Origin of the sequence: Paracoccus sp. TOH, assembly GCF_030388245.1 — a bacterium.
Taxonomy (GTDB): Bacteria; Pseudomonadota; Alphaproteobacteria; order Rhodobacterales; family Rhodobacteraceae; genus Paracoccus; species Paracoccus simplex.
Genome location: NZ_CP098360.1, coordinates 733614 through 789594 on the forward strand (window position 1 = coordinate 733614; position 55981 = coordinate 789594).

Below are 55981 nucleotides of genomic sequence, written 5' to 3' on the forward strand. Positions count from 1 at the left end.
GCGGCGACGCGACCATGTATGTGCTGCTGGGCGCCCGGGTCGAGGCCGGCGAGACCGGGCTGATCGACGTGCCGACCAGCGAAGAGGAAGAGGCGCTGTTCGCCCAGATCCGCAAGCGGCTGGCGGCCTCGCCCGGCTGGTTCACCCGCCAGCGCGCGGCGCTGCGCGGCGTGTCCGAGGAAACCACGACCGGCGTGCATCGTCTCTATGACCTGCACAAGAAGGGGCTGCTGCCCTTCCCGGCGATCAACGTGAACGACTCGGTCACCAAGTCGAAATTCGACAACAAATACGGCTGCAAGGAATCGCTGGTCGACGGCATCCGCCGCGCCACCGACGTGATGATGGCCGGCAAGGTCGCCGTGGTCTGCGGCTATGGCGACGTCGGCAAGGGCTCGGCCGCCTCGCTGCGCGGCGCCGGCGCCCGGGTCAAGGTCACCGAGGTCGATCCGATCTGCGCCCTGCAGGCCGCCATGGACGGGTTCGAGGTCGTGGTGCTGGAGGATGTGGTCGCCAGCGCCGATATCTTCGTCACCACCACCGGCAACAAGGACGTGATCCGCATCGAGCACATGCGCGAGATGAAGGACATGGCCATCGTCGGCAACATCGGCCATTTCGACAACGAGATCCAGGTGGCGGCGCTGCGCAACCACAAATGGACCAACGTCAAGGACCAGGTGGACATGATCGAGATGCCCTCGGGCGCGCGGATCATCCTGCTGTCCGAGGGCCGGCTCTTGAACCTCGGCAATGCCACCGGCCACCCCAGCTTCGTGATGTCCGCCAGCTTCACCAACCAGGTGCTGGCGCAGATCGAGCTGTGGACCAAGGCCGATGAATACCGGCCCGGCGTCTATATCCTGCCCAAGGCGCTGGACGAAAAGGTCGCCCGGCTGCATCTGGACAAGATCGGCGTCAAGCTGACCAAACTGTCCCCCGAACAGGCCGACTATATCGGCGTGACCCCGGAGGGCCCGTTCAAGCCCGAGCATTACCGCTATTGACCGCCCGGCCGCAGTCCCCGCCGGGGCTGCGCGCCGCCATCGCCCCAGGGAGGCCAGCATGGACGACGATTGCCTGTTCTGCCGCATCGCGCGCGGGGCGCTGCCGGCGCATCGGGTGCACGAGGACGAGCATATCCTCGCCTTCCTGGACCTGCATCCCATCCGTCCCGGCCATTGTCTCATCATCCCGAAACAGCATCATCCCTGTTTCGACGACCTGCCCGAGGATCTGGCGACCCGCATCACCGGCTGCGCGCAGCGCCTCTCGCGGCATATGAAGGCGCTTTACGGCGTCGAGCGGGTGGCGCTGTTCTATACCGGCATCCATGTCGCCCATGCCCATGCCCATGTCGTGCCGATGCATCACGACCACGACGTCTCGTCCCAGGCCTATCTGAAGGACGGGGTGCTGGATTTCTCGGTGCCCGCGCCGTTGCCCGGCGACGAGGGCGCGCGGATCGCCCGCGCGCTGGCCCCGGCCTTTGCGACATAGGCCCGCAAGAGCGCGGTTTTGGTTGATATTTGACAGCCCGGCGCTAGGCTTCCCCTCGGATGGATCAATCCGAAAGGGGACAGAGCATGAGCAAGCGCGACGATCTGATCGCCAAATACGCCGCCGACATGAAGGACAAGCTGGGCGTCACGCCGGACATGGAGCTGCTGACCAAGGTGGTCATCGGCTGCGGGCCTTCGATCTATAACGCCGATGGCGAGACCGTGGCCGGGACGGACAAGACCGAGCTGGAGCGGATCAAGACCAACTACCTGATGAAGAGGCTGGGCCTGCCCGACGGCCCCGACCTGTCCGCCGCCATCAGCGAGGTGGTGGCAAAATACGGCAGCTCGAACCGCAACAAGTATCGTGCGGTGGTCTATTACATGCTCTGCACGCATTTCGGCAAACAGGCCGCCTATGGCTGAGCCGCGGGGCCCGGCCGTTCTGACGCAACGTCACGAACCGCCCGCGGCCTAGGGCCGACCGCCCGGCTGCGGCGCCCGCCGGACGGCCGGCATCGCGCCCGGTCGTCAGTCCAGCATCCGCTTGATCGCGGCCACCTGGCCGGCCTCGGCGGCGCGGACATCGGCGGCAAGGGCTTCCGCCTCGTCCAGCAGCGCGTCGGGCGCCACCAGCCGGTCCACCAGCCCCCAGGCCAGCGCCTCATCGGCGGGGATCTTCTGCCCGGCCATCAGGATCATCTTCGCCCGCGACGGGCCGATCAGGGCGCGCATGCGCGGCGGATCGCTGGGCTGGGGCAGAAAGCCCAGACGCATGACGGGATAGAAGAATTTCGCCCCGGGCACCGCCAGCCGCAGGTCGCAGGCCAGCACCATGCCCATCGCCCCGCCCGCCGCCGTGCCGTTCAACGCGGCGATGGTCAGGCAGGGCATGGCCGCGACGCGGGACGACAGCCGCTCCCATTCCGGGGACAGGGCCAGGCCGGCGCGGGCCTCGTCCAGATCGGCCCCGGCCGAGAAGACCGTGCCCTCGCCGGTCAGGATCACGGCGCGCAGACCCGGCTCGGCGGCAAGGGCCTCGAAGGCGGCCGTCAGCTCGGCCAGCATGGCGCCGGTCAGCGAATTGGCCTTGTCCGGGCGCGAGATGGTCACGCGGCCGATGCCCCCGGCGAAATCCCTTGCGATCATCATTCCCTCCTTGGACCCGGGCGCCGGTTGTGGCAAAAGCCGGCTGGCGTTTCAAAGCAATACTCGCCCGGAAAGGTGTTATGAAATGAACCTGCGACTGACAAGCTCTGCCCTGGCCCTCGCCGCCATGACCGCGCCGGCCCTGGCCGATGTGACCTCGGAACAGGTCTGGCAGTCCTGGGTCGATTACTACCAGTCGCTCGGTTATACCGTGACCGAAGGCAAGCGCGACAAGTCGGGCGACACGCTGACCCTGTCGGAGGTCGCGATCAAGGGCGGAACGCCGGACAGCCAGGTCAGCTTCGCCATTCCCCAGGTGGCGCTGAGCGAATCCGGCGACGGCAAGGTCAAGACCGTCTTCGCCGACACGCTGACCGGCGTGGCGAACGGCACCGACGTGGACGGCGAAAGCTACGAAGTTCCTTTTTCGGTCGCCATGCCCGGCAATGCCATCGTCACCTCGGGCGCGCCCGAGGACATGACGCATGAATTCGACTATCCGACCATCGACTTCACCCTGACGACGATGAAGTCCGGCGACAAGGAAACCCCGCTGCCGATCAAGGTGGGCGTGGCGGATTCCACCGGCACCTTCCACATCGTCGCCGGCGCGCCGGCGAAATACGATTATGCGATGAAGTCGGGCAAGATCACCTTCAGCGGCGACGTGACCGCCGAGGAAGCCGACAAGGTCAAGTTCGAAGGCAGCATCGACGGGGCCGAGACCTCGGGCGAGATGGCCGTGCCCGGCGGCGCGAAGATCGAAGAGGACATGAACGCGGCGCTGAAGGCCGGGCTGGCCATGAACGGCGTGTTCAAGGCCGGGGCGCTGGTCGCCAGCTTCGACTTCGCCGGCACGGACGAGGCCGACCAGCCGACCAGCGGCGCGGGCAAATACGACGGCAAAGGCTTCGAGCTGAGCTATGCGCTGTCGCAGGACGGCATGTCCTACCAGGCCGGCTCGGACGCCGGCAGCTTCGAGCTGACCAGCAGCGACCTGGCCTTCCCGATCAACTACGCCATCGAAAGCGGCAGCTTCGACATGCAGCTGCCGGTGATGCAGTCGGAGGAGGCGCAACCCTTCAAGTTCGCCTATTCGCTGACCGGGCTGACGCTGGGCGATGCGATCTGGAACCTGTTCGACGCCCAGGGCCAGCTGCCGCGCGACCCCGCCTCGCTGGACCTGGACGTGACCGGCACCATGAAGGTGGTCAAGGATCTGTTCGACCAGGCCCCCCCGGCCGAGGATGCCGCCGACACCGCCACCGACCAGCCCGCCGACGGGGCCGCCGATCAGGCCACCGAAGCGCCGGCCGAGGAAGGCGCGGACCCGACCGCCCCCGCCGGGGATGCCGAAGGCATGGCCGAATTCGAGGCCGAGCCCAGCCCGATGGAGCCGGTCGAGGTCAACATCAACCAGTTCGCGCTGAACGCGCTTGGCGCCAAGGTGAATGCCGAAGGCGCGCTCAAGGCCCCGGAAAGCGGCGACATGACCACTCCGGTCGGCGAGATCCACGCCACCTACGAGGGGGTGAACGCGCTGGTCGACAAGCTGGGCGCCATGGGCCTGATCCCCGAGGATCAGATCATGGGCGTGCGCATGATGATGGCCATGTTCGCCAAGCCGGTCGCCGAGGGCGAGGACAAGCTGGAAACCAAGCTCGAGTTCAAGGAAGACGGCTCAATCTTTGCCAACGGCCAGCAGATCAAGTAATCCCGTCCGGCGCGGCGTCCGCGCGCCCTGACGGATCGCATTGCGGGGGCCGGGCGTTGACGTCACGGCCCCCGTTCTTGTCCAAGGTGAACCGCATGTCCGAATTCCTTCGCCTCGAGTCCCTGACGCAGCAGCTTCTGGCGGCGGCGCGCCAGGCGGGCGCCGACCAGGCCGATGCCGTGGCACTGGAGGCCGCGGCCGTCTCGGTCGACGTGCGTGCCGGCCATCTGGAACATGCCGAGCGCGCCGAAGGGGTCGAGATCGGGCTGCGGGTGCTGATCGGCGGGCGGCAGGCCTGCGTCTCGGCCTCGGACCGCTCGGAACGCACCATCGTGGAAATGGCCGCCCGCGCCGTCGCCATGGCCCGCGAAGCGCCGGTGGACGACACGCTGGGCCTGGCCGAACCCGAGCAGCTGGCCCGCGACACCGACAGCGCCCGGTTGGATCTTTGCGACCACGGCGCCGAACCGACGCCCGAGGCGCTGCAGGAGCTGGCATTGCGCGCCGAGGCCGCGGCGCTGGCGGTCGAGGGCGTCTCGCAGATCGAAGCCGCCAGCGCCGGCCATTCGCAGCGCCGCATGTGGCTGGCGGCCAGCAACGGCTTTTCGGCCGGTTACGGGCGCAGCGGCCACAGCCTGTCCGCCGTCGCCATCACCGGCGCGGGGCTGGGGATGGAGCGCGACTGGGCCGGAGAGAGCCGCGTCCATGCCGCCGACATGCCCTCGCCCGAGGAGATCGGCCGGCTGGCGGCCGAGCGCACCGTCGCCCGGCGCGGCGCCCGGAAACCGCCCACCGGCGCCTTCCCGATCCTTTACGACGAGCGCGTCGCCGCGGGGCTGATCGGCCATCTGGTCGGGGCGGTGAACGGCGCCGCGGTGGCGCGCGGCGCCAGCTGGCTGCGCGACGCGCTGGAGGAACAGGTGCTGCCCAGGGGCTTCGACCTGCGCGAAGACCCGCATTGGCCGCGGCATGGTTCGTCGCGCCTGTTCGACGGCGAGGGGCTGGCGACGGCGCCGCGGTTGATCGTGGCGGACGGCGTCCTGCAGGGCTGGACGCTGGACCTGGCCACCGGACGCAAGCTCGGCATGGATTCGACCGCCAATGCCATGCGCGGCGCCGGCCAGCCGCCCTCGCCCGGCGTGACCAACCTGGAACTGACGCCGGGCGACCGCACGCGCGAGGAGCTGATCCGCGAGATGGGGCGCGGCCTGGTCGTGACCTCGATGCTGGGCGCCTCGATCAACGGCACCACCGGGGATTATTCGCGCGGCGCCGGCGGCTTCTGGGTCGAGAACGGCGAGATCGCCTATCCGGTCAACGAATGCACCATCGCCGGCAACCTGCGCGACATGCTGCTGCGGGTGACGGCGGCGAACGACCTGCCCGACTGGCGGGGAATGCGCGTGCCCAGCCTGCTGGTCGAGGGGATGACCGTTGCCGGCGAGTGACCTTGCGCTGCTGGAACAGGCCGCGCAGGAGGCCGGCGAGATCGCGCTGCGCTACTGGCGGCGCGACCCGCAGGCCTGGGACAAGGCCGACGGCGCCGGCCCGGTGACCGAGGCCGACCTGGCCGTCAACGCGCATCTGGAACGCCTGCTGCGCGCCGCCCGCCCCGATTACGGCTGGCTCAGCGAGGAAAGCGCCGACGATCCGGCGCGGCTTGAGGCCGAGCATTGCTTCATCATCGACCCGATCGACGGCACCCGTGCCTTCATCGACGGGCAGGTCGGCTTTTCCCATGCGCTGGCGATCACCCGCGGCGACCGGGTGGTGGCGGGGGTGGTGCATCTGCCGGCGCAGCGCACCACCTATGCCGCCTCGGCCGACGGGCCGGCGCTGCGCGACGGCAAGCCGATCGCGCCCGCGACGCATGGTCTCGACGGGGCGCGGGTGCTGACCAGCAAGGCCGGGCTCGACCCTGCGCATTGGCGGGGCGCGGCGCCGCCGGTCATGCGCAGCTTCCGCCCCTCGCTGGCCTGGCGGCTTTGCCTGGTGGCGGACGGGCAGTTCGACGCGACGCTGTCCGTCCGGCCAGCCTGGGAATGGGACGTGGCGGCGGGCAGCCTGATCGCCGCCCGCGCCGGTTGCCTGGCCAGCGACCTTGCCGGCGCCCCGATGCGCTTCAACGCCGCCCGGCCGCTGACCGACGGGCTGGTGGTGGCGGCGCCGGCCCTGCACGGCCAGCTGATTGCCGCCATGACCCCGCGGATGGCGATGCCCGGCGGTCGGGTTGATGCGCCGCCGCCCGCCGACTAAGAAGGGGCAAAGGCCGGAACCGCTCTGGCCATGTCCCGCAGATGACAGGGCCCGCGCATGAGCCGTCTTCCCCCCGCGACCCGCGACCGGCTGGCCGACGAGATCACCTTTCACCCCGCCAATGCCGAGGCCCGGCTGCTGCGCGAGGCGCTGGGGCGCTTCGCCACCGGCGTGACCGTGGTGACCACCGCCGGGCCGCTGGGTCCGCTGGGCATGACGGTGAACAGCTTCTCCAGCGTCTCGCTGGAGCCGCCTTTGGTGTTGTGGTGCCCGGCCCGCGCCTCGGCCCGGCACGCGGCCTTTGCCGGGGCGGCGGCCTGGTCGGTGCATGTGCTGGGCTCGGAGCAGCTCGAGACCTGCCTGCGCTTCACCCGGGGCGGCCGGCAGTTCGAGGGACTGGAAAGCGTGCTGACCCCCGAGGGCGTGCCGGTCATCCCCGGCGTCGCGGCGCGCTTCGACTGCATGGCCCATGCCGCGCATGAGGCCGGCGACCATTCAGTGCTGATCGGCCGGGTGCTGCGGGTGACCGTGGCGGGGCCGGGCGATCACCCGCTGGTCTTCGCCGCCGGCCGCTTCGGTCAGTTCGAACCCGAGGACGCGGCGGGTTAAGGGGGCGCTGCCCCCACGCCTTGCGCGCCCCTGAACGGGGCCCGCAAGGCGTTCCCCCGGGGTATTTGGAAAACGGAGAAAGCCGGGCTCAGCTGCCCTCCAGCGGCGGCAGCGGCTGCGAGAAGATGTCGTCGATCCTGGGTTGCGGCGCGGCGCTGGTGCGGACCGAGCGGCCGGGACCGGAAAGCGTGGCGATCTGGCCGGCCAGCCGGGCGATGGCCTGCGACTGTGCCCGGGCGATGGCGGCCGGGCCGGTATCGGCCAGCGGCACGGAAATGTCGAAGTTGCGCGCCTGGTTGATCCCGCCCGCGGCGGAATCGCCGACGAAATAGCGCCCGGTCAGCCGATACAGCCCGTCGGCCTGCGCCAGGGCCTTTTCCACCCGCACCTCGAGCGTGCGGCGCGGCGGCTCGGAAAGCGGCCAGGGCTCGGCGATCACCGTCGCGCCCGAGAGATCCGAGATGCTGCGCGCCAGCGCCAGCGTGAAGGCGCGCTGCGGATTGTCGGCCCAGAGTTGCTTGGTGTTCGAGCGCACCGCGCCGTCGGCGCTTTGCCAGCTCAGCTCGTCTCCCGAGGCATATTCCGGCAGCGAGACGTCCTTCAGCTCGGCCGTGCCCAGCCGGTCGGGGACGCGGGCGCCGCCGGCCGGCGGATCGATCAGGTAGCGGGCGGTCTTTTCACCGTTCGAGCAGGCGCCGAGCAGGGCGAGGCAGGCGACGGAGGCAAGGATCAGGCGCATCTTATCGTCCCAGGATGAAGGCTTGCGGATTGCGTTCGATGGTCCGCGCCAGGCTGCCGAAGGCATTGGCGGCGCGGCGCATCTCGCGCATCAGGTTGATGGTCTCGTTGTTGAAGCTGGAACGGTCGCCATAGGCGGCGATCACCGCATCGGCGCGGGCCGCCAGGCCTTCCAGCCGCGCCGAAAGCTGCGGCAGGCGTTTCGCCGCGTCCGAAACATCCTGCGCCGCGGTGCTGGCCGAGGCGAGCGCAGTGTTCAGGCTGCCCGCGGCATTGCCGTCGCGCAGGTCGTTGAGCAGGCCGGAGGCGGATTTCAGCGTCTCGGACAGGTTCCTCGGCAGCTGCTCGGCATCCTCGGTGCCCAGAAGCGCGCGCATATCCTTCAGGATGCCCTCGGCCTCGGTGCCGATCGCGGCATAATCCACCGCCTCGATCTTCGCGGCCGCCGCGTCGATCTGGTCCACCATCGCCGGCACGTCGGCAGCGGCGAGCTTCACCGCCTCGGCGGCGGCGGCGGCCTCGTCCACGATGCGGCGAAGCTCGCCCATGGCGCCGGATTCGCGCAGCTCGGTGGTAACCTGGCGGATCTCGCCGGCGGCGGCCTGCGCATCCTCGAGCGTGCCGCGCAGCGCGGCGGGGATGGCGCGGGTATCCTCGCTGCTGGCGATGGCGGTGACGCTGTTCATCATGTCGGTGACGGATTTCAGCGCCTCCTCGATCGGCAGGTTGCCGACCCGGGCCAGGAAGCCCTGCGCGGTCTCGCTGAAATCGGAGATGTCGCCGGGGACCGAGGGGATGATCGGATGCGGCTTGCCGTCGCGGTCCAGTGCCGCCGGCGCGGCATCGGGCAGCCTGACCAGCTCGACCTGCAGCGCGGTGCCGAAAAATCCGGCACTGGCGATGCGGGCGCGCAGCCCGGCCCGGACCTGGCCGGCGACGAAATCCAGCGCCTGCTCGGGCGTCGCCTCGCCGGACAGGCCCAGCCGTTCGGGGGTGACGGCCAGCGTCACCTCCTGCTCGACATGGTCCTGGCCATCCGCGCCGCCGACCACCCGCGCGGCCAGGCTGGTGACGCGCCCCACGGTCAGGCCCATGAATTGCACATTGGCCCCGGTTTCCAGCCCCTGCACCGACTGGTCGATCAGCATGGTCAGGCGCAGCGCCCTGCCTTCGTCGGCGAACAGGTTCGCCTCGGCCGAGGCCTGGTCGGGTTGCAGCGAGAAGACGTGCCCGTCCTCGACCGGCGCGCCGCCCGAGGTCAGCGTGGCGAATTCCGCGCCGCCCTGCAGCACCGAGGCCAGCGAGTTCACGTTCAGCGACAGCCCCTGCGCCCCCAGCGAGACCGAGAAGCCCGAGGTGTCCCAGAACAGCGTGTTCGTAGTCAGCAGCTGGTCATAGGGCGCGGCGATGAAGACATCGGTCAGCACGCCCTCGTCGTTTTCCGACAGGCGCAGGTTCTGCATCCGCCCGACCGGCAGGCCGCGGAACAGCACCGGCGCGCCCTCGGTCATGCCGCGCGAGCGTTCGGCCGCCAGCACGATCCAGGTGCCCTGTTCGCCGAAGCTGGTCAGCGGCGGTTTGTCGAGGCCCTGGAACTCGGTCTGCGGGCCGTCCACCTTGTCGTCCCAATAGCCCTCGACGAAAGAGCCGGTCAGCACCGTGTCGAGCCGCGAGATGCCCTGGGCCGAGACCTGCGGCCGCACGATCCAGAACTGCGCGTCCTTGTCGATATAGGGCGCCAGGTCCTTGTCTACCCGCATGTTCACCTCGACCCGCTGCAGATCCTCGGTGAAGCGGACGGATTCGACCTTGCCGACGGTGATCTCGCGGAATTTCAGCGCCGTTTCCCCGGGGGTGATGCCGGTCGCGTCCTTGAAGGCGACCGAGATCAGCGTGCCGCGGCTGGCGATCATGTTCCAGCCCACCCCCAGCGTCACCACCAGCGCCGCGATGGGCACCAGCCAGATCAGCGGCAGTCCGGCCCGCACCGCACGGGCGGCGGGCTTGCGGACGGGTTCGGCTGGCTTCAGAGGGGCGTCGCTGCGCTGGGGCGGAGGCGTATCCGTCATTCAGGGTCCTTGCGGCTGCGCAGCGGAAGGCCGCGCCAGATCAATCTCGGATCGAAACTCTGCGCGGAAAGCATGGTGAAGGCAACCGACAGCGCGAAGGACACCGCGGCAGGCCCGGGATGGATCGAGGCGACGAAGCCCAGCTGCACCAGCGCCGACAGGATCGCCACCACGAAGACGTCGATCATCGACCAGCGGCCGATGAACTCGACCACCTCGTAGAGATGCAGCCGCTTGTGCGCGGCCCTGACCGTCGCCGGCCGGCCCGCCACCAGCGCCAGCCAGGCGATGGCGACGAACTTGCCGACCGGCACCATGACCGAGGCCACGAAGATGATCGCCGCGATGCCGTAATTGCCGTAATGCATCAGCTCGACCACGCCGCCGAGGATGGTGGATTCGCTGTTGCCGCGCAGCCCGCCGAAGGTCGAGGTCTTCAGCATCGGGAACAGGTTCGCGGGAATGTAGAAGATGAGCCCCGCCGCCAGCCAGGCCCAGACCGCGTTCAGGCAACGCCGGTCGGGCGGCACCAGCGCGCTGCCGCAGCGGCTGCAATTCGTCTCGGCTTCCGGCCAGACCCGGCCGCAGCTGCGGCAGCCCACCAGCCCGGCGCGATGCGCGGTCATGACCGGGCCGGAATGCGGCGCCTGCTCGGCCGGGGTCATGCGCGGCTCTCCGGCAGGATCTCGCGCCCGTCGGTGGCGGCGCCGGCATCCTCGATGGCGTCCCAGATCGTGGTGGCGCTGGTAAAGGCATTGCTGGCCGCGTTCACCACGATCAGCCCGCAGAAGGCCCAGAAGGCCGGACCGAAGCTGATATTCGCCAGCCCGCCCACCTTGACCAGCGCGATGGCGGTGCCGATGACGAAGATCTCGGCCATGGACCAGGGCCGCAGCGCCTCGGACAGGCGAAAGACCGGCACGGCATGGGCATAGGGTGCCCGGTTCCGCGACAGCGGCAGCAGCGTATAGACCAGCAGCACCGCCCGCAGCACCGGCAGCCCGACGATCGAGCCCAGCAGTGCCACGGTCAGCGGCATCAGCGCGCCATGCGAAAACGCCAGCGCCACGCCGAAAAGCGAGGTCTCGTTGCCGAAACCCATGCGCGAAATTTCCAGAAAGGGAAAGAACACCGCCCCCACCATCAGCACCAGCGAGGCGAAGGACAGCGCGATGATCCGGGTGAAGGCGCCGGCGCGCGGGCTGGCCAGCACGGTGTTGCAGCGCACGCAGCGCGCGGTCTCGCCCGGCTCCAGCTCGCGCTCGACATGCAGCGCGTCGCAGCGCGGACAGGCGATGAGCCCCGCGCCGGTGGTCAGGTCATATGCGCCCTCGGTTTGCATCGGCCCAGAATATCCAAGCCGGAAGCCGGCGCAAGACGCCGTGCTCCAGGCCTCGATTCGCGATCGCGCCGCAAGGTTTTGCAGGCGGCGGCGGTCGGTCCGGCCGCGGGCCTTTCGGGTGAAACCAAACGATTTCAATGCGGAACCGGCCGGGGCGCGAAGGAAATATCCGGCATTTGAGCCGTTAACTGGAAATTAGCGCCGCCGCGCTAGACCTTTGCGGAAGGCAATGGAAAGGAACGGCACATGGCCGGGAACGGCGGCGGTCCTCCGATCATCATCAAGCGGATCCAGGGCGGCGGCGGCGGTCATCACGGCGGCGCCTGGAAGGTCGCCTATGCCGATTTCGTCACCGCGATGATGGCTTTCTTCCTGTTGATGTGGCTTCTGAACGCCACCACCGAAAAGCAGCGGCAGGGCCTGGCGGATTACTTCAACCCGACTATCGTGCAATCGCCGGCCAGCGGCAGCGACGGCCCCTTCGGCGGCGAGGTGCAGGATTCCACCACCAACAGCGGCCAGGGCGCCGGTGCCTCGCGCGACACGCTGATGGCCCAGGCGCGCGAAGGCCGGGAATCCGGCTTCGACGACATGGCCCGGCATATCCAGAACCAGCTGACCGGCAGCGGCGCCGAATCCATGCAGAAGGTGAATCTGCTGCGCCATGTCGTGACCCGCATGACCGACGAGGGTCTGGTGATCGAGTTGACCGACGTGACGGACGAGCCGCTGTTCATCGGCGACAGCGCCCAACCGACGCCGGCGATGAAGGAACTGGCCGCGATCCTTTCCGGCGTGCTCGGCCGGGTGAAGAACGAGATCGCGCTGACCGGCCATGTCCGCGCCTATCCCGAAATGCTGATCCAGTCCCCCGTCTGGGCGCTGTCGGATGCGCGCGCCCATGCGCTGCGCAACCTGCTGGAGGGGGCGGGATTCGCGCCCACGCGCATCCAGCGCGTCAGCGCCTTTGCCGACCGGCGCAATCGCTCGGTCAATCCGATGGATCCGAACAACAACCGGATCGAGGTGATTTTACTCAGATGACCGGCCCCGGCCGGGTGCCGTTAGGGGCATCTTAACCCCCGCCCGCCAGACTTCCCCAGGAACGACTCATACAGGGTGAAAACAGAATGTCGATCTCATCTGCCCTCAGCGCCGGGGTGTCCGGGCTGGCCGCCAACTCGACCCGGCTGGCCAATATCTCGGACAACATCGCCAATTCCAGCACCTACGGCTACAAGCGCGTGGACACCGATTTCGAAAGCATGGTGATCAACCAGGGGCGCGGCGGCGGCCTGTACACGGCGGGCGGCGTCCGCGCCACCACCTCGCGCAACGTGGACGAACGCGGCAACCTCGTCTCCACCTCGCAGCCGCTGGACATCGCCATTACCGGCCGGGGCATGCTGCCGGTGGTGAATTCCTCGACCCTGCTGTCCGGTTCGACGACGCCGCGCGACCTGGTCATGACCCGCACCGGCTCGTTCCGCCCCGATGATGAAGGCTATCTCCGCACCACCTCGGGTCTGGTGCTGATGGGCTGGCCTGCCAATGCGGATGGCACGATTCCCGCGCAGCCGCGCGATTCCGCCACCGGCCTGCAGCCGATCCGCATCAACCCCAGCCAGACCGCCGCAGACCCGACCACCCGCATCAACCTGGGCGTCAACCTGCCGGCCGCCGACGCCGTCGGCGGCGCCAGCGGCGATCCGCGCGAGATGGAAGTGGAGTATTTCAACAATCTCGGCGGGTCCGAGAAGATGACCATCACTTTCACGCCCGATGTCTCCGGCACCACCGGCACCCGGTCGAACAGCTGGACGATGGAGATCCGCGATTCCGCCATCATCGACGATCCCGGCACAGCGGCCGATGAGGCGCTGATCGGCACCTATACCCTGACCTTCGACGCAAGCCAGGCGGGCGGCGGCACCTTGGCCAGCGTGACCGCCGTCTCCGGCGGCGCCTATGACGCGACGACCGGCACCGTCACCGTATCCGGCGCCAACGGCCCGATGACGATCAACCTGGGACGCTACGGCGACCGCCAAGGTCTCACGCAGCTCAGCACCGATTTCTCGCCCGCCAATGTCACCAAGAACGGCTCGCCGGTCGGCAACCTGACCGGGCTGGAGATCGACGAGAACGGCTATCTGCAGGCCACCTATGACACCGGCTTCACCCGCACCCTTTATCAGGTTCCGGTGGTGGATGTCCCCAACCCGAACGGACTGATCGCCATGGACAACCAGACCTACAAGGTCTCACCTGATTCGGGGGCATTCTACCTGTGGAATTCGGGCGACGGCCCCACCGGCGCCATCGCCGGCTATGCCCGCGAAGCCTCCACCACCGATGTCGCGGCCGAGCTGACCGACCTGATCCAGACCCAGCGCGCCTACACCTCGAATGCCAAGGTCATCCAGACGGTGGACGAGATGCTGCAGGAAACCGCCAATCTGAAACGCTGACCGCGCGCGTCCCCCAGGAGCTTCCTCCCTCATGAGCATTTCCTCCGCCATTTCCAACGCCATTTCCGGGCTGACCGCGGTTTCGCGGGGGACCGAGGTCGTCTCCTCCAACATCGCGAACGCGTTGACCCCGGGCTACGCGCGACGAGAGCTCGATCTCTCGCCGCGCCTGGCCGAGCGCGGCGGCGGCGTCGGTCTCGATGGCGTCAGCCGGGCGATCAATGCCGGGCTGCTTGCCGACAACCGCCTGGCCGAGGCGGATGTCGGCGCCTCGACCACATTGTCGACCTTCCACGCGGCGATCGAAAGGATCTTCGGCACCGGAACCGAAGCCTCGTCGCTGGGCCAGGTCCTGACAGCCTTCGATTCTGCCCTGGTTTCGGCCGCCTCGCGCCCGGAAAACGAGGTCCGGCTGGGCAACGTGCTCGGCTCCGCGACGGATCTGGCTGACAAGCTCAACCAGATCTCGCGTGCCATCCAGACCGAGCGCTCCAGCGCCGAAGAGGCGATCCGGAAGGACGTGTCGCGCCTCGATGCCGCGCTTGGCCAAGTCGCGACGCTGAACAAGCAGATCGTCAGCCTTGCGGCGCAAGGCAAGGATGTCTCGGCGCTTGTCGACACCCGCCAGGCCGCCATCGACGGCATCGCGGAAATCGTGCCCGTCAAGGAGGTCCCACGCGAGAACGGCCGCATCGCACTGTTCACCTCGGGCGGCGCTATCCTCCTCGACGGCAGCGATCCGGCCCGGATCACCTTCGACAGCGTGCCCGGCCTCACGCCCGAGATGACCGTCGGCAATGGCGCGCTGACCCGGCTGTCCTTCAACGGCAAGCCGTTGACCGAGGGGCAGATGACCATGTTCGGGGGCGGCACGATCGGTGCAAACTTCGCCATCCGTGACGAACTGGCCCCCGCCTGTCAGCGGCAGATCGATGCCTTCGCACGCGATCTCTATGACCGCCTGTCTGCCACCAATGTCGATCCTTCGCTGAACGCCGGCGGGCCGGGCTTTTTTACCGATGCCCAGGCCGCCTTCGACGCGGCGCAGGAAACGGGCTTCGCCGGCCGGATTGCCGTCACGACCCGGGTGGATCCCGCAGCCGGCGGCGACTTGTGGCGGATCCGCGCCGGGATCAACGCGGCGGGTCCTGGTAATGCGGGGGACAGCGCAGTGCTTGGCAATCTCAGCGCGGCGTTGGCGGCTTCGCGGTCGCCAGCCTCCACTGCCCTGTCACAGACCCCACGCAGCCTGCAGACGCTCTCCGCGGAACTCTCGTCGAATGCCGCCACGAAACGCGTTCAGGCCGAGGCGACTGCCCTGCAGGACAGCACGCATCGCGTCAGCCTCCAGACCGCGCTGCTTGCGGACGGCGTGGATACTGACAAGGAAATGGAAGGCCTGCTTGCCCTGGAACGGGCCTATTCCGCCAATGCCAAGGTTTTCCAGACCGCCAACGACATGCTCGACGCCATCCTGAGGTTGACATGACTTCCTTCAATTCAATCGGCGACCTTTCCCGCACGTTCCAGCTCCGGTTGGGCCAAAGCACGCTTAAAAGCAAGCTGGACAGCCTGACCCAGGAAATGATGACCGGCGTCAAGTCGGACATCCCCGCGGCGTTGGGCGGGGACTTGTCCCGGATTTCGCATATCGAGACGCGCCTGAAGATGCTCGACAGCTATCAGTTGAACGTCTCCGAGGCCGGGATCCAGTTCAGCGGCATGCAGACGGTGCTGGAAGGCATCCAGACCACCGTCGACGATCTGGGCCCGCAGCTGCTGAGCGAGGTCAGCAGTTCGGGGGATAATGATCTCCGGGCGCGGCTGGGTGATATCGCGCTGAGCTTCCGCTCGATGGTCGACAGCTTGAACACGAGTATCGCCGGTCGCCATGCCTTTTCCGGCAGCCGGACACAAACCGCACCGCTGGGCGATTTCGACGCCATGATGGCAGAGCTTGGCACTGCCGTGGCCGGCGCCACCAGCGCCAGCGCCATCGCCGCGCGCATCGATTCCTGGTTCGATACCCCGGCAGGCGGCGGCGGTTTCGCGGATACGATCTATCAGGGCGACGATACGGGCACCACCGAACTTGCCGTATCGCCCGATCGACGTGTCAGCATGGGCTTTACCGCGAATTCGGCCGAGCTTCGCGACACGTTGAAAGGCATGGCGATTATGGCTTACGCCGCCGAGAACGACGCCACCATTGACGCGACCAGCTTGCGCGAGCTTTTCACCGAAGCGGGTTCGCGCCTGGTGAAAGGCAGCGTGGGGCTGATCCGGGCGCGGGCCGATCTGGGTCAGCGCCAGGCGGTCGTCGCACAGGCGCAGACCAGGAACTCGGCGGAGACGACCACTCTTTCGGTGGCTCGCACGAATTTGATCAATGCCGATCCCTACGAGACCGCAACCGCCCTGGAGGAGACCGAAGCCAGCATTCAAAGCCTCTATGCGCTGACCGCCCGACTTTCCCGGCTGAACCTGACGGATTACCTGTCATGAGGTTTCTGTGCTTTCTTCTGGCGCTGTTGAGCTTTGCGCAGATCAGCGCCGCGGCGCCGGTGCGCATCAAGGACCTGGCGAATATCGACGGGGTGCGCGGGAACGATCTTGTCGGTTACGGGCTTGTCGTCGGGCTCAGCGGCTCGGGTGACAGCCTGCGCAACTCGCCCTTCACCGAGGAGATCATGGCGGGCCTGCTGGAGCGGCTGGGCGTGAACGTGACGGAGGAAGCCTTCCGTCCGAAGAACGTTGCCGCCGTGATCGTTACCGCCACCCTGCCCCCTTTCGCCCGAGCCGGATCACAGATCGACGTCAATGTCGCCGCCATCGGCGATGCGAAAAGCCTGTTGGGCGGCACGCTGGTGATGACGCCGCTGAATGCCGCGGACGGAGAGATCTATGCCGTGGCCCAGGGCTCCGTCCTCGCAGGCGGTGCCGAAGCCTCGGGCGCCGCCGCTTCGGTGGTCCAGGGCGTTCCCACGACCGGAACCATACCTTCGGGCGCACGGGTGGAACGCGAGGTCGCCTTCGATTTCTCGCAGATGACCAATCTGCGGCTAGCCCTGAGGAATCCCGATTTCACCACCGCGGCCCGCATCGAGGCGGCGATCAATCGGCAACTGGGGCGCGATCTGGCCGAACTGGTCGATTCCGGCACGGTGGCCATCGATTCGACGGTTCTCGGCAAGGTCAATCCCGCGCGGCTGATGGGACAGATCGAGAATATCAGCGTCGAACCCGAGGCCGCGGCCAGGGTGGTGATCGACCACAAGTCCGGCACCATTGTCATGGGAGAGGATGTGCGCATCTCGCGGGTCGCCGTTTCGCAGGGCAACCTGACGCTTCGCGTCAGGGAAACGCCGGTGGTTTCTCAGCCGAATCCCTTCGCCCCGGGGGAAACGGTGGTTGTTCCCCGCACCCAGGCCGAGATCACCCAGGAACCAGGCATCGGCTTTGCGGAAGTATCGGGAGAATCTTCGTTGTCGGATGTGGTGGCCGGGTTGAACGCCTTGGGCATCCGGCCTCGGGACATGATCGACATCCTTAAGGCCGTCCATGCGGCAGGGGCGCTGCATGCCGAATTCATCGTGAATTGAAGGCCGCCGGCCCGCCGTCGGGCCGGCGCAACGTCGCGATCCTGCGAGCCAGCCTGCGGATCAGGATCGGCGCCCTTGGCAGTTCCGCAGGTCAGACGATGGGCTCGAAGCTGTCAAGCTGGTTGTCATATTGCTCGAGCGTGCCTTCAGCGATGTCGTGCAACACGCCGTGCAGGGAAAGATTGCCGGTCTCGACCGCCGCCTTCACGAAGGGGAAGGTCAGCAGGTTCTCCAGCGAGACCAACACTGCCTGGCGTTCCAGCGCCCGGATCTGCTGATCCTCGGGCAATGCGGCCACCCGTTCGTATCCCGGCCGCAGAATATCCATCCAGCGCCCGACAAAGCTGGATTTCTGCTCGAGCTCCGGTGCGTGACCCGAGCACATGGCATGACAACCCTGCACGCCACCGCAACTCGTGTGCCCCACCACGATCAGATGCGCGACCTTCAGCGTGTTGACCGCATATTCCACCGCGGCCGAGGTACCGTGCTGCTCGCCATCCGGCGCATAGGGCGGCACAAGGTTGGCGATGTTGCGGTGAATGAAAAACTCGCCGGTATCCGCTCCGAAGATCGAGGTCACGTGCACACGCGAATCGCAGCAGGCGATGACCATGGCGCGGGGATGCTGGCCGTCCTCGGCCAGGCGGCGATACCAGACACGATTCTCGACGAAAGCCGTCGCGCGCCAGCCGTGATAGCGCTGCACCAGGTATTGCGGCAATGGACGTGCTTGTTTCATTGCTTCCTCATCTACCGTTCGCGCGTTTGATAGCCGCAGATCCGATAAAGTTCGAGAGGTTTCACACGGCGCCCCTAACCTTTTCTTGATGGATTGATGCGAGCTTGCGCAACACGGCGCGATGGCCCGAACTGGGAGAGCACATGACCAAGATTGCGTTTCTGGCCGTGGACGAGACCGTCCGCATCGACGTGCAACGGCTGGAGCAGATCGTCCGCGAACTGGGCGAGGCGACGGCGGCGCAGGTCGTCGGCAGCGCGCTGGAACAGCTTGCCTTGGCGCTGCGCCGCACCATCGCGGCCGTCCAGCAAGACGATCCCGGCGCCGTGGCCGCCCGCGCCGACCAACTGTCGCGACTGGCCTGGCAGGTCGGGCTGGTCTCCCTGGCGGGGGTGGCGGTCGATGTCGGGGCCTGCGCCGAGCGGCGGGACCGGACCGCGCTCGGCTCGACCGCGGCAAGGCTCGAACGAATCGGCAATCGCTCGCTGACCGAGCTTTGGGACCCGATCGAGGGGGCGTGATGGCAGCGACCCTTGCGACAGACGGTCCGGACGCTAGGCTGCGGACAACAGAACCGAGCACGAGCAGAGAGATGATTCCCGAATTTGCCGATCCCGATGCGCCTTCGCTTCCCCTTTGGCTGGTCAGAAGCGGCGAGTCAGGCGCGGAATTCCCGGCCGGGATCGACAGCCGCTCCGCAAATTGGGCCAAGGCGCAGGGTTTTGCCGCAAAGCCCGGCCAGCTCTGCCTGCTGCCCGCCGGGGATGGCAGCCTGGCCGGGGCACTGTTCGGCCTTGGCCCGGCCCCGAAGCCCGCGGATCGGCCGATGCGCGAGCGTTTCCTGCTGGCCCGCGCGGCGGAAAACCTGCCCGAAGGCGCCTGGCGGCTGGCCAACGCGCCCGAAGGGTTCGACCCGGCGCTGGGTGCCCTGGGCTGGCTTTTCGCCCGCTATCGCTTCGACCGCTACAAGACGCTCGAGCCGCCGCGTGCCGGTTTGGTCTGCCCCGAGGGCGCGGACGGCGCACGGCTGATCGCCATGGCGGCCGGCGAATATCTGGCGCGCGACCTGATCAATACCCCGGCCGCGGACATGGGACCCGCGGAGCTGGAGCAGGCGGCGCGGGATCTGGCGCGGCGGCACGGCGCCGCGATCGAGGTCCACCGCGGCGAGGCGCTGCTGGCGCAGAACCTGCCGATGATCCATGCCGTCGGCCGGGCCGGCGCGCAGGAACCGCGGCTGATCGACATCCGCTTTCCCGGCACCGGGCCGCGCCTGACCCTGGTCGGCAAGGGTGTCTGCTTCGACACCGGCGGGCTCGACATCAAGCCGCCCGCCTCAATGGCGCTGATGAAGAAGGACATGGGGGGCGCAGCGAATATCCTGGGCCTGGCCGAGACCCTGGCGCAGCTGGGCCTGACCGGCGGCATCGCCCTGCGGCTGCTGATCCCGGCGGTTGAGAACGCCATCTCGGCCAATGCCTTCCGGCCGGGCGACATCCTGACCAGCCGCAAGGGCCTGACGGTCGAGGTCAACAACACCGATGCCGAGGGCCGGCTGGTCCTGGCCGATGCGCTGGCGCTGGCCGACGAGGAGGCGCCCGAGCTGCTGATCTCGATGGCGACGCTGACCGGGGCGGCCCGGGTGGCTTTGGGGCCGGACCTGCCGCCGTTCTTCTGCGACGACGACGCGGTCGCCGCCACCATCCAGGCCGCCGGGCACGCCCATGCCGATCCGGTCTGGCGGCTGCCCTTCTGGGAACCCTACGAGACGATGATCGAGCCCGCCATCGCAGACCTGGACAATGCCCCCTCGGGCGGCTTTGCCGGGGCGATCACCGCGGCGCTGTTCCTGCGCCGCTTCACCGGCCGGGCCCGCAGCTATGCGCATTTCGACATCTACGGCTGGCAACCCGGCGCCGCGCCGGGCCGGCCCAAAGGCGGCGCGGGCCAGGGCATGCGGGCGCTGCTGCACGCCCTGCCGGAGATTTTGACATGACCATCGCGCCGGATCGCCGCCTGACCCCGGCCACCGAACGGGTGGCGCTGGAATCGCTGCGCGGCGTGCTGCTGCGCCCGGCCTATACGCCGGGGCGGCCGACACGGCTGGCCGCCGCGCTGGCCGATCTTTGCCGCGCCCCGCAAGGGGCCCGCGACCGGCAATTGAATTTCGGCGCCGACCTGACGCTCATCGACCAGCAGGGCGATTGGGCCTTCGTGCAGGCGGCGGCGGATGGCTATTGCGGCTGGGTCCGGGCCGAGGCGCTGGACCACGACCTGCCGCCGATCACCCATCGCGTCGGCGCCCCGGCCACGCATGTCTATGCCGAACCCGACCTGAAGACGCCCGAGCGGATGCTGCTTTCGCTGGGCGCACGGCTGTCGGTCACTGCCACCCAGGGCGGCTTCGGCCGACTGGCCCAGGGCGGCTGGGTGCCGGTCCAGCACATCGCCGACCGGCCCGGACCGGACCCCGCCGCCGTGGCCGCCACGCTTCTGGGCACCCCCTATCTCTGGGGCGGCAACAGCCGCAGCGGCATCGACTGCTCGGGTCTGGCCCAGGCGGCGCTGGGCGCCTGCGCCGTGCCCTGTCCGGGCGACAGCGACATGCAGGAGGCGGCCTTCCCCGTGGCCGAAGCCGAGATCCGCCGCAACGATCTGCTGTTCTGGCCCGGCCATGTCGCCCTGGCCCTGGATGCCGAGCGGATGATCCATGCCACGGCCTATGCCATGGCCGTCATCATCGAGCCGATTGCCGAGGCGATGGCCCGCATCGACGCCGCCGGACAGGGCCCGTTTCGCGGCGTCCGGCGGCCGCCGCTTGTCCCGCCGGGGCGGTTTCCGTGATGCCGGCGGGATGAAAGGAGGGGCGAGCATGGTCCATCTCTGGGTGCGCAGCGAAAGCCGCGCCAACGAGCAGCGCGTCGGCATCACCCCCGAGGGGGTGCACCGGCTGATCGCCCGCGGCTTCCGCGTCACGGTCGAGGAAAGCCCGCATCGCATCCTGCCCATCGCCGGCTACGCCGAAGCCGGCGCCGAGATCGCGCCCGAGGGCGGCTGGCCGGCAGCCCCGCCCGAGGCCGTCGTCTTCGGCCTCAAGGAACTGCCGCAGGACGAAACGCCGCTGCGCCATCGCCACATCATGTTCGGCCATGCCTTCAAGGGCCAGCCGGCCGGGCAGGCGCTGCTCCGCCGCTTCCGCGCCGGCGGCGGCAGCCTCTACGACCTGGAATATCTGACCGACGACAGCGGTCGCCGGCTGGCGGCCTTCGGCTACTGGGCCGGCTATGCCGGGGCCGCGGTATCGCTGAAGGCCTGGGCGGCGCAGCGGCGCGGCGGCCTTTGCGGGCCGGTCCAGGCCTGGCACAACCGCGAGCTGCTGCTTGAAGAGTTGCGGGCCGAACTGGACGCCACCGGCGCCGCGCGGCCCCGCGCCATCGTCGTCGGCGCGCTCGGCCGGGTCGGCAGCGGCGCCTCGGATCTGCTCGCCGCCATGGGCGCGCCGGTCACCCGCTGGGACATGGCCGAGACCGCCGGCGGCGGCCCCTTCCCCGAGATCCTGGCGCATGAGCTGTTCGTCAACTGCATCCTTGCCGGCCCGGACAGCCCGGTGCTGGTCCCGCCGGACGCGGTCGATCCCGCCCGCCTGCTGACGGTGATCGGCGATGTCGCCTGCGATCCGACAAGCGCCTTCAACCCGGTCCGGGTCTATGAGCGGGTCACCGATTGGGCGCATCCCGCCATCCGCGTCGCCGGCCGGCCGCCGCTGGACGTGATGGCGATCGACAACCTGCCATCGCTGTTGCCGCGGGAAAGCACGCTGGATTATGCTGGGCAACTGCTGCCGGTGCTGGAAGCTCTCGATCGGATCGACGAAGGGCCTTGGGACCGGGCCCGGCAGCTTTTTGCCAGGCATCTCGCGGCGCTGGCCTGACGAACCCTGTCGCGGCGGAACAAGCCCGCCGCGCGCGTGTTGACCAGCGTCAACCCCATCGCGACGCCGCTGGCGACGCCCGAACGCGACGGAGAAGCCATGCCCCCCACCCGTGTCCCTGCTGCCCCGGTTCTGGCCGCCGCCCTGGCCCTGATCGGCGCCTTGACCGGCGTCCTGACCGCGGCCCCGGCGCTGGCCGATTTCAACGACTATCCGCCGAACGCCCCGGACCAGACGCCGGCCTTCCGGAACCAGACCCGCGCGCCGGTGATCCCACAGGCGTTGCGCCTGGCCCGCACGCCGCTGGTCGAGGGGCTGCGCGACCCCTGGGGCATGGCGCTGTTGCCCGATGGCAGCCTGTTGTTGACCGAAAAGCCGGGCGCCATGCGGATCTATCGCGACGGCAGGCTTTCCGCGCCGCTGAAAGGCCTGCCCAAGGTCGATGCCCGCGGCCAGGGCGGCCTGCTGGACGTGGCCGTCGCCCCGGATTTCGCCAGCACCCGGCAAGTCTGGTTCAGCTTCTCGGAGCCGCGCGGCAATGGCGAGAACGGAACGGCGGTCGGCACCGGACGGCTGTCGCCGGACGGCACCGCGCTTGAGGAGATGCGGGTGATCTTCCGCCAGCAGCCGGGCATCGGCTCGCAGCACCATTTCGGCTCGCGCCTGGTCTTTGGCGGCGACGGTTATCTTTATGTCACCACGGGCGAGCGCGGCATGCCGGCGGACATGCCGGTGGCGCAGGACCTGGGCAACCATCTGGGCAAGGTGCTGCGCATCGATCCCGCGACCGGCAAGGCGGCGCCCGGCAATCCCTTCACCGACGGGAAGGCGCAGCCCGAGATCTGGTCCTATGGGCATCGCAACATCCAGGCCGCGGCGCTGGACCCGCAAGGCCGGCTTTGGACGGTCGAGCATGGTCCGCGAGGCGGGGACGAACTGAACCGGCCGCAGGCCGGGCGCAATTACGGCTGGCCGATCATCAGCTATGGCGAGAATTACGACGGCAATCCCATCGACGGCGGCCTGACCGCGCGGCAGGGGATGGAGCAGCCGGTCTATTACTGGGACCCGGTGATCGCGCCCAGCGGCATGGTGTTCTATCGGGGCGACATGTTCCCGGAATGGCGCGGCGATGCGCTGATCGGCGGCTTGCGCGCGGAAGCCGTGGTGCGGCTGAAGATCGAGGGCGACCGCGTCACCGGAGAGCAGCGCCTGGCGCAGGGCATCGGCCGGGTGCGCGACATCGAGGTCGCCCCCGACGGCGCGCTGCTGGTGCTGATCGACGGCGATCCCGGCGCGCTGATCCGGCTGACCCGGCGCGGCGCGCAGCCCTAGGGGCGGGCTCAGACCGGGCGGTGCAGGTCGTCCTCGACCTCCTCGGGGGAAATGCCCAGGGCCTCCATCCCGGCTTCCAGGTAATCGGCAAGCTGCGGCTCGCCCATCAGATAGTCCTCGGTCGGCGAACTGCGCTCGGCCTTGGCGGTCTCGATCGCCTCGGCTAGGTCCTCGGGGCCGAAAGTGTCGCGGCCGATCCACATCACCGCGACCAGGCTGGCCTGCTCGTCCTCGTTCAGGCTGGCGATGAACTCGGCCAGTTCGGTCTGGGTGCCGCGGCCGGTGCGCTGGCCGCTATGCGCCCAGGCGTTCACGCCGCTGTCGTATTCGCGGGCGCGGATAACGACATGGGCGATCTTTTCGGGACTGATTTCCAGCATGGCGGCACCTCCGGCGTCATTGCCCATTTGTCGCCCCGACCGGCGCCGGGGTCAATCCGGATCGAAGCGATAGCCGAAGCGGGCGATGTCCTCGGCCGCCAGGCGCGCCACCAGCGCGGCGCTGTCGGCGTCATAAGAGGCGCGCCAGTCGCCGTTACCCGAGCGGTTCTCATGCGGCAGCGGGCGCAGGGAAAAGCCCAGATGCCGCTCCAGCGCCGGCAGGTCGTCGCCGAGACGTTCGAGCCGCAGGTAAAGCCCCGGCCGCTCGCCCGCCGAGCCGGTCAGGTAATGCCGCGCCGGCACCGAAAGCTGCCTTTGCGTCAGCGGCGCGCGCAGGAAATCGGCAAAGCCGAGGCTCTTGGCCAGCCGGACCGAGGCATGATCGAAGCTCTGCCCGCGCAGCCAGCGGTGATAGCTGGCCGCCCGCGCCCAGGGGTTGCGCACCAGCGTGAAGGGCAGGTAGCCCGCCAGCAGCTCGGGCGCCACCAGCCCCTCGATATCGGCCAGCGTCGAGTGTTTCCACAGCCGGCCGCGCGCCGCTGCGCCCTTGACCCGGCGCCGGCGGTTGCGGCCCTTGGGCGTGTCGGACAGGATGATATCGTCGCGGCCGACCCGCGATTCCAGCGCCAGCGTCAGCGAAGTGCCGCCGGTCTTGGGAATATGCACGAAGACATAGCGATGCCGGTGCGAGACGATCATCGTCCGAACAGCCGCTCGATATCCGCCAGCTTCAGTTCGATCCAGGTCGGGCGGCCGTGGTTGCACTGCCCGGATTTCGGCACCCGCTCCATCTCGCGCAGCAGCGCGTTCATCTCGTCCGCCGACATGCGCCGGCCCGAGCGCACCGAGCCGTGGCAGGCCATCGAAGACAGCACCGCATCGACCCGCGCCCGCAGCCGGTCCGATGCGCCCTGATCGGCCAGGTCGTCCAGGATGTCGCGGATCAGCGCCGGGGCGTCCAGGCGCTGGATCAGCGCCGGCACTTCGCGCACCGCCACGGCGCCGCCGCCGAAGGGTTCGATCACCAGCCCCAGCACCGCCAGTTCATCGGCGATGGCAAGGATGCGATGGGCGTCCGGTTCGGACAGCTCGACGATCTCGGGGATCAGCAGCGCCTGGCTGGCGATGCCGGTCGCCGCGGCCTGCGCCTTCAGCCGCTCATAGACCAGCCGCTCATGCGCGGCATGCTGATCGACGATGACGATGCCGTCGGCGGTCTGGGCGATGATCCAGTTCTCGTGCAGCTGCGCACGGGCGGCGCCCAGCGGCGCCGCGTCGGGCTCGGGCAGGGACAGGGGCGCGGGCTCGACCCGCGCGGTCGGCGCCTCGGCGAAGCCCGGCGCCTGAAAGGCCAGGCTGGCGGCGAGGGCCGGGGCCGAGGGCCGGGCGGGACCATAATGCGCCTGATAGGGGCGCGGCGGCGCCGGCTCGGGCCGCACCGCGCCCAGCGCCGCCGTCGCCACGGTCGAAGAGCTGCGATGTCCCGCCCCCGCCAGCGCATGGCGCAGGGCCGAGACCACCAGCCCGCGGGCGATGGCGGGTTCGCGGAACCGCACCTCGGCCTTGGCCGGATGCACGTTCACATCGACCTGATGCGGGTCGCAGGTCAGGAACAGCACCGCCGCCGGATGCCGGCCCGAGGCGAGCACATCCATATAGCCCGCCCGCAGCGCCCCGGTCAGCAGCTTGTCGCGCACCGGGCGGCCGTTGACGTAGAGATGCTGCGCCACCGCCGCGCCGCGCGAATAGGTCGGCAGCGCCGCAAAGCCGGTCAGGGTGATGCCGTCGCGGGTGGCGCCTATGGCCAAGGCGTTGTCGATGAACTCGCGGCCCATGACGCGCGACAGCCGGGTCTGCAGGGCGCCGAACAGCTCGCCCTGCTCGGCATCGGCGCGGAACAGCACCCGGCCTTCCTCCTCGTCGGAAAGCGTGAAGCCGACATAGGGCTCGGCCATGGCCAGACGGCGGATGGCCTCGGCCACGGCCTGGGTCTCGGCCCGGTCGCTGCGCAGGAATTTCAGCCGCGCCGGGGTGGCGAAGAACAGGTCGCGCAGTTCGACCACCGTGCCGCGATTGCCGGCGGCGGGCTTTACCGGGCCGATGCGCCCGCCCGCGACGGCGATCTGCGCCGCCTCGAAACCGGCGGCGCGGCTGGTGATCGACAGCCGGCCGACGGCGCCCAGGCTGGGCAGCGCCTCGCCGCGAAAGCCGAAGCTGCGGATGTCCAGAAGATCGCTGCCGTCGATCTTGCTGGTCGCATGCCGGGCCAGCGCCAGCGGCAGGTCGTCCGCGGCCATGCCGCAGCCGTCGTCGCTGACCCGGATCAGCGTCTTGCCGCCCTTGGCGATAGCCACGTCGATGCGGGTCGCGCCGGCGTCCAGCGCGTTCTCGACCAGTTCCTTGACCGCCGAGGCCGGGCGCTCGACCACCTCGCCGGCAGCGATGCGGTTCGCGGCCGCCTCGTCCAATTGCCGGATGATCTGGCGCATCTTGGGGGCATGGGTGTTCATGCCCCCAGATCTAGCATTTCCCGGCGCGGCGGGAAAGGATTCGTCAGTTGGTGGCGTCGATGCCCTCGGGCCGGCCGACCAGCACGAAGCGGATCTGGTCGGCATGCAGCAGGCGCTGCGCGACGCGCTGCACGTCCGCGGCGGTCACTGCCTCGATCTTGCCGTTGCGGGTATTCACGTAATCCGCCGGCAGGCCGATCAGCTGCATCCCGGCCAGGATGCCGGCAATCTTGCCGTTGCCGTCGAAGCGCAGCGGATATTCCCCGGTCAGGTAGGTCTTGGCATCGGCCAGTTCCTTTTCCGTCACCCCGCCCTGGGCGAAACGGTCCCATTCGCTGCGGATCAGACCCACGGCCTCGGCCACCTTGTCATTGGCGCTGGCCATGCCGCCCTGCCAGGTCTCGCCGTAAAGCCCGTTCGACAGGCCGGTGCCGACACCATAGGTCAGGCCGCGCTTTTCACGGATCTCGTCCATCAGCCGCGACGAGAAGCCGCCGCCGCCAAGGATATGGTCGGCGACGAAGGCGGCGAAATAATCCGGGTCGGACATCGGCAGGCCGGGCTGGGCGAAGCTGACCACGGTCTGCGGGCTGTCCCAGTCGATCACCGTCACCCCGCCGGTCAGCTGCAGCGCGGCCTTGTCCGGCAGCGGGGCCGAGCCTTCGGCCGGCAGCCCGCCCAGCACCCGGTCGATCAGCTTGCCCAGATCCTCGGCGGTGATGTCGCCGGCCGCCGCCACCACCACGCGGTCGCGGGCCAGCACCCGGTCCTTGGCCGCGGCCAGATCCTCGCGGGTCAGCGCCGCCACCGTTTCCAGCGTGCCGTTGATCGAGCTGGCATAGGGATGCGCGCCCCAGGCCTGCCGCGCCAGCTCCTTGCTGGCGATGGCGTTCGGATCGGTGGCCTCGGAGCGGATCACCGCCTGAAGCTGCGCCCGCACCCGCTCGACCGCGTCGGGGTCGAAGCGCGGCTCGGCCAGCGCCTGGCGCAGCAGCTCGGCCGCCTGGTCGCGATTCTCGGTCAGCATGCGGGCGTTCACGGTCAGCGCGTCGTCGCCGACATCGAAGCGGTTCTGCGCCCCCAGCCCCTCGACCGCCTCGGCATAGGCGACCGAGCCCATGTCGCCAGAACCTTCCTCCAGCAGCGCCGTCATCAGGCTCATCTGCCCGCGCTTGCCGGGCGCGTCGAGGCTGGCGCCGCCCTTGAACATCAGCGACAGCGCGGTGAAGGGGATCGAGTGATCCTCGACCAGCCAGGCCTTGATGCCGCCGGGCGAGGTGATCTGCTGGATCTCGATGGCGCGGGCCGGCTGAAGGGTGGCCGGCAGCGCGGCCAGCGCGATGAAGACAAGGGTGGCAAGGGCGCGGATCATTCGACTTCCCCCGGTTTGGCGGCTTCGGCAGGGACGGGTTGCGGGACGGCGGCGGCCGTGTCGGCCCCGGTTTCAGCCCCGGTTTCGGCCGGCGCATCCGGCGGCGGCAGCAGCCAGCCGGTGACCGGGGCCGGGTTTTCCAGCACCAGCCTGGCGGCGGCGCGGATGTCCTCGGGCGTGACGGCGGCCAGGATGTCGGGCCAGTCGTTCACGTCCTCGATGGTCAGGCCGGTGGCCAGGCCCTGGCCATAGTCATAGGCGCGGCCATGCGCCGAATCCTGGGCATAGACGCGGGCGGCGCGGATCCGGGTCTTGACCCGTTCCAACTGCGCCGGGTCGGGGCCGTCAACCAGGAATTGCGCCAGCGCCGCGTCCAGCGCCGCCTCGGCAGCCTCGTTGCTGGTGCCGGGCGCCGGCACCATCGAAAGGCCGAAGGTGGTCGGATCGACCGAGAACCCGTCATAGGAGGCGTTGACATAAAGCGCCTTGCCGGTCAGCACCAGATCGCGGGCCAGGACCGAGGTCTGGCTGGAACCCGCCAGCAGCTCCGCCAGCACGGTCAGCGCGGCGGCGGTCTGCTGCTCGCCGCGGTTGCGCTCGGGGGCGATCACGGTGCGGATCATCACCGGCTGGGCGACGCGCGGGTCCACCCGTTCCATCCGCCGGGGCGAGCGCTGGATCGGTTCCTGCGGGCGCGGCTTGCGGGTGGCGTCGTGCTTGGGCGGCACCGGGCCGTAATATGTCTCGGCCAGTTCCCGGACCTGCGCGGCCGTCACGTCGCCGGCGATGACCAGCACGGCGTCATTCGGGGCGTAATGCGCGTCATACCAGGCGATGGCGTCGTCGCGGGTCAGCCCTTCCATTTCCTGACGCCAGCCGATCACCGGGCGGCCGTAAGGGTGGTTGTAGAACTGCACCGCGCTGCGTTCTTCCGAGAATTGCGCGCCGGGATCGCTGTCGGTGCGCTGCGAGCGTTCCGCCAGCACCACCTGCCGCTCGGCCTGCCAATCATCCTCGCCGATCCGCAGATTGGCCATGCGGTCGGCTTCCATCTCCATGACCAGCGGCAGCCGGTCGGCGGCGATGCGCTGGAAATAGGTGGTGTAATCGTAGCTGGTAAAGGCGTTGTCCATGCCGCCATTGGCGGTCACTGTCTTGGACAGTTCCCCCGGGCCCAGCTTGTCGGTGCCCTTGAACATCAGGTGTTCCAGGTAATGCGCGATGCCGGACTTGCCGGGCTGCTCGTCGGCCGAGCCGATCCTGTACCACAGCATCTGCACGACCACCGGGGCGCGGTGATCCTCGATCACCACGGCCTCGAGGCCGTTTTCCAGGGTGAAATGGCTGATCCCCTTGGGCATTTCGGCCAGCGCGGGGGTCGCGGCCAGCGCCAGCGCAAGCGGCGTCAGACGAGAGAGGATGGTCATGGGCAGGCTCCGGTTCCGGGTCGCGCCAAGACCCTGCCTTGCGCCGCCCGGCCGCGCAAGACCGCCACCCGTCATCTAAGCGTGATCGGGATCGGCGCCTGCGCTCAGTCGCCCCGCATGATCGGCGCCTGATCGGCCGGCCGCACTGTCGCCGCCTCGCCCCGGTTGCGGGGCGGCGCGGCGGGCAGCCGCACGCCGGTGGGGCGCCAGCGCTCCAGCTCGGCCCAGCTGTCCAGCGTCATCGCGTCATAGGCGCGATAATAGACATTGGTGCGCGCCAGCACCTCGAGCAGGCGGCGCGAGTGGCGGCTGCGCCATTCGACATCCTCCTGCGCGGTGGTCTGGCGGATCGCCGCGTCGCGGCCCAGGCGCGAGGCATAGGCGATCAGCGCGCCATCCGCCGCGCCGACGCCCTGCGCGGAAAGCTGGCCGGGATTGCCGCCCAGCGCCGCCACGGCATCGGCCTGCGGCGTGGGATCGGTGATGTTGCTGCCGCCCGGCGTGGGCGCGGGCAGCGCATTCAGGTCCGCCGGCATCTGCAAGGGCTTGGTCGGCAGGATCGCGAATTCGTCGGGACTGGACCGGCCGGAATCGAGGTTCATCAGATGCGGATCGGTGCTGCAGGCGGCCAGGCCCAGCATGGTCATCATCAGCGCGATCGCCCGCATCTTCCGTCCCTCACGTTCTTCTGGCGCCGTTCTAGCGTGAATTCCCGGCGCCGTCACGGGTCTTGTCGTCCAAGGCCAGCTCTGCCTGCGTCTCGCCGCCGGCGGCGGCGGGCGGCTCGCCGGCCGCCGGGCCCGGCTTCGGCGTCCGCGGCTTCGCCGGGGCCCGGCGCTTCTTCGGCGCGGGCTTGCGTTCCGGCGGCAGCAGCACCAGCCCCAGCGCGCCCAGGAAAATGGCGATGTCGGCCACGTTGAAGCTGTAGGGGTTGCGCCAGCCGGGCAGCGACATGTTCAGGAAATCCGCCACCGCGCCATAGACCAGCCGGTCCACCACATTGCCCAGCGCGCCGCCGATCAGCAGCCCGGCCGAAACCTGCGCAAGGCGCGTAAGCTTCGCGCGGCCGATCCAGATCCCGACCCACAGGCAGACCGCCAGGGCGATGCCGATCAGCACCCAGCGCATCACGTCCACGTCGCTGGCGAACAGGCCGAAATTCATGCCCTGGTTCCAGGCCATGCGCAGGTTCAGCCAGGGATCGAGCAGGTCGATCTCGTGCACGCGGTCCAGTTGCATGACGTGCACGACCAGGTATTTCAGCGCCTGGTCCAGCAGGAAGACCAGCGCCGCGGTCAGCGCCACCTTGCGCCAGACGCGCGGCGGCGGCGGCTTCTTCGCGCGCCGCCGGGGGGTCGCCGGGCTTTTCCGCGGCTTGGGGGTCGCGGTCTCGGCCATCAGTGCCGGAAATGCCGTTGGCCGGTGAAGACCATGGCCAGGCCCAGACGGTCGGCGGCCGCGATCACCTCGTCGTCGCGCATCGAGCCGCCGGGCTGGATCACCGCCCGCGCGCCCGCCGCCGCCAGCGCCTCGACCCCGTCGGCGAAGGGGAAGAACGCATCCGAGGCCACCGAGGAGCCGATGGTCAGCGCCTGGGCCAGGCCCAGCGCCTCGGCCATGTCCTCGGACTTGCGCTTGCCGATGCGGGTCGAATCGATGCGGCTCATCTGGCCGGCGCCGATGCCGACGGTGGCCAGGTCGCGGGCATAGACGATGGCGTTCGACTTCACATGCTTGGCCACGGTCCAGGCGAACAGCAGATCGTCCAGTTCCTGATCGGTCGGCTGGCGCTTGGTCACCACCCTCAGGTCGGCGCGCAGCACCCGGCCGTTGTCGCGGCCCTGCACCAGGAAGCCGCCGGCGACCTGGCGGAAGGCCAGGCCCGCCGCCTGGGGATCGGGCAGCCCGCCGGTGGTCAGCAGCCGCAGGTTCTTCTTGGCGGCGAAAATCTGCTTCGCCTCGTCGGTGGCCTCGGGGGCGATGACCACCTCGGTAAAGATCTCGGTGATCGCCTGCGCGGTTTCGCCGTCAAGGGTGGTGTTCAGCGCGATGATGCCGCCGAAGGCCGAGGTGCGGTCGCAGTCGAAGGCGCGGCGATAGGCATCGACGGCGCTGTCGCCGCGGGCCACGCCGCAGGGATTGGCGTGCTTGATGATCGCCACCGCCGGGCCTTGAGCCGGGTCGAACTCGGCCACCAGCTCGAAGGCGGCGTCGGTGTCGTTGATGTTGTTGTAGCTAAGCTCCTTGCCCTGCCACTGCTGCGCCGTGGCGACGCCCGGCCGGTCCGAGCCGTCCTTGTAAAAGGCGGCGGACTGGTGCGGGTTCTCGCCATAGCGCAGGCTCTGCGCCAGCTGGCCCGAGAAGCTGCGGCGGCGCGGGGTTTCCGCGCCGATGGCCTGCGCCATCCAGGTCGAGACCGCGGCGTCATAGGCCGCCGTCCGGGCATAGGCGATCTGCGCCTGGCGCTGGCGGAAGGCATAGGTCGTGGTGTCGTCATTGGCGTCGAGCTCCGCCAGCACGGCGGCATAATCCTGAACGTCCACCACCACCGTCACGAAGGCGTGGTTCTTGGAGGCGGCGCGGATCATCGCCGGGCCGCCGATGTCGATGTTCTCGATGCAATCGTCATAGGCGGCGCCCTTGGCCACCGTCGCCTCGAACGGGTAGAGGTTCACCACCAGCAGGTCGATCATGCCGATCTTGTGCGATTTCGCGGCCGCCATGTGCTCCTCGTTGCCGCGCAGCGCCAGCAGGCCGCCATGCACCACCGGATGCAGCGTCTTGACCCGGCCGTCCATCATCTCGGGAAAGCCGGTCACATCGGCCACGTCCACCACCGTCAGCCCGGCCTCGCGCAGCGCCTTGGCGGTGCCGCCGGTGGACAGGATCTCGACGCCCCGCGCCGCCAGCGCCCGCGCGAAGTCCAGCAGGCCGGTCTTGTCGGAAACGGAAATCAGCGCGCGCTTCAGCGGAATGCGGTCGGTCATCGGTCGGTGGCCCCGTGCTGTGGATGGCGGATTTGGCCCGTCACCTACCCCCGGAACGCGCCAAGGTCCAGCCGATCTGGATGGCCCGGCCCTGCAGATGGGCGGAAATCACCATCTGGCGCGACGGGCGCGGCTCGGCCAGCGCCCGGTCGAGCAGGCAGGACGCCTCGAGCCGCAGCTGGCCCACACCGTCATGGGCAAAGAGCCATTCATCGCCGGTGGGCAGGGTCAGCCGGATCTCCTGCCCCTGCTGGCGGGCCTGGACCTCGGGATGCAGGTGGAAGCGGATGTCGAAGGCCAGCCCCTCAGCCGGGCGGACCTGATCCAGCCGCGCCTGGGCGCTGGCATCCAGCGCCGCCAGCGAATCCTCGCCGCGCAGACCCATGCCGTCGGGGTCGAGCCACAATTCGCGCAGGTGGGTCAGCCCGTGGCTGGCCAGCCAGCCGTCATGGCCGGCCAGCAGATGCGCCGGTTGCGGGGAATGCATCGGGCCGCAATCCGGGGCGGTCAGGTTGCCCAAGGCATCGCAATCGCCGGCCCAGACCAGATCCGGCCGCTCGGTCAGGATGTCGGGCTCGCCCTCCTGCCGGTTCGGGTTCAGCCGCGAGGACGAGAGGCCCGCCAGGCACAGCGCCGAATGGCAGGGCGTGGCGCGGCTGGCCTTGGCCCAGAGCGGGCCGAAACCGTCGCCGGGGCCGCAATTCACGATCAGCGGCTGGCGCGCCACCGTCAGCTCGAAGGCCAGGGTCGAGGCATGGGCGCGCCCCGCCGCCGGGCCGCCGGGCGGCGGGGCGGCATCGAGGATCAGCGTGGTACGGGCCCGGGCCATGCGGGCGAAACCCATGGCGAGGCCATGCGCCGGCAGCGCCGCGCCCTCGGCGGCGCGCAGGCAGCGGTCGAGCCGCCCCGCCGCGCCGCGCCCGCCGCCGTGAAAGCAGGGCAGCGCCCCGTCGGCATGGCGCAGGGCGCGCAGGATCGGCGCGATGCCGGCGATCATGGCGGGCAGTTCGGGCGGCGAATCCTGACCGGCCTCCTGCGCGACCTCCTGCGCCCAGACCAGCAGCGCCATCGCCTCCAGCAGCGCCTCGGGCGAGCGGGCCTCGGACAGGGTGTCGAGGCCCATGGCGTCGGCTTCTTCGGCCAGCGCGATCAGCGCCGGGGCGGCCACGGCCTGGCGGTCGCGCAGCGACATGGCGCCGATGGCCAGCCCGGCCAGCGCCTCGAGCCGGCACAGCCCGTCCTCGCTGTCATACCAGCTGTCGCGCAGGTGGTTCAGGTGCTGGTCGAGGGCGTGGAAATACGGCCCGGCCCCGTCGCGGTCGAGGCCGGGCAGGATCATCCCGGCATGGAAGATCCAGCGCAGCACCCGCCGCCCGGTGACCTCGGGCGCCCATTCCAGCGCCCCGGCGACTGGCTGGCGGTGGCGGCGCAGCCAGCGCAGGACGTGGTCCTGGGCGATGGCGCGGGCCCGTGGCGTGCCGACGGCGGCCAGGTCGTCGAGCCAGCCGAAGCCGTGCAGCTCGGCCGCCACCGTGGGCGGCAGGTCGGCGGCGAAGAAATCGCCCGACAGCGCGATGCCGCCCAGATGCAGCGCGCCGTCGACGATCTGCTCGCCGCGACCGGGATGGCCGATGGCCTTGGGTTCGGGGCGGCGCAGGAATCCCCGGGGGGCGACGGTGCTATCGGTCATGGACAACGCATTGACTTAGGACGCGCAACCTTAGGTCCGCCCGGCGGTTTTCCGCAAGCGCGCGATGAAGAACCCGTCCATACCGCCGCGTTCGGGCCACAGGTCCGGGCGCAGCCGCAGCCCGCCCTGCGCGGTGATCCAGCCGGGCTCGATGCCCGGGGCCTGCGGCGGCTCGACGGTCAGGTCGGGATGGCGGGCCAGCGCCGCGGCCAGCTGCTCCTCGCCCTCGGCCGGCAGCAGCGAGCAGGTGGCATAGACCAGCCGGCCGCCGGGCTTCAGCAGCGTAAGCGCATGGTCGAGCAGCCGCGCCTGCAATCCGGTCAGCTCGGCCAGCCCGGCGCCGTCGCGGATGCGCGGCAGTTCCGGATGGCGGCGGATGGTGCCGGTGGCCGAGCAGGGCGCATCCAGCAGCACCGCGTCCAGCGGCTGCTCGGGCCGCCAGTCCAGCGCATCCGCGGCGACCAGCCGGGCCGAAAGCCGGCAGCGGGAAAGGTTCTCGGCCACCCGGGCCAGGCGCGGCTGGGAAATGTCCAGCGCCGTGACCTCGGCCCCGGCGGCGGCGAGCTGCAGCGTCTTGCCGCCCGGCGCCGCGCAAAGATCGGCGATGCGTTCGCCCGGACGCGGGTCGAGCAGCCGCGCCGCCAGCGCCGCGGCGGCGTCCTGCACCCACCAGTCGCCCGCCTCATAGCCCGGCAGGGCCGAGACCTGGGTGCCGGCCGGCAGCCGGTACGAGCCGGTGGGCAGCGCCTCGCCGGGGCAATCCGCACCCTTCGGCGTCAGATCGAGCGGCGCGCCGGCCTCGTGCGCGGCCTCGATAGCGCGGGCGACCGCCTCGCCCCAGGCGGCGACCACGGGGCCGCGCAGCCAGGCCGGCAGCTTCTGCGGCGAAAGCCGCGCCCAGGGCTCGGCCGCGCCGGCCACCTTGCGCAGCACCGCGTTCACCATGCCGGCAGCGGCCTGGCCCTTTTGCCCCGAGGCCCGGGCCAGCGCCACGGCGGCATTGACCGCGCCATGCGGCGCCTCGGCCAAAGCCAGCATCTCGACGGTGGCGAGGCGCAGGATGCGCATGATCTCGGGGGGCGGCCGGCGGGCCAGCATCGGCGCCAGCAGCAGGTCGCAGCGGTCCTCGCGCCGCAGCACCTCGAGCGCCAGGCGCCGGGCGCGGGCGCGGTCGGGCGGCGGCAGCCGCTCGGTCAGTGCGGCGGCCTCGTCCAGGGTCGCGCCCTCGTCCACCGCGCCCAGCAGGCGCAGGGCGCCCATGCGTGCGCCGTGCTTGACCGTTTTGCCGCGTGCCTTGTCCAAAGCCTGCCCCTTGCCTAGATTGGTCCGGTCTAGCGCGAAGCAGGGGAAACCGCCATGACCGACCGCAAGGATCTGCCGCCCGCCGATCTGCCGCCCGCCGCGCAGCGCGCGCTGGCCGAGGCCGAGGAGCGCCGCCGCAAGGCGCAGCCGCTGGACCTGCCGGTCGAGCTGGGCGGCCGCGACGGGCCCGAGCCGGTGCGTTACGGCGATTACGAGAAGAAGGGCATCTGCGTCGATTTCTGAGCCGCCGCGCCCGGGCGCGCGGTCGTGCGGGTATTTGGAAAACGGTGAAGACCGGGCCTGCTGGCGAATCCGTGATCGCCAGAGCCGGCCTCGTTTACTTGCCATTGGGGTTTGGCGCCTAAACAATGCGGGCAACCACCAAACCGCAAGGGACGGCAGATGACCTCCGGGCAGGGGATTTTGAGATGCGCGGCGCTGGCGCTGCTTCTGGCGGCGCAGCCCTGGGGGCAGGCCGCGGCGCAGGGCCGGCCCGGGGGCCGCGGCGCCCCGGGCCCGACCGAGGTCGGGGTGATGACCGCCGCCGAGGAGGACGTGCCCTATGCCGTCACCCTGCCCGGCCGCGCCATCGCCTATCAGCAGACCGGCATCCGGCCGCAGGTCGGCGGCGAGGTGCTGGAGATCCCCTATGATCCCGGCCGGCCGGTCAAGGCCGGCGATGTGCTGTTCCGGCTGGACCCCGAGACGCTGGCCGCGGCGCTAGCCGCCGCCGAGGCCGCCGTGGCCGGGGCCGAGGCCAGCCTGACCCAGGCGCAGAACACCGTCACCCGCTACCGGCGGCTGGAGGGCTCGGGCGTCTCGGCCGTGGACCGCGCCAATGCCGAGGTGGCCTTGAAACAGGCCGAGGCCGACCTGAAATCCGCGGAGGCCGCGCGGGATGCGGCGCGGCTGTCGCTGCAGCGCACCGAGATCACCAGCCCCATCGACGGGGTGCCGGACGTGGCCGCGATCTCGGTCGGCGATCTGGTCACCGCCAGCCAGTCCGAGGTGCTGACCACCATCACCCAGCTGGACCCGATCTATGTCGACGTGTCCGAATCCAGCGCCCGGATGCTGCGCAACCGCGAACGCGTCAATGCCGGGATGCTGGTCACCAATGGCGAGATGCAGGCCCGGCTGATCCTGGAAACCGGCGAGGAATATCGCGGCAGCGGCCGCATCGTCAGCCCCGGCATCTTCGTGTCGCCGACCACCGGCACGGTGCCGATCCGGCTGCAATTCGACAATCCCGACCGGATGATCCTGCCCGGCCAGTTCCTGCGCGTCGAGCTGACCATGGGCACCACCCGGGCGGTGCTGGTGCCGCAGCGCGCCACCCGGCGGGCCTCGGACGGCACGCTGACCGCCTTCGTGGCCCGCGAGGGCAAGGCCCAGCAGGTCACGCTGAGCGAACAGGGCAGCTATCGCAACAGCTGGATCGTCACCCAGGGCATCAGCCCGGGCGAGCAGCTGATCCTGGACGGGCTGCAGGACCTGCGCGCCGGCGCCGAGGTCACCGCCGTTCCCGTCGCCATCGACGCCGAGGGCGTGGTGCGCGAGATCCCGGCCGGCGGACAGGGCTGATCCATGGCGCAATTCTTCATTCACCGCCCGGTCTTCGCCTGGGTGCTGGCCATCGTGACCATGCTGATCGGCGGCTGGTCGCTGATCGGGTTGCCGGTGTCGCAATATCCCGACATCGCCCCCACCACGATCCGCATCACCGCCAGCTATTCCGGGGCGACGGCGCGGGCGGTGCAGAACTCGGTCACCACACCGATCGAGGATGCGCTGACCGGGCTCGACGGGCTGCTCTACACCGTCTCCTTTTCTGCGACCGGGCGCAGTTCGATCGAGCTGACCTTCGACGACAGCGCCGATCCGGTCGATGCGCTGAACGAGGTGCAGTCCAAGGTCCGCTCGGTCGAGAGCCGGCTGCCGAGCCCGGTGCAGAACGACGGGGTTTCGGTCACGCGCACCTCGTCCTCGATCCTGATGGTGGGCTCGCTGGTCTCGACCACCGGGCAGCATTCCACCATCGAGCTGGGCAACCTGCTGGAACAGGTGGTGGAAGGCCCGGTCAAGCGCACCGAGGGCGTCGGCGGGGTCAATGTCTTCGGCTCGGGCTATGCGATGCGGGTCTGGATGGACCCGCTGCGGCTGGCGCAGTTTCAGCTGACCCCCACCGACATCACCACCGCCGTGGCGCAGCAGAACAGCACCGTTTCGGTCGGCAGCCTGGGCGAGCAGCCGGTGGTGCAGGGCCAGCAGTTCACCGCCACCATCACCGCGCAGAGCCAGCTGACCTCGGTGGACGACTTCCGCAACATCCTGCTGAAGACCGGCGAGGACGGGGCCGCGGTGCGGCTGGGCGACGTGGCCGAGGTCGAGATCGGCCAGACCCGCTATGGCCGCGATTCGCGCTTCAACGGCATGAACGCCTCGGGCTTCGCGGTGAACCTGGCCACCGGCGCCAATGCGGTCGAGACCGCGAATGCCGTGCGCGAGACCCTGGACGGGCTGAAGAACGCCCTGCCCGAGGGCGTCGAGGTGCATATCGCCTATGACACCGCGCCCTTCGTCGAGCTGTCGATCGAGAAGGTCTATCACACGCTGATCGAGGCCATCGCCCTGGTCTTCCTGGTGATCCTGCTGTTCCTGCAGAACTGGCGCGCGACGCTGATCCCGATCATCGCCATTCCCGTGGTGCTGCTGGGCACCTTCGCCATGCTGGCGGCGCTGGGATATTCGGTGAACACCCTGACCATGTTCGCCATGGTGCTGGCCATCGGCCTGCTGGTCGACGACGCCATCGTCGTGGTCGAGAACGTCGAGCGCATCATGGCAGAGGAAGGGCTCGACCCGGTCGGGGCGACGGAAAAGAGCATGGGCCAGATCAGCGGCGCGCTGATCGGCATCGCGCTGGTGCTGTCGGCGGTCTTCGTGCCGATGGGCTTCATGCCCGGTTCGACCGGGGTGATCTACCGGCAGTTCTCGGTCACCATCATCACCGCCATGGTGCTGTCGCTGCTGGTGGCGCTGATCCTGACCCCGGCGATGTGCGCCAGCCTGCTGCGCCAAAGCCACGGCCCGGTGCGCTTTGCCCCCGCCCGCTGGTTCAATGCCGGGTTCGAGCGCCTGACCGCGGGCTATTCCGCCAGCGTGCGGCGGACCCTGCGCCGGCCGCTGCTGGTCATGCTGCTGCTGGCGGCGATCGGCTTCGGCGCCACCGAACTGTTCGGGCGCATGCACACCACCTTCATCCCCAGCGAGGACCAGGGCGTGCTGCAATCGCGCATCTCGCTGACCGAGGGCTCGACCGCGCAGCAGACCGCCGCCGTGGTGCAGGAGATCGAGGACTACATGCTGACCGAGGAAAAGGACGCGGTCGAATCGGTCTTCGTCGCCATGGGCTTCGGCTTTTCGGGCAATTCGCAAAGCCGGGCCATGGTCTTCGTGAAACTGCGCGATTTCGACCAGCGCCAGGACCCGCGGCTTTCGGCCAGTGCCGTCGCCTCGCGCGCCAATGCGCGTTTCCAGGGCCACCGGGCGGGGCGGATCACCTTCATGCAGCCGCCCGCCATCCCGCGGCTGGGCAATTCGGCAGGCTTCAGCATGTATCTGCTCGACCAGACCGGCGGCGGGGTCGAGGCGCTGACCGAGGCCGCCGATGCGCTGGAACGCGCCGCCCCGCAGGACGCCCGGCTGCAAAACGTGGAAAGCGGCGGATCCGAGGACGAGGCGGCGCTGAAGATCGACATCGACCAGCAGAAGGCGGAAAGCCTGGGCGTCAGCCTGTCCGGCGTGAACGCCATGCTGTCGACGATCTTCGCCGGGACCGAGGTGAACGACTTCGCCCTGGGCGCGCAGCTGCGCCCGGTGGTCGTGCAGGCCGCCGCCGCCAATCGCATGCAGCCCGAGGATGTCGACAGCTGGTATGCGCGCAATTCCGATGGCGAAATGGTGCCGTTCAACGCCTTCATGACCACCCGCTGGGAGCCGGTGGAGCCCAGCCTGTCGCGCATGGACGGCATCGACGCCATCCAGATCGAGGGCCAGCCCGGCGAGAATGCCAGCTCGGGCGAGGCGATGACGGCGATGGAGGAGCTGGTGGCGCAGCTGCCGGGCGGCTACGGCACCGCCTGGACCGGGCTGTCCTATCAGGAGCGGCAGTCGGGCAACCAGGCGCCCTGGCTTTTCGCGCTGTCGGCGCTGGTGGTGTTCCTGTCGCTGGCCGCGCTTTACGAAAGCTGGTCGATCCCTTTCTCGGTCATGCTGGCGGTGCCGGTGGGGGTGCTGGGCGCGGTGGCGGCGGCGCTGACCTTCGGCCAGGCCAATGACGTCTATTTCAAGGTCGGCATCCTGACCACCATCGGCCTGGCCGCCAAGAACGCTATCCTGATCGTGGAATTCGCCCGCGACCTGGAACAGTCCGGACGGTCGACGGTCGAGGCCGCGACCCTTGCCGCCCGGCTGCGGCTGCGGCCGATCCTGATGACCTCGCTGGCCTTCATCCTGGGCGTGCTGCCCCTGGCCATCGCCACCGGGGCCGGGGCCGGGGCGCAGAATTCCATCGGCATCGGGGTGATGGGCGGCATGATCGCCGCGACCTTCCTTGGCATCTTCATGGTGCCGGCCTTCTACGTTACCGTGCGCCGACTGACCGATGGAAGGGCCCGAAGATGAATGACCACCCCAGACTGACCTCGCTGGCGCATGGCGGCGGCTGCGGCTGCAAGCTGGCGCCCTCGGTGCTGCGCGAATTGCTGGCGGGCGAGCCGCTGGCGGCGGCGTTCCCGCAGCTTCTGGTCGGGACCGAGACCTCGGACGACGCCGCCGTCTACCAGGTGGACGCGAACACCTGCGTCATCGCCACCACCGATTTCTTCATGCCGATGGTGGACGATCCGCGCGCCTTCGGCCGCATCGCCGCGACCAATGCGATTTCCGACATCTACGCCATGGGCGGCCGGCCGATCATGGCGCTGGCGATCCTGGGCATGCCCATCGACAAGCTCGCCCCGGCGCAGATCCGCGAGATCCTCGAGGGCGGGCGCGAGATCTGCCATCAGGCCGGCATTCCCGTCGCCGGCGGCCATTCCATCGACGCGCCCGAGCCGATCTACGGCCTGGCGGTGATCGGCCTTTGCCACCCGTCCGAACTGCGCCGCAACGCCGATGCGCGGCCGGGCGACGCGCTGATCCTGACCAAGGGTCTGGGCGTCGGCATCTATTCCGCCGCCATCAAGAAGGGCGCGCTGGACCGGGCCGGCATCGACGAGATGGTCGCCTCGGCCACCACGCTGAACAAGGTCGGCATCGATCTGGCCAAGCGGGCCGATGTTCATGCCCTGACCGACGTCACCGGCTTCGGCATCCTGGGCCACGGCCTGGAGATCGCCCGGGGCGCCGGGCTGCGGCTGCGGCTGCGGCTGGCGGACCTGCCGCTCTTGTCGCGCGCGGCCGAGCTGGCCGAGGCCGGCTTTGCCACCGGCGCCTCGACCCGCAACTGGGCCGCCTACGGTGCCGAGGTGGCGCTGCCCGTCGGCCTGCCCGACTGGCGGCGGGCGCTGCTGACCGACCCGCAGACCTCGGGCGGGCTTCTGGTCGCCTGCGCGCCCGAGGCGGCGGCCGAGGTGCTGGACCTGATCCGCGCCGCCGGCTTCCCCCTGGCCGCCGTCATCGGCCGGGCGGAAGCCGGAGCAGCGGGGATCTCGGTCGAATGACCGCCCGGCCGGGTTCCGGCGCTTGGCCGCCCGGCCCGGCGCGGCCCGTCCCCTTCTGCGGCCTGCGGCCACATCCTCGCGTCCATGGCGTCGGGCGCCGTTGCTCACTCCGGATTTTCATGGCAAGAGGTTCCCGTAGCCAACCGAGAGCAGGGTTCGCAGAATGACCGATTTCGCGCAGCGACGCACCATGATGGTCGACACTCAGGTCCGTCCGAACGAAGTGACCAGCTATCCCGTGATCGAGGCGATGCTGTCCGTCCCGCGCGAGCAGTTCGTCCCCGATGCCCGCCGCGACGTCGCTTATGTGGGCAACAACGTCGCCATCGCGCCCGGCCGCGTGCTGCTTGAGCCGCGGACGCTGGGCAAGATGCTGGACGTGCTGAACCTGCAGGGCGGCGACCTGGTGCTGGATGTGGGCTGCGGCTACGGCTACACGGCCGCCGTCATCGCCCGCATCGCCGAAGCGGTGGTCGCGGTCGAGGAGGATGCCGGCATGGCCGCCGAGGCCGAGAGCCGGCTGGCGGCGCAGGACGTCTTCAGCGTCGCCGTGGTCAAGGCCGCGCTGGCCGAGGGCTGCCCCGGCCAGGCCCCCTATGACGCCATCCTGATCGAGGGCGCCGTCGAGGAGGTGCCGCAGGCCCTGATCGACCAGCTGCGCGAGGGCGGCCGCATCGTCGCCCTGTTCCGCGAGGACAATCTCGGCACCGTGCGTCTGGGCCACAAGCTGGACGGGCGGGTCAACTGGCGCTTCGCCTTCAATGCCGCTGCCCCGGTGCTGCCGGGATTCGCGCGGCAAAGGGGCTTCGTCTTGTGAATTCCGACAGGAAAGGCCAAGGGATGTTTCGCAATACGCTGAGAACACTGCGGCGACCGCTGATCGCGGCGCTGCTCGCGGGTGCGACGGCCCTTCCGGCCGGGGCCGAGACGCTGGCCGATGCCATGGTGGCCGCCTATCGCCATTCGGCGCTGCTCGACCAGAACCGCGCCGTGCTGCGCGCCGCGGACGAGGATGCGGCGACGGCGCTGGCCCAGCTGCGCCCGGTGATCCAATGGGTGGCCGAACACAGTTTCCAGAAGATCGAAGACCGCATCGGCCGCTCGACCAGCATCGGGCTGCAGGCGCAGATCACGCTTTACGACTGGGGCCGCAACGCCATCGCCATCGACGCCGCCAAGGAAACCGTGCTGGCCACCCGCGCCGCCCTGGTCGGGGTCGAACAGGACGTGCTGCTGACCGCGGTCCAGGCCTATCTGGAAGTGCGCAGCGCCACCGAACAGGTCGATCTGCAGGCCAATTCCGTGCGGGTGATCGGGCAGGAGCAGCAGGCCGCCTCGGATCGTTTCGAGGTCGGCGAGATCACCCAGACCGACGTGTCGCAGGCCGATGCCGCCCTGGCGGCCGCCCGCGCCAGCCTGGCCGCCGCGCAGGGCAATCTGGAAGTGGCGCGCGAGACCTATCGCGCCGCCACCGGCCAGGCGCCCGGCACGCTGTCGCCGCCGCCGGCGACGCCCAAGCTGCCCGCCTCGCTCGAGGCCGCGCGGCAGATCGGCCAGCGCAGCCATCCGGCCATCCACAGGGCGCAACGCCTGGCCGCCGCGGCCGAACTGGGCGTCGCCGCCGCCGCGGCCGAGCGCAATCCGACCCTGACCGGCCAGGCCAGCATCGGCCGTTCGCGCGAGCTTTCGGTCAATTCGCTTTCCGGCGACGCGCAAACGGTGGACAGCAGCGGCCTGTCGCTGAGCCTGTCGCAGACGATCTATTCCGGCGGCCGGCTGCCCGCCGCGCATCGCAAGGCCATGGCGCAGCGCGATCAGGCCCGCGCCGGGCTTCTGGACGTGTCGCGCCAGGTCGACGAGGCGGTCGGCAAGGCCTGGGCGGGAATCGACGTGGCCCGGGCCCAGATCCGCGCCATCGACGAGCAGATCGTCGCCGCGCAGCAGGCCTATGAAGGCGTGCGCGAGGAAGCGACGCTGGGCGCGCGCACCACGCTGGACGTGCTTGATGCCGAACAATCGCTGCTGGAGGCGCGGGCCGACAAAATCTCTGCAGAGGCCAATCTGCAGTTAGCACATTATCAACTTCTGGCTGCTATGGGTTTGTTGACGGTGGAAAACCTGAAACTGGGGATACCGACCTATGACCCATCGGCCTATTACAATGCGGTGCAGGACGCACCCTATACCAGCAGGCAGGGCGAAAGCCTCGACCGCGTGTTGCGCGCGATCGGCAGGGACTGACCCCGCCCCGAACCCGGGGGCGCGTCATGCAGCATGACATGATGCGCCATCCGCCCCCTCCGCCCACGGAGAATGTCGGCGATGTTCTGGCCTCGATCCGCCGGCTGATCGCGCAGGATGACGGCGGCTGCCGCATCCCCGACCAGACGCTGAACGCGCTGCCGGTGCGGGAATCGCCGCGGATCGAACCGGTGCTGACGGCACGCCGGGCGCCGCCGCAGAACACCCCCCTGATCCTTGACAGCAGCGATCTCGTCGATGCGCCGGTGCAAGCCGGCCCGCATCCCGAGGCACTTGCGCCGCCCGCGCCCGCGGTCCCGGCAGAGCCGGCGCCGCACCCGTTCGGCGACTGGCTGATCATGCCGCTGGACGGCCAGGCCGATTCGGCCCCGGCCCAACCTGGCGGCACCACTCCCGACCCCGACCCCGGCGCCGATCTTGCGCCGATCCAGATCCAGCCCTTCGGGCCCTTCCTGCAAGAGCCCGCCCCCACGAACGCGCAAATGGAGGAAACCATGCTGCATGCGAATGCTTCCGTGACCCCGATCAATCCCCTGGCCGAGGCTCATGCCGCCGCCGAGGCCCTCAGCCGCGAGACCGAGCCGCATCTGTTCGCCCCGCAGGAAAAGGGTGCCCAGAAGGGCACGCATCTGCGCGGCATGATCCGCGAAGCCATCCGCCAGGAACTTCAGGGCGAGATCGGCACCCGCCTGAGCCGCAACCTGCAGCAGATGATCCGCCACGAGATCGAGCTGGCGCTGCGGCAGATGTGCGAACAGGACTGACGGCGGCCGCCTCCACACCCTCCGACGGCAAGGATTGCGGCCCCTGCGGCCTGCCGGCCTGCGGCGGAACGGCCCGCGCAAGGCCGCCACCGGCCGGGCCGGGCGTCAGTTCAGGTATTTCTCGGGATCGACGCTGTCGAAACCGTTGCGGACCTCGAAATGCACCACGCCCTGGCTGCGCACCTTGCCCAGGGCCGTGCCGGCGCTGACCGACTGGCCCTTGCTGACCGCCACATTCTCAAGGCCGGCATAGACCGTCATCAGGTTGCCGTCGTGCCGCACGACGATGATCGGCACCCCGTCCGTGTCGCGGGTGATCGCGGCAACGGTGCCCGAGCCGGCCGCGGCGACCGGGCTGCCGGCGGCGGCCGAGATGTCGATGCCGTCGTTCTTGCCCTTCTGATAGGTGCGGATGATGGCGCCGCTGGCCGGCATCCGGAACCGGCCGTTGCCCGAGGCGGCGGTGCGGGTCTTGCCCAGGTCCGGGCTGGCGGGCTTGTCCACCGGGCTGCTGGCCGGCTTCGTCTGCTCCTTCGGCAGCGGCTCGGCCGAGGAGGGCGGGCGTGGCGTCGGGCTGCCGGCGCCGGGCGCGGTAACGACGGCGGTTGCCGAGCGTGTCTGGCCGGCGACGGGGATCAGCAGCCTCTGGCCGGTGCGCAGGGTCATGCCGGAAGACAGCCCGTTCCACTGCGCCAGGTCGTTGACCGAGACATTGTACTTGCGGGCGATGGACCAGGCGGTCTCGCCGGCGGCGACGACATGCTGCCGGGGCTGGCTCGAGGCCGGCAGGGTCTTGGCCGTCACCGCACCGGCAGCGCCAGCGGCCGGCGGCAGGTTCGGCTGCTTGATGCCCTGGCCGGCGAAGGGATCGCTGACCTGTCCGGTCGAGGAGGTGATGGGCGCCGTCCCGGCCGGGGCACCGGCCGCCACCCGGCGCGGCAGGGCGACGACCGCGCCGGGATTCAGCACGGTGTTGGCGTTGATGGCGTTGTAGCTTGCCAGCTCGCCGGCATTCAGGCCCAGCCGGGCGGCGATGGTGGCGACCGTATCGCCCTGCCGGGCGATGGCGACCTGGTAGCCGGGATAGGAGATGACGCCGCGCTGGTCCGGCACCGGGCGCGGTGCGGCGCGCGCCGCCGCCCCGGCCGTGTCCAGCCCGCCGCCGCCCCAGCCGCGCAGGTCGGGGTCGAAATTGCTGAAATCGAGGCCGCCCTGCGGTCCGCAGGACGCCAGAATCGCCGCAGCGCCGGCGGTCAAGGCCAACTGCCTGATCTTGATCATCTGCCCGTTCCTCACTCTGGACGGCCGGGGGTCATGTCTGTCCCAACCCCTCGACCAGCGGCACGAAGCGCACCTGCCGCAATTCGTCGTAATCATAGCCGTTTTCGCCGCGCCGCACGCGGATCAGCGTCTGCACTGCGTCCGACTGCCCGACCGGCACCACCATGATACCGCCGATCTTCAGCTGCGCCAAGAGCGGGCCCGGCGGATCCTCGGCCGCCGCCGTCACCATGATGCGATCGAAGGGCGCCTGTTCGGGCAGCCCGCGCGAGCCGTCGGCGACCAGGGCGGTGATGTTGGTCAGGCCCAGGTCGCGAAACAGCGCCTCGGCCTCGGCCACCAGCCGGCGGTGGCGGTCGATGGTATAGACCCGCCGGCAGAGCAGCGACAGGATCGCCGCCTGGTAGCCCGAGCCGGTGCCGATCTCCAGCACCTTGTCGCGCGGCCCGACCTCCAGCGCCTGGGTCATCAGCCCCACGACCGAGGGCTGGCTGATGGTCTGGCCGCAGGGAATGGGCAGCGGCGTGTCGTCATAGGCGCGGTCCTCGAAATGGCCGCGGACGAATTCGCCGCGGTCGATGCGCTCCATCGCCTCGAGCACGCGCGGATCGGTGACCCCGCGCTGCCGCAGCGCGAACAGGAAGCGCATCTTGCGTTCGGCAGTCTCGGGATCGTCGCTCATGCCCAGGTTCAGCCCTCCTCCAGCACGCCGCGCAGTTCGGCCAGGGTCTTGTGACAGGTCAGGTCCGGCCGCATCGGCGTCAGCGAGATATAGTCGCGCATATTCGCGTCCACGTCACTCTCTGGCGTGGCCTGCGCCGTCTGCGAGCCGCCCAGCACCCACAGGAACCGCCGGCCGTTCGGCGCGTGATAGGGCTCGACCTCGAAGCGCACGCCCTGGCGGCGGCCCTGGGGGGCGACGCGCGTGCCCTTGACCGAACCGGCGTCGCAGGGCGGGAAGTTCAGGTTGTAGAACAGCCGGAAATCCTCGTCCGAGGTCCAGTCGCCATATTCCAGCAACTGCCGGATTAGCCGCGGTCCATGCGCGCGCGCCGCCTGGAACGGATCGTCCAGCACGGCGGTGCGGCTGCCCATGTATTGCGACAGGGCGATGGCCGGCAGGCCCTGCAGCGCCGCCTCCATGGCGCCGCCGACGGTGCCGGAATACATCACGTTCTCGCCCGAATTGTTGCCGCGGTTCACGCCCGACAGCACCAGGTCGGGCGGATTGTCCCGCATCACGTCGGCGATGGCGGCCAGCACGCAATCGGCCGGCGTGCCCTCGGCGGCGAAGCGGCGCGGCCCCAGCTCGGCGATCAGCGTCGGGTGGACGTAGCTGATGCAATGCGCGACGCCCGATTGCTCGAAGGCCGGGGCGACGGTCCAGACCTCGCCCTCCGGGCCCGCGACCTCGGCCGCGATCGCCTCGAGCGTTTCGAGGCCCGGCGCGTTGATGCCGTCGTCATTGGTGATCAGAATGCGCATGTTCGTCCCTGTGCGGCCCGAGGCCGGCGGCCCCATGCCGCCCGCATCATCGCCGGTTATCCGCCCGTGACACAATGCTTATCCGCGCCACGGCCCTGCGACAACCCGCTGGAGGCGGCATCGCAGCGTTTGACGCGCGGCGCCGGCCGGGGCAGGATCGGATCAGGCAGAAGGCCGGGCAGGACATGCAGATCTATCTTCCGATCGCCGAGGTGGTGGTCAATGGTTTCACCCTGGTCGGGCTCGGCGGCATCGTCGGCCTGATGTCGGGCCTGTTCGGCGTCGGCGGCGGCTTCCTGATCACGCCGCTGCTGTTCTTCATCGGCATTCCGCCCGCCATCGCCGTGGCCACCGGCGCGAACCAGGTCGTGGCCTCGTCGGTGTCGGGCGTGCTGGCGCATGTCAAGCGCAAGACCGTCGACTTCCGCATGGGCTGGGTGCTGCTGGCCGGCGGCCTCGTCGGCTCGTCGGCGGGGGTGCTGCTGTTCAACCTGCTGTCGCGGCTGGGCCAGGTCGATCTGGTGGTGCAGCTTTGCTATGTCGTCTTCCTGGGCCTGATCGGCGCGATGATGCTGCAGGAGAGCCTGCGGGCGCTGCGCCGCCATCACCGCAGCGGCCCAATCAAGCCGATGCGCCGCCACCAGCACGGCTGGGTGCACAAATGGCCGATGAAGATGAAGTTCCGCGCCTCGGGGCTTTACATCAGCGCCATCCCGGTGCTGCTGGTCGGGGCGGCGGTGGGGGTGCTGGGCGCGATCATGGGCGTCGGCGGCGGCTTCATCATGGTGCCGGCGATGATCTACCTGCTCGGCATGCCGACCAAGGTGGTCATCGGCACCTCGCTGTTCCAGATCACCTTCCTGTCGGCCTATACCACGCTGATGCATGCCGTCTCGTCGAACACGGTGGACGTGATGCTGGCGGTGCTGCTGATCGTCGGCGGCGTCACCGGGGCGCAGATCGGCACGCATCTGGGCGCACGGCTGCGGGCCGAGCAGCTGCGCATCCTGCTGGCGCTTCTGGTGCTGGCGGTCTGCGGCAAGCTGGCGCTGGACCTGTTCCTGCGGCCCGACGACCTTTATTCGATCACGCCGGGGGTGCTGAAATGACCCGGCGCCGGTGGATGTTGCTGCCCATCCTGCTGCTTCCGATCCTGCTGATGCCGGGCCTGCCGGCAGAGGCCCAAACCCGCCCGCCGCCGCCGCACACGCCGACCCCGCCGCCGGCCGAGCAGATCGTCGCCGGCCTGTCGCGCGACGACGTGGACATCACCACCAGCTTCGACGGTTCCGAGATCATCATCTACGGCGCCATCAAGCGCGAGAAGCCGATCCCACCCGGCGAGCCGCTGGACGTGATCGTCGCGGTCGAAGGCCCGGCCCGCGCCGTCACCGTGCGTCACAAGGAACGCCGGCTGGGCATCTGGGTGAATACCGGCCGGGTCAGCATCGGCTCGGCCCCGACTTTCTATGTCGTCGCCACCACCCGGCCGCTGGACAAGATCCTGAAGCCCGAGCTGGACCAGCGCTTCCGCATCTCGATCCCGCTGGCCATGCGCGCCTTTGCCGGCAAGAGCGAGGTGGCCGACGTGGTGCCCTATACCGAGGCCTTCGTGCGCCTGCGCCAGGAATCCGAGCTTTACCGCCAGGATGACGGCGCGGTGCTGCTGGCCGAGCAGACGCTGTTCCGCGCCGATGTGCGCCTGCCCGCCAACCTGATCGAGGGCTTCTACAGCACCCGCATCTTCCTGATGCGGAACGGCGAGATCATCGACAGCTTCCGCGCCCCCATCGAGGTGCGCAAGGTCGGGCTGGAGCGCTGGCTCTATCGCCTGGCGCTGGACCAGCCCTTTCTTTACGGCATCATGTCGCTGGCCATCGCCGTGGCCGCCGGCTGGGGCTCCTCGGCCGCCTTCCGGCTGATCAAGCGGCCCTGAGACCGGGCGCGGGCCCTGACCGGGCCGCTTCAGGGCGAGAGCGCGCCGCGGCGGAACGGCCCCATCTCGGCCAGCAGCGCCAGTTCCTCGCCCACCGCGGCGCGCTCGCGCTCCAGGTAATCGGCGATCGCCCGGTGGAAGCCCTCGTCGCGCACCCAATGCAGCGAATGGGTCTGGGTGGGCAGGTAGCCGCGGGCCAGCTTGTGTTCGCCCTGCGCGCCGGCCTCGACGCGCGGGATGCCTTGGGCGATGGCCCAGTCGATGGCGCGGTGATAGCACAGCTCGAAATGCAGGAAGGGGTGGTCTTCGGTGCAGCCCCAATAGCGGCCGTAAAGCGCCTCGCGGCCGATCAGGTTCAGCGCCCCGGCGACGGGGCGGCCGTCGCGCTCGGCCAGGACCAGCAGGCAATCGTCGCGCATGGTCTGGTGCAGGATGTCGAAGAAGGCGCGGGTCAGGTAGGGCCGGCCCCATTTGCGCCCGCCGGTGTCCTGGTAGAAGGTCCAGAAGGCGTCCCAATGCGCGGGCCGGATCTGGTCGCCGGTCAGGCTGCGGATGGAACCGCCAAAGGCCTGGGCGCGCTCGCGCTCCTTGCGGATCGCCTTGCGTTTGCGCGCGGACAACTGGGCCAGGAAATCCTCGAAACTGCCATAGCCGCGGTTCAGCCAGTGGAACTGCTCGCTGGCGCGGGGCAGGAAGCCCGCCGCCTCGCCCAGCCGCGCCTCGGCCTCGGTGCAGAAGGTGACATGGGCGCCCGACAGGCCCGATTGCCGCGCCACCTGCGCCATGGCCTGCAACAGCGCCGCCTGCACCTGCGGCTCGGCGGCGATCAGCCGCGGCCCGCTGGCCGGGGTAAAGGGCACCGCGCATTGCAGCTTGGGGTAATAGCGCCCGCCCGCCCGCTCATAGGCCTGCGCCCAGGCATGGTCGAAGATGTATTCGCCCTGGCTGTGGGTCTTGAGATAGCAGGGCGCGACCCCCGCCACCTGCCCGTCCAGCCGCGCCACCAGATGGCTGGGATGCCAGCCCGTGCCCTCGCCGACCGAGCCGGAGGCCTCCAGCGCCGACAGGAAGCGATGCGTGGTGAAGGGATTGTCCCCGGCCCCGCAGCCGTCCCAAAGGGCGGCGTCGATGCCGGAAATCGCGGGCAGGACGGAAACGGTCAGTTCGCTCATGCAGCGAAACATAGGCACGCCGCCCGGCTTTGTCAGCGGGCGGCGGCAAGCGGGGCGTCAGGGCGTTGCGGGCAGGTAATGCTCGAAGGTGATATTGTCGGCCACGCGCCGGGCCTCGGCCTCCTCGGCGGGCGAGCGCACCGTCCAGCACAGCACCGGCACGCCGCGCGCCTTCAGCGCCGCCACCGCCGGGTTCCGCAGATCCTTGCGGTCATGCGAGACGAAGGCGGCGCCGACGCGGTCGAAATCCGCGATCGCCGCCAGATGCGCGCGGGCGGGTTCGTCCAGCATCGGCCAATCCCCGGCCTGATAGCCGCAGGTGGTCAGCCCCACCGTCACCCCCGGCGCCGCAGCATGGAAGGCCGCGACGCTGTGCGGGTTGAAGGACATCACCGCCACCGGACCGTCATAGCCGGAAAGCAGCCGCGCCACGCCGTCCTGCAGGTCGCCCACCTCGGCCGAGGAACGCAGGCTCTGGTCCTTGATCTCGATCAGCAGCGGCACCCGGCCCGCGACCTCGTCCAAGAGTTCGCCGAGCGTCGGGATCTGCTCCTCCGTGCCCATGATGCGCAGCATCGAGAGCGCGTCGATGCCCAGCGCGCTGACCAGCCCCTCGGCCCCGGTCAGGCGCGGCAGGTCGTCGTCGTGAAACACCAGCGCCGTGCCGTCCGCGGCGCGCTGGATGTCGCATTCGATGCCGTAGCCGGCGGCGATGGCGGCGCGGAATGCCGCCATGCTGTTTTCCGGCACGCCCGGCCCGTGCAGCCCGCGATGGGCGATGGGCAGGCGCAGGAAATCCGGATGCAGCGCCATCATTCGATCTCGAACACCGCCTCGATCTCGACCGCGACGCCGCGCGGCAGGGCCGGGGCCGAGACGGCGGCGCGGGCATGGCGACCCTTGTCGCCGAACACCTCGACCATCAGGTTCGAACAGCCGTTGACCACCTCGGGCTGGTCGGTGAATTCGGCGGTCGAATTGACGAAACCGCCCAGCTTCACCACCCGCTTCACCCGGTCAAGCGATCCCAGCGCCGCCCGCGCCTGCGCCAGCAGCGCCAGGCCGCAGCCGCGCGCCGCCTCGGCGCCGTCCTCGACGGCAAGATCGGCACCCAGCTTGCCCTTCAGCGCGCTGATCTGGCCGGAAACGAACAGCAGGTTGCCCGAGATCACATAGGGCACGTAATTCGCCGCCGGCGCCGGCGCGTCGGGCAGCGTGATCTCCAGCTCTGCCAGTTTCGTCTCGATGGTCATCGCATCCTCCTACCAGTCGATGAATTCGCGGAAATCGCTCAGCACGATGCGCCAGGTGTCCAGCGCATCCTCGAAATTCTTGCGTCCGATGCCCTCGCCGGCAAGCCCGATATCCATCTCGACGAAGGGGTCGCCGGTCTCGTCCAGATAGACCTTGCCGAAGCGCTTGTCGCGGTTCCACTGGTTGACCTGCTCGGTGGTCATCGGCGCGTCCAGGTCGAAGCCGGCCGAGAACTGGATCGAGGCGCAGGTCTTCTCGCATTGGTAGAAATAGACCGAGAAATGCGTGCCGTCGATGCGGCTGTCGATCAGCGGATCGCCCGCGGCATCGGTGCTGGGCTCGGCCGGCAAACCGAAATCCATCATCATCAGGCGGATCACCTCGGGGTCGCCGACGACCTGCGCCTGCGCGGCGGGCGCCTGGATCAGCGCCGCCAATACCAGGGGAACCAGGGTTCGCATCATCTTCTCCGTCACGGAATCGCGCGCTGATTACCGCTTTGCGCGTCAGGCCACCAGAGCCTCCGCGCGTTTCAGGTCGACGCTGACCAATTGGCTCACGCCCTGCTCGACCATGGTGACGCCGAACAGCCGGTCCATGCGCGCCATGGTGACGGCATGGTGGGTGATCACAAGAAAGCGGGTGTCGGTGCGCCGCGTCATCTCGTCCAGCAGGTCGCAGAAACGGGTGACATTGGCGTCGTCCAGGGGCGCGTCCACCTCGTCCAGCACGCAGATCGGCGCCGGGTTGGCCAGGAAGACCGCGAAGATCAGCGCCAGCGCCGTCAGCGTCTGCTCGCCCCCCGACAACAGGCTGAGCGTCGAGAGCTTTTTCCCCGGCGGCTGGCACATGATCTCCAGCCCGGCCTCAAGCGGATCGTCGGATTCGACCAGCACCAGCCGCGCCTCGCCGCCGCCGAACAGATGCGTGAACAGCGTGGTGAAATTGGCGTTCACCGTGTCGAAGGCGGCCAGCAGCCGCTCGCGGCCCTCGCGGTTCAGGCTGCCGATGCCCTGGCGCAGCTTGCGGATCGCCTCGGTCAGGTCTTCTTTTTCGCTGGCCAGCCGGTCGCGCTCGGTCTCCAGCTCGCGCTTGTCCTCGTCGGCGCGCAGGTTGACCGCCCCCAGCGCGTCGCGGCCGTGGCGCAGCCGGGCGATCTGCTCCTCCAGCGCCTCGGCGGCGATCTCCTCGACCTCGCCCAGCGCCTCCAGCAGCGCCTCGGGCGTGGCCTCAAGCTCCTCGTGGATGCGCAGGCGGGCCGCGGATTCGGCCTCGGTGGAGGCTTCGCCGCGGGCCTCGCGGGCGGCGCGGGTCTCGCGCGCGTCAGAGGCGGCGCGCTCGGCCTCGCGCTCGGCCGCGGCGGTCTGGCGCAGCGCCTGATCGGCGGCGGACAGCGCCTCGCGGGCGCGGGCCAGCCGGGCGGCCGCCTGGGCCTCGGCCTCGGTCAGCACCTCGCGGCGCTCGGCCAGGATCTCGGGCTGGGCCTCGGCCTGCTCCAGATCGGCGGCGGATCCGTCGCGGCGGGCGGCCAGTTCGGCAGCACGAGTGCCGGCCTGATCCAGCCGCAGCCGCCAGCCGGATTCCTCCTTGGCGATCTCCTGCAGGCGCTTCAGCCGCGCATTCGCCTCGCGCCGCAGTTCGTCCAGCGCGCCGCGCCGGGTCAGGGTGGCGATGCGCGCCGCCTCGACGCCCATGCGGGCATGGTCCAGTGCCGTTGCCGCGGCGCCGCGGTCGGGCAGCCCGGCCAGTGCCCGCTCGGCCTCGGCCAGTCGGGTACGGGCGTCCAGCGCATCCTCGCGATGCCGGGCCAGCTCGGCGCGGGCCGATTCGGCGCGGCTCTGCGCCATGGACAGCTCGGATTCGGCGCGGGTCACGGCGCGCACGGCATCCGACAGCCCGCGCTCGGCCTCGCGCCTGGCATCGCGGGCGCGCTTCTCGGCTTCGGTGGCGGCCAGGTGGCGGTCGCGCAGCGCCTGATGCGCGGCCTGCGCATCCTCGGCGCGGGCCTGCGCCATCTCGGCCTGCTCGGTCAGCTCGGCCAGCTGATTGACCTTTTGCAGATGCAGCGCGGCCGAGGACGCCGCCTCGCCCGCCAGCACCCGCATCCCGTCCCAGCGGAACAGGTCGCCGTCCCGCGTGACCAGCCGCTGGCCGGGGGCGAGCCGCGCCTGCATCGCCGCACCCATTTCCGCATCCGCGACCAGCCCGACCTGCGACAGCCGGCGGGCCAGCGCCTCGGGGGCCTCGACATGCGGTGCCAGCGGCTCGGACCCTTCCGGCAGCGGCTGCGGCGAGCCGTAGGCCGGCAGCCGGTGCCAGCCCGAGCCATCCTCGGCCAGCCCGACGGCCAGCCCGACAGCCAGATCGTCGCCCAGCGCCGCGCCGAAGGCGGTCTCATAGCCGCGCGCCACGCGCACCAGATCCAGGATCGAGCCGCCGCTCTGGCCGCGTTCCACCAGCCGCTTCAGCGCGGTCATTTCCGCGCTCAGCGCCGAAACCTCGCCCTCGGCCTCGGCCCGGGCCGAGCGGGCGGCGGATTCCTCGGCTTCCAGCGCCGCGCGGGCTTCCTCGGCCGCGGCCAGCGCCTCCTCGGTCTGCTCGACCCGCTCGCGGGCCTCGTCCTGCGCCGTCTCGGCGACCTCGCGGGCGCTCGCGGCCTCGGTGCCGGCCTCGCTGGCGCGGGCGGCGGCGGCCTCGGCCTCGGCGGCGGCGCGGGTGGCGCGGTCCTGCATCTGCCGCAGGTCGTGGACCAGCCGTTCGGCGGATTGGTGGCGGGCGGCAAGGCGGGCGGATTCGTCGGTCAGCTCGGCCAGCTTGGCCTCGACCTCGCGCAGCGCCTCGGCGGCTTCCTCGGCGGCGGTGCCGGCGGTCTCCAGCCGCTCCTCGTGGCCCTGCCCGGCCTTGTCCAGCTCGCGCTTTTCCCATTCCAGCCGCGCGATCACCTCGCCGGCATCGCGGTTCAGCGCCGATTCCCGCTCGATGTCGCGGTCGAGCTGGGCGATGCGCGCCAGCAACGCCTGGATCGCCTGGGCGGCGCGGGCCTCGGCCTCGTCCAGCGCCTCGCGCTCGACGGTGACGCGGGACAGGATGGCGCTTGCGACCTGCTCCTCCTCGCGCAGCGGCGGCAGCTTCGCCTCGGCCTCCTCGCGGGCGGCGATGGCGCGGCGGGCCGCGGCCTCGGCATCGGTGGCGGCGCGGATCGCCTCGCGCAGCGCCTCGGCGGCGACGGCCTTGGCCTGATCGGCCTCGGCCCAGCGGCGATACAGCAGCACGCCCTCGGCCCGGCGCAGCGCGGCGCCGATCTCGCGATAGCGCGCGGCGGCGCGGGCCTGCCGGGCCAGGCTGGCGGCCTGGGTGGAGAGCTGGTCCAGCGTGTCGTCGACGCGGGTCAGATTCGCCTCGGCCGCGTTCAGCTTCAGCTCGGCCTCATGCCGCCGCTGGTAGAGGCCGGAGATTCCCGCCGCCTCCTCCAGCACCCGCCGACGCGCTTTCGGCTTGGCGTTGATCAGTTCGGAAATCTGCCCCTGCCGCACCAGCGCCGGCGAATGCGCCCCGGTCGAGGCATCCGCGAACAGCATCTGCACGTCGCGCGCCCGCACCTCTTTGCCGTTGATGCGATAGGCCGAACCGGCGTCGCGGGTGATGCGGCGGGTGATGTCCAGCGCGTCGGCATCGTTCAGCCCGGCGGGGGCCAGCCGGTCCTTGTTGTCGATGGTCAGCGTGACCTCGGCATGGGCGCGGGCGGAACGCCGGGCGGTGCCGGCAAAGATCACGTCCTCCATGCCGTCGCCGCGCATGGCGGTGGGGCGGTTTTCGCCCATGACCCAGCGCAGCGCCTCCAGCAGGTTCGACTTGCCGCAGCCGTTCGGACCGACGACGCCGGTCAGCCCCTCGTGGATGACCAGATCGGTCGGGTCCACGAAGCTCTTGAAACCATTGAGGCGCAGGCGGTCGAAACGCAATGCGAGGGGTCCACGAAGCTCGTTCAAATCCCCCGGATTCTTCGCCATCGGGGCGCCCGAGTCAACACAAACCCCAGATATGGCGGGCTTTCGGCGGTTATCCACAAGATTTGAGGGTTCACCACAAGAAATACGCTGCTAATCTGACCGGCATGATTCCCGCGCTTGCCATCATCCTGGTCTTCCAGCTTGTCGGAGAGGTTGCCACCCGCAGCCTGGGTCTGCCGCTGCCCGGCCCGGTGCTGGGGCTGCTGCTGCTGGTGCTGTCCTGCAGCCTGCGCCCGGCCCTGGCCGAGATGCTGCGCCCGGTAGTCACCGGCATCCTGGGCCATCTGTCGCTGTTCTTCGTGCCGGCCGGCGTGGGCGTGGTGGCGCATCTGGGCCAGTTCCGCAGCGACGGGCTGGCGGTGGCGCTGGCGCTGACCGTCTCGACGGCGCTGGCCATCGCGGCGGGGGCGCTGGTGTTCCGCGCCGTGGTGCGCTGGACGGGCGGGGCCGAGGAATGACCGACGCGGCGCTGATCTGGAGCTATCTGACGCAAGGCCCGCTGCTGTGGCTGACGGCGACGCTGATCGCCTATTGGCTGGGCGACAGCTTCTTCCGCGCCATGGGTCGGAAAAGCTGGGCCAATCCGGTGCTGTGCGCGGTGATCCTGCTGGCCTGCGTTCTGGGGCTGACCGGCACCAGCTACCAGACCTATTTCGAGGGCGCGCAATTCGTGCATTTCATGCTGGGCCCGGCCACGGTGGCGCTGGGAATGCCGCTTTACGACAACCTGCCCCGGGTGCGGAAAGCGGCGCTGCCGCTGGTGGCGGCGCTGCTGGCGGGCTCGGTGACGGCGGTGGTCTCGGCGTTGGCCATCGGCAAGGTGTTCGGTCTGGACAGGGTGATGCTGGCCAGCCTGGCGCCGAAATCCACCACGGCCCCCGTCGCCATCGGTATCGCCGAGGGGTTGGGCGGCGAACCGACGATCACCGCCGTGCTGGTGCTGATCACCGGCATCTTCGGCGC

Annotated in this window: 52 protein-coding genes (2 of these 52 only partly in view); 28 read left to right on the forward strand and 24 right to left on the reverse strand. The window is 69.9% G+C overall.

Going from position 1 to position 55981, the window contains the following annotated elements:
* From ahcY to NBE95_RS03565, 3 genes are all read left to right on the forward strand, one after another.
* Nucleotides 1–1007: the 3' portion of an adenosylhomocysteinase gene (gene ahcY, locus NBE95_RS03555; protein WP_289894503.1), read on the forward strand. Its footprint begins 385 nt before the window's first position; 1007 of the gene's 1392 nt are visible here — the last part of the coding sequence; its start codon lies off the left edge, out of view; its stop codon occupies nt 1005–1007.
* 58 nt (nt 1008–1065) lie between these two features.
* Nucleotides 1066–1500: an HIT domain-containing protein gene (locus tag NBE95_RS03560; RefSeq protein WP_289894504.1), complete on the forward strand. Its 435-nt coding sequence runs from the start codon at nt 1066–1068 to the stop codon at nt 1498–1500.
* A gap of 86 nt (nt 1501–1586) precedes the next feature.
* Entirely contained in the window at nt 1587–1928 is a 342-nt protein-coding gene (locus NBE95_RS03565) for a DUF2853 family protein (RefSeq protein WP_289894505.1), read from the forward strand.
* Between the two features lie 105 nt (nt 1929–2033).
* On the opposite strand, the gene NBE95_RS03570 is transcribed toward NBE95_RS03565, so the two are convergent.
* Nucleotides 2034–2651, reverse strand: a complete 618-nt coding sequence (locus NBE95_RS03570) for an enoyl-CoA hydratase/isomerase family protein (protein ID WP_289894507.1) — start codon at nt 2649–2651, stop codon at nt 2034–2036.
* Between the two features lie 85 nt (nt 2652–2736).
* Here NBE95_RS03570 and NBE95_RS03575 point away from each other — a divergent pair, with 85 nt between their 5' ends.
* The 4 genes from NBE95_RS03575 to NBE95_RS03590 all read left to right on the forward strand — a co-directional run bounded on the left by NBE95_RS03575 (nt 2737) and on the right by NBE95_RS03590 (nt 7230).
* Nucleotides 2737–4365 carry a DUF2125 domain-containing protein gene (locus tag NBE95_RS03575; RefSeq protein ID WP_289894508.1) on the forward strand — a complete coding sequence of 543 codons (1629 nt, stop codon included), beginning with the start codon at nt 2737–2739 and terminating at the stop codon, nt 4363–4365.
* A gap of 95 nt (nt 4366–4460) precedes the next feature.
* A complete protein-coding gene (locus NBE95_RS03580) occupies nt 4461–5813 on the forward strand; it encodes a metallopeptidase TldD-related protein (protein WP_289894509.1) in 1353 nt (450 codons plus the stop codon).
* The gene (locus NBE95_RS03585; RefSeq protein WP_289894510.1) at nt 5800–6621 is read left to right on the forward strand and encodes a 3'(2'),5'-bisphosphate nucleotidase CysQ; all 822 of its coding nucleotides are present in this window, start codon (nt 5800–5802) and stop codon (nt 6619–6621) included. The genes NBE95_RS03580 and NBE95_RS03585 overlap by 14 nt, the downstream gene beginning before the upstream one ends.
* Before the next feature lie 57 nt (nt 6622–6678).
* The gene (locus NBE95_RS03590; protein WP_289894511.1) at nt 6679–7230 is read left to right on the forward strand and encodes a flavin reductase family protein; all 552 of its coding nucleotides are present in this window, start codon (nt 6679–6681) and stop codon (nt 7228–7230) included.
* Between the two features lie 88 nt (nt 7231–7318).
* Here the strand turns inward: NBE95_RS03590 and NBE95_RS03595 are convergent, their stop codons facing one another.
* Genes NBE95_RS03595 through NBE95_RS03610 form a run of 4 tightly spaced genes read right to left on the reverse strand, consistent with a single transcriptional unit; the run spans nt 7319 to nt 11379 of the window.
* On the reverse strand, nt 7319–7969 hold the full coding sequence (locus NBE95_RS03595) for a PqiC family protein (protein WP_289894512.1): 651 nt from the start codon (nt 7967–7969) through the stop codon (nt 7319–7321).
* Nucleotide 7970: 1 nt separating this feature from the next.
* The gene (locus NBE95_RS03600; RefSeq protein ID WP_289894513.1) at nt 7971–10037 is read right to left on the reverse strand and encodes an MlaD family protein; all 2067 of its coding nucleotides are present in this window, start codon (nt 10035–10037) and stop codon (nt 7971–7973) included.
* Nucleotides 10034–10702, reverse strand: coding sequence for a paraquat-inducible protein A (locus tag NBE95_RS03605; protein WP_289894514.1), 669 nt, complete (start codon nt 10700–10702; stop codon nt 10034–10036). The genes NBE95_RS03600 and NBE95_RS03605 overlap by 4 nt, the downstream gene beginning before the upstream one ends.
* The gene (locus NBE95_RS03610) at nt 10699–11379 is read right to left on the reverse strand and encodes a paraquat-inducible protein A (RefSeq protein ID WP_289894515.1); all 681 of its coding nucleotides are present in this window, start codon (nt 11377–11379) and stop codon (nt 10699–10701) included. Before NBE95_RS03610 ends, NBE95_RS03605 begins: the two co-directional genes overlap by 4 nt.
* A 246-nt stretch (nt 11380–11625) precedes the next feature.
* Between NBE95_RS03610 and NBE95_RS03615 the strand changes: the two genes are divergently transcribed.
* The 5 genes from NBE95_RS03615 to NBE95_RS03635 all read left to right on the forward strand — a co-directional run bounded on the left by NBE95_RS03615 (nt 11626) and on the right by NBE95_RS03635 (nt 17452).
* Nucleotides 11626–12423: a flagellar motor protein MotB gene (locus NBE95_RS03615; protein WP_289894516.1), complete on the forward strand. Its 798-nt coding sequence runs from the start codon at nt 11626–11628 to the stop codon at nt 12421–12423.
* 86 nt (nt 12424–12509) lie between these two features.
* Entirely contained in the window at nt 12510–13850 is a 1341-nt protein-coding gene (locus NBE95_RS03620) for a flagellar hook protein FlgE (protein ID WP_289894517.1), read from the forward strand.
* Between the two features lie 31 nt (nt 13851–13881).
* Nucleotides 13882–15339, forward strand: a complete 1458-nt coding sequence (gene flgK, locus NBE95_RS03625; protein WP_289894518.1) for a flagellar hook-associated protein FlgK — start codon at nt 13882–13884, stop codon at nt 15337–15339.
* Nucleotides 15336–16355, forward strand: a complete 1020-nt coding sequence (locus NBE95_RS03630) for a flagellin (protein ID WP_289894519.1) — start codon at nt 15336–15338, stop codon at nt 16353–16355. The genes flgK and NBE95_RS03630 overlap by 4 nt, the downstream gene beginning before the upstream one ends.
* The gene (locus NBE95_RS03635; RefSeq protein WP_019352028.1) at nt 16352–17452 is read left to right on the forward strand and encodes a flagellar basal body P-ring protein FlgI; all 1101 of its coding nucleotides are present in this window, start codon (nt 16352–16354) and stop codon (nt 17450–17452) included. Before NBE95_RS03630 ends, NBE95_RS03635 begins: the two co-directional genes overlap by 4 nt.
* Before the next feature lie 91 nt (nt 17453–17543).
* Here NBE95_RS03635 and NBE95_RS03640 read toward each other — a convergent pair whose 3' ends face one another.
* Nucleotides 17544–18194: a carbonic anhydrase gene (locus tag NBE95_RS03640; RefSeq protein WP_289894520.1), complete on the reverse strand. Its 651-nt coding sequence runs from the start codon at nt 18192–18194 to the stop codon at nt 17544–17546.
* Between the two features lie 143 nt (nt 18195–18337).
* Here NBE95_RS03640 and NBE95_RS03645 point away from each other — a divergent pair, with 143 nt between their 5' ends.
* The 5 genes from NBE95_RS03645 (at nt 18338) to NBE95_RS03665 (ending at nt 23460) form a co-directional block, all read left to right on the forward strand.
* On the forward strand, nt 18338–18715 hold the full coding sequence (locus NBE95_RS03645) for a hypothetical protein (protein WP_289894521.1): 378 nt from the start codon (nt 18338–18340) through the stop codon (nt 18713–18715).
* Nucleotides 18716–18786: 71 nt separating this feature from the next.
* Nucleotides 18787–20190 (forward strand): leucyl aminopeptidase family protein, encoded by a 1404-nt coding sequence (locus NBE95_RS03650; protein ID WP_289894522.1) that lies wholly within the window; start codon nt 18787–18789, stop codon nt 20188–20190.
* Complete coding sequence (locus NBE95_RS03655; protein ID WP_289894523.1) at nt 20187–21038, forward strand: NlpC/P60 family protein; 852 nt, start codon at nt 20187–20189, stop codon at nt 21036–21038. Before NBE95_RS03650 ends, NBE95_RS03655 begins: the two co-directional genes overlap by 4 nt.
* A 28-nt stretch (nt 21039–21066) precedes the next feature.
* A complete protein-coding gene (locus tag NBE95_RS03660) occupies nt 21067–22125 on the forward strand; it encodes a saccharopine dehydrogenase (RefSeq protein ID WP_289894524.1) in 1059 nt (352 codons plus the stop codon).
* Between the two features lie 39 nt (nt 22126–22164).
* Complete coding sequence (locus tag NBE95_RS03665; RefSeq protein WP_289894525.1) at nt 22165–23460, forward strand: PQQ-dependent sugar dehydrogenase; 1296 nt, start codon at nt 22165–22167, stop codon at nt 23458–23460.
* Between the two features lie 8 nt (nt 23461–23468).
* Here NBE95_RS03665 and NBE95_RS03670 read toward each other — a convergent pair whose 3' ends face one another.
* The 10 genes from NBE95_RS03670 to NBE95_RS03715 all read right to left on the reverse strand — a co-directional run bounded on the left by NBE95_RS03670 (nt 23469) and on the right by NBE95_RS03715 (nt 35128).
* Complete coding sequence (locus tag NBE95_RS03670; protein ID WP_289894824.1) at nt 23469–23840, reverse strand: DUF3775 domain-containing protein; 372 nt, start codon at nt 23838–23840, stop codon at nt 23469–23471.
* A gap of 51 nt (nt 23841–23891) precedes the next feature.
* Nucleotides 23892–24539, reverse strand: coding sequence for a sulfotransferase family 2 domain-containing protein (locus NBE95_RS03675; protein ID WP_289894526.1), 648 nt, complete (start codon nt 24537–24539; stop codon nt 23892–23894).
* Nucleotides 24536–26350 (reverse strand): DNA mismatch repair endonuclease MutL, encoded by a 1815-nt coding sequence (mutL, locus tag NBE95_RS03680; protein WP_289894527.1) that lies wholly within the window; start codon nt 26348–26350, stop codon nt 24536–24538. Before mutL ends, NBE95_RS03675 begins: the two co-directional genes overlap by 4 nt.
* A 43-nt stretch (nt 26351–26393) precedes the next feature.
* Complete coding sequence (locus tag NBE95_RS03685) at nt 26394–27722, reverse strand: pitrilysin family protein (protein WP_289894529.1); 1329 nt, start codon at nt 27720–27722, stop codon at nt 26394–26396.
* Nucleotides 27719–29149, reverse strand: coding sequence for a pitrilysin family protein (locus tag NBE95_RS03690; protein ID WP_289894530.1), 1431 nt, complete (start codon nt 29147–29149; stop codon nt 27719–27721). Before NBE95_RS03690 ends, NBE95_RS03685 begins: the two co-directional genes overlap by 4 nt.
* Nucleotides 29150–29253: 104 nt before the next feature.
* Nucleotides 29254–29817, reverse strand: a complete 564-nt coding sequence (locus NBE95_RS03695) for a DUF3035 domain-containing protein (protein ID WP_289894531.1) — start codon at nt 29815–29817, stop codon at nt 29254–29256.
* A 31-nt stretch (nt 29818–29848) separates the two neighbouring features.
* Nucleotides 29849–30547: a signal peptidase II gene (gene lspA / locus NBE95_RS03700; RefSeq protein WP_354670353.1), complete on the reverse strand. Its 699-nt coding sequence runs from the start codon at nt 30545–30547 to the stop codon at nt 29849–29851.
* Nucleotides 30547–32136 carry a bifunctional phosphoribosylaminoimidazolecarboxamide formyltransferase/IMP cyclohydrolase gene (gene purH, locus NBE95_RS03705; protein ID WP_289894532.1) on the reverse strand — a complete coding sequence of 530 codons (1590 nt, stop codon included), beginning with the start codon at nt 32134–32136 and terminating at the stop codon, nt 30547–30549. The genes lspA and purH overlap by 1 nt, the downstream gene beginning before the upstream one ends.
* A 40-nt stretch (nt 32137–32176) precedes the next feature.
* A complete protein-coding gene (locus NBE95_RS03710; protein ID WP_289894533.1) occupies nt 32177–33826 on the reverse strand; it encodes a heparinase II/III family protein in 1650 nt (549 codons plus the stop codon).
* 30 nt (nt 33827–33856) lie between these two features.
* Nucleotides 33857–35128 carry a transcription antitermination factor NusB gene (locus NBE95_RS03715; RefSeq protein ID WP_289894534.1) on the reverse strand — a complete coding sequence of 424 codons (1272 nt, stop codon included), beginning with the start codon at nt 35126–35128 and terminating at the stop codon, nt 33857–33859.
* Between the two features lie 54 nt (nt 35129–35182).
* Here NBE95_RS03715 and NBE95_RS03720 point away from each other — a divergent pair, with 54 nt between their 5' ends.
* The 7 genes from NBE95_RS03720 (at nt 35183) to NBE95_RS03750 (ending at nt 43880) form a co-directional block, all read left to right on the forward strand.
* On the forward strand, nt 35183–35371 hold the full coding sequence (locus NBE95_RS03720; protein ID WP_289894535.1) for a DUF1674 domain-containing protein: 189 nt from the start codon (nt 35183–35185) through the stop codon (nt 35369–35371).
* Between the two features lie 159 nt (nt 35372–35530).
* Nucleotides 35531–36712: an efflux RND transporter periplasmic adaptor subunit gene (locus NBE95_RS03725; RefSeq protein ID WP_289894536.1), complete on the forward strand. Its 1182-nt coding sequence runs from the start codon at nt 35531–35533 to the stop codon at nt 36710–36712.
* Between the two features lie 3 nt (nt 36713–36715).
* Complete coding sequence (locus tag NBE95_RS03730) at nt 36716–39814, forward strand: efflux RND transporter permease subunit (protein WP_289894537.1); 3099 nt, start codon at nt 36716–36718, stop codon at nt 39812–39814.
* Nucleotides 39811–40854, forward strand: coding sequence for a selenide, water dikinase SelD (gene selD, locus NBE95_RS03735; RefSeq protein WP_289894538.1), 1044 nt, complete (start codon nt 39811–39813; stop codon nt 40852–40854). Before NBE95_RS03730 ends, selD begins: the two co-directional genes overlap by 4 nt.
* 163 nt (nt 40855–41017) lie before the next feature.
* Nucleotides 41018–41671 carry a protein-L-isoaspartate O-methyltransferase gene (locus NBE95_RS03740; RefSeq protein ID WP_289894539.1) on the forward strand — a complete coding sequence of 218 codons (654 nt, stop codon included), beginning with the start codon at nt 41018–41020 and terminating at the stop codon, nt 41669–41671.
* Nucleotides 41672–41694: 23 nt separating this feature from the next.
* Nucleotides 41695–43095, forward strand: coding sequence for a TolC family outer membrane protein (locus tag NBE95_RS03745; RefSeq protein ID WP_289894540.1), 1401 nt, complete (start codon nt 41695–41697; stop codon nt 43093–43095).
* Between the two features lie 26 nt (nt 43096–43121).
* Nucleotides 43122–43880, forward strand: a complete 759-nt coding sequence (locus NBE95_RS03750) for a hypothetical protein (RefSeq protein WP_289894541.1) — start codon at nt 43122–43124, stop codon at nt 43878–43880.
* Nucleotides 43881–43985: 105 nt separating this feature from the next.
* On the opposite strand, the gene NBE95_RS03755 is transcribed toward NBE95_RS03750, so the two are convergent.
* The 3 genes from NBE95_RS03755 to surE are packed head-to-tail and all read right to left on the reverse strand — an operon-like array spanning nt 43986 to nt 46646.
* Nucleotides 43986–45161 carry a LysM peptidoglycan-binding domain-containing protein gene (locus NBE95_RS03755; RefSeq protein WP_289894542.1) on the reverse strand — a complete coding sequence of 392 codons (1176 nt, stop codon included), beginning with the start codon at nt 45159–45161 and terminating at the stop codon, nt 43986–43988.
* Nucleotides 45162–45192: 31 nt separating this feature from the next.
* On the reverse strand, nt 45193–45843 hold the full coding sequence (locus NBE95_RS03760) for a protein-L-isoaspartate(D-aspartate) O-methyltransferase (RefSeq protein WP_199261933.1): 651 nt from the start codon (nt 45841–45843) through the stop codon (nt 45193–45195).
* Between the two features lie 8 nt (nt 45844–45851).
* Nucleotides 45852–46646 carry a 5'/3'-nucleotidase SurE gene (surE, locus tag NBE95_RS03765; RefSeq protein ID WP_289894543.1) on the reverse strand — a complete coding sequence of 265 codons (795 nt, stop codon included), beginning with the start codon at nt 46644–46646 and terminating at the stop codon, nt 45852–45854.
* 185 nt (nt 46647–46831) lie between these two features.
* On the opposite strand from surE, the gene NBE95_RS03770 reads away from it, so the two are divergent.
* Both NBE95_RS03770 and NBE95_RS03775 read left to right on the forward strand, forming a co-directional pair.
* Nucleotides 46832–47755: a sulfite exporter TauE/SafE family protein gene (locus tag NBE95_RS03770; RefSeq protein WP_289894544.1), complete on the forward strand. Its 924-nt coding sequence runs from the start codon at nt 46832–46834 to the stop codon at nt 47753–47755.
* 14 nt (nt 47756–47769) lie between these two features.
* The gene (locus NBE95_RS03775; protein ID WP_289894545.1) at nt 47770–48582 is read left to right on the forward strand and encodes a TIGR02186 family protein; all 813 of its coding nucleotides are present in this window, start codon (nt 47770–47772) and stop codon (nt 48580–48582) included.
* 29 nt (nt 48583–48611) lie between these two features.
* Here NBE95_RS03775 and NBE95_RS03780 read toward each other — a convergent pair whose 3' ends face one another.
* The 5 genes from NBE95_RS03780 to smc are packed head-to-tail and all read right to left on the reverse strand — an operon-like array spanning nt 48612 to nt 54970.
* Entirely contained in the window at nt 48612–49754 is a 1143-nt protein-coding gene (locus tag NBE95_RS03780; RefSeq protein WP_289894546.1) for a GNAT family N-acetyltransferase, read from the reverse strand.
* Between the two features lie 57 nt (nt 49755–49811).
* Entirely contained in the window at nt 49812–50567 is a 756-nt protein-coding gene (locus NBE95_RS03785) for a glycerophosphodiester phosphodiesterase family protein (protein WP_289894547.1), read from the reverse strand.
* A complete protein-coding gene (locus NBE95_RS03790) occupies nt 50567–51007 on the reverse strand; it encodes a RidA family protein (protein WP_289894548.1) in 441 nt (146 codons plus the stop codon). Before NBE95_RS03790 ends, NBE95_RS03785 begins: the two co-directional genes overlap by 1 nt.
* A gap of 9 nt (nt 51008–51016) precedes the next feature.
* Complete coding sequence (locus NBE95_RS03795; protein WP_289894549.1) at nt 51017–51469, reverse strand: YbjN domain-containing protein; 453 nt, start codon at nt 51467–51469, stop codon at nt 51017–51019.
* A 45-nt stretch (nt 51470–51514) separates the two neighbouring features.
* Nucleotides 51515–54970, reverse strand: coding sequence for a chromosome segregation protein SMC (gene smc / locus NBE95_RS03800; RefSeq protein WP_289894550.1), 3456 nt, complete (start codon nt 54968–54970; stop codon nt 51515–51517).
* Nucleotides 54971–55122: 152 nt separating this feature from the next.
* Between smc and NBE95_RS03805 the strand changes: the two genes are divergently transcribed.
* Both NBE95_RS03805 and NBE95_RS03810 read left to right on the forward strand, forming a co-directional pair.
* Nucleotides 55123–55476: a CidA/LrgA family protein gene (locus NBE95_RS03805; protein WP_289894551.1), complete on the forward strand. Its 354-nt coding sequence runs from the start codon at nt 55123–55125 to the stop codon at nt 55474–55476.
* Nucleotides 55473–55981, forward strand: partial view of an LrgB family protein gene (locus tag NBE95_RS03810; RefSeq protein ID WP_289894552.1) — the 5' portion only. The gene runs 208 nt beyond the window's last position; 509 of the gene's 717 nt are visible here — the first part of the coding sequence; it begins with the start codon at nt 55473–55475; its stop codon lies beyond the right edge, outside the window. Before NBE95_RS03805 ends, NBE95_RS03810 begins: the two co-directional genes overlap by 4 nt.

Coding starts and splice junctions, on each gene's coding strand:
- NBE95_RS03745 (WP_289894540.1), top strand. CDS start 41,695: ATGTTTCGCAATACGCTGAGAACACTGCGGCGACCGCTGATCGCGGCG.
- NBE95_RS03635 (WP_019352028.1), top strand. CDS start 16,352: ATGAGGTTTCTGTGCTTTCTTCTGGCGCTGTTGAGCTTTGCGCAGATC.
- NBE95_RS03570 (WP_289894507.1), bottom strand. CDS start 2,651: ATGATCGCAAGGGATTTCGCCGGGGGCATCGGCCGCGTGACCATCTCG.
- NBE95_RS03790 (WP_289894548.1), bottom strand. CDS start 51,007: ATGACCATCGAGACGAAACTGGCAGAGCTGGAGATCACGCTGCCCGAC.
- NBE95_RS03770 (WP_289894544.1), top strand. CDS start 46,832: ATGCAGATCTATCTTCCGATCGCCGAGGTGGTGGTCAATGGTTTCACC.
- NBE95_RS03805 (WP_289894551.1), top strand. CDS start 55,123: ATGATTCCCGCGCTTGCCATCATCCTGGTCTTCCAGCTTGTCGGAGAG.
- NBE95_RS03615 (WP_289894516.1), top strand. CDS start 11,626: ATGGCCGGGAACGGCGGCGGTCCTCCGATCATCATCAAGCGGATCCAG.
- NBE95_RS03575 (WP_289894508.1), top strand. CDS start 2,737: ATGAACCTGCGACTGACAAGCTCTGCCCTGGCCCTCGCCGCCATGACC.
- NBE95_RS03695 (WP_289894531.1), bottom strand. CDS start 29,817: ATGCGGGCGATCGCGCTGATGATGACCATGCTGGGCCTGGCCGCCTGC.
- NBE95_RS03710 (WP_289894533.1), bottom strand. CDS start 33,826: ATGACCGATAGCACCGTCGCCCCCCGGGGATTCCTGCGCCGCCCCGAA.
- NBE95_RS03580 (WP_289894509.1), top strand. CDS start 4,461: ATGTCCGAATTCCTTCGCCTCGAGTCCCTGACGCAGCAGCTTCTGGCG.
- NBE95_RS03780 (WP_289894546.1), bottom strand. CDS start 49,754: ATGAGCGAACTGACCGTTTCCGTCCTGCCCGCGATTTCCGGCATCGAC.
- NBE95_RS03560 (WP_289894504.1), top strand. CDS start 1,066: ATGGACGACGATTGCCTGTTCTGCCGCATCGCGCGCGGGGCGCTGCCG.
- NBE95_RS03785 (WP_289894547.1), bottom strand. CDS start 50,567: ATGGCGCTGCATCCGGATTTCCTGCGCCTGCCCATCGCCCATCGCGGG.
- NBE95_RS03670 (WP_289894824.1), bottom strand. CDS start 23,840: ATGCTGGAAATCAGTCCCGAAAAGATCGCCCATGTCGTTATCCGCGCC.
- NBE95_RS03795 (WP_289894549.1), bottom strand. CDS start 51,469: ATGCGAACCCTGGTTCCCCTGGTATTGGCGGCGCTGATCCAGGCGCCC.
- NBE95_RS03760 (WP_199261933.1), bottom strand. CDS start 45,843: ATGAGCGACGATCCCGAGACTGCCGAACGCAAGATGCGCTTCCTGTTC.
- NBE95_RS03640 (WP_289894520.1), bottom strand. CDS start 18,194: ATGAAACAAGCACGTCCATTGCCGCAATACCTGGTGCAGCGCTATCAC.
- mutL (WP_289894527.1), bottom strand. CDS start 26,350: ATGAACACCCATGCCCCCAAGATGCGCCAGATCATCCGGCAATTGGAC.
- purH (WP_289894532.1), bottom strand. CDS start 32,136: ATGACCGACCGCATTCCGCTGAAGCGCGCGCTGATTTCCGTTTCCGAC.
- surE (WP_289894543.1), bottom strand. CDS start 46,646: ATGCGCATTCTGATCACCAATGACGACGGCATCAACGCGCCGGGCCTC.
- NBE95_RS03755 (WP_289894542.1), bottom strand. CDS start 45,161: ATGATCAAGATCAGGCAGTTGGCCTTGACCGCCGGCGCTGCGGCGATT.
- NBE95_RS03685 (WP_289894529.1), bottom strand. CDS start 27,722: ATGATCCGCGCCCTTGCCACCCTTGTCTTCATCGCGCTGGCCGCGCTG.
- NBE95_RS03600 (WP_289894513.1), bottom strand. CDS start 10,037: ATGACGGATACGCCTCCGCCCCAGCGCAGCGACGCCCCTCTGAAGCCA.
- NBE95_RS03565 (WP_289894505.1), top strand. CDS start 1,587: ATGAGCAAGCGCGACGATCTGATCGCCAAATACGCCGCCGACATGAAG.
- NBE95_RS03750 (WP_289894541.1), top strand. CDS start 43,122: ATGCAGCATGACATGATGCGCCATCCGCCCCCTCCGCCCACGGAGAAT.
- NBE95_RS03725 (WP_289894536.1), top strand. CDS start 35,531: ATGACCTCCGGGCAGGGGATTTTGAGATGCGCGGCGCTGGCGCTGCTT.
- selD (WP_289894538.1), top strand. CDS start 39,811: ATGAATGACCACCCCAGACTGACCTCGCTGGCGCATGGCGGCGGCTGC.
- NBE95_RS03620 (WP_289894517.1), top strand. CDS start 12,510: ATGTCGATCTCATCTGCCCTCAGCGCCGGGGTGTCCGGGCTGGCCGCC.
- NBE95_RS03740 (WP_289894539.1), top strand. CDS start 41,018: ATGACCGATTTCGCGCAGCGACGCACCATGATGGTCGACACTCAGGTC.
- NBE95_RS03690 (WP_289894530.1), bottom strand. CDS start 29,149: ATGACCATCCTCTCTCGTCTGACGCCGCTTGCGCTGGCGCTGGCCGCG.
- NBE95_RS03595 (WP_289894512.1), bottom strand. CDS start 7,969: ATGCGCCTGATCCTTGCCTCCGTCGCCTGCCTCGCCCTGCTCGGCGCC.
- lspA (WP_354670353.1), bottom strand. CDS start 30,547: ATGGCCGAGACCGCGACCCCCAAGCCGCGGAAAAGCCCGGCGACCCCC.
- NBE95_RS03720 (WP_289894535.1), top strand. CDS start 35,183: ATGACCGACCGCAAGGATCTGCCGCCCGCCGATCTGCCGCCCGCCGCG.
- NBE95_RS03645 (WP_289894521.1), top strand. CDS start 18,338: ATGACCAAGATTGCGTTTCTGGCCGTGGACGAGACCGTCCGCATCGAC.
- NBE95_RS03630 (WP_289894519.1), top strand. CDS start 15,336: ATGACTTCCTTCAATTCAATCGGCGACCTTTCCCGCACGTTCCAGCTC.
- NBE95_RS03775 (WP_289894545.1), top strand. CDS start 47,770: ATGTTGCTGCCCATCCTGCTGCTTCCGATCCTGCTGATGCCGGGCCTG.
- NBE95_RS03730 (WP_289894537.1), top strand. CDS start 36,716: ATGGCGCAATTCTTCATTCACCGCCCGGTCTTCGCCTGGGTGCTGGCC.
- NBE95_RS03675 (WP_289894526.1), bottom strand. CDS start 24,539: ATGATCGTCTCGCACCGGCATCGCTATGTCTTCGTGCATATTCCCAAG.
- NBE95_RS03660 (WP_289894524.1), top strand. CDS start 21,067: ATGGTCCATCTCTGGGTGCGCAGCGAAAGCCGCGCCAACGAGCAGCGC.
- NBE95_RS03590 (WP_289894511.1), top strand. CDS start 6,679: ATGAGCCGTCTTCCCCCCGCGACCCGCGACCGGCTGGCCGACGAGATC.
- flgK (WP_289894518.1), top strand. CDS start 13,882: ATGAGCATTTCCTCCGCCATTTCCAACGCCATTTCCGGGCTGACCGCG.
- NBE95_RS03655 (WP_289894523.1), top strand. CDS start 20,187: ATGACCATCGCGCCGGATCGCCGCCTGACCCCGGCCACCGAACGGGTG.
- NBE95_RS03605 (WP_289894514.1), bottom strand. CDS start 10,702: ATGACCCCGGCCGAGCAGGCGCCGCATTCCGGCCCGGTCATGACCGCG.
- NBE95_RS03610 (WP_289894515.1), bottom strand. CDS start 11,379: ATGCAAACCGAGGGCGCATATGACCTGACCACCGGCGCGGGGCTCATC.
- NBE95_RS03650 (WP_289894522.1), top strand. CDS start 18,787: ATGATTCCCGAATTTGCCGATCCCGATGCGCCTTCGCTTCCCCTTTGG.